The organism is Mycolicibacterium bacteremicum (assembly GCF_002086115.1).
Classification (GTDB): Bacteria; Actinomycetota; Actinomycetes; order Mycobacteriales; family Mycobacteriaceae; genus Mycobacterium; species Mycobacterium bacteremicum.
Window position 1 is genome coordinate 1 of record NZ_MVHJ01000025.1, and the last position, 56,921, is coordinate 56,921.

A 56,921-nucleotide genomic window follows, 5' to 3' on the forward strand; every position below is an offset into this window, starting at 1 on the left:
CACACAAAGCACCAGGCAGAATTCGAATCAGAAAAACCTGAACCAAACAAAAGACACCAAAAACTGGCATCAAAAAAACGCCACCCATCATGATCGGAAGACGGGGAGTCCCCCAAAATGAGTGGCAAAAAACAACAAACAAAAACCACCAAAACACACTATTGAGTTCTCAAACAACACGCCCGATCCTGACCGCGCAACAAGTCCGCGGCTGAAAGCCGCGGGCCGTAGTGCGGGCAGTGAGGTACTCCCCGGTTAAGGGTTTCTCTCTCGGATTTGGTCTTCGCTCTCCGGCTTGAGGCCGTGTCGCTCTGACTCGCAATAAGTTACGGCAGGGCTAACAGCGAGTCAAATCGCCTGGTCAGCGACGCATCATCGCTGGTCAGGGCGCTCGACCGGCTACTCGCCGGCGGCCACCCGCACCACCCCGGCAATGTTGCGCTTGCCACGTCGCAACACAAGCCAACGGTCGTGCAAAAAGTCCGATGCCTGTGGTATCCACTCGTCGCTTTCGATTCGCACGTTGTTCACGTACACCCCGCCCTCGGCAAGGGTGCGCTTGGCAGCACCCCTGCTGGCCACCAATCCACTGGCCACCAGCAGATCGAGGATTCCGTCCGCACCGCCGGCAGCCAGTTCGGCGACCTCGCCATCGGATGCTTCCCGCAGGGCGGCACCCAGGGTCCGCTCGTCGAGATCGGCCAGCTCGGCCCGCCCGAACAACGCCTGACTTGCCAGTTCGACGGCATCGGTGGCGGCCTGACCGTGCACCAGCGTGGTGAGTTCACGGGCCAGCCGGCGCTGCGCGGCGCGTTCGTGGGGGCGTGATTCGGTGGCCTCGGCCAGCTCGTCGATCTCGGACCGACTCAGGAACGTGAACCACCGCAGATAGGGCATGACATCGGCGTCGGCCGTGTTCACGAAGTACTGGTACCAGGCGTACGGGCTGGTCAGTTCGGGGTCCAGCCAGAGGTTCCCACCGCCGGTGGACTTGCCGAACTTCTTACCCGCCGAGTCGGTGACCAGCGGTGTGGTGAGCGCATGAACGACGGCGCCACGCTTCTGTCGCACCAGACGGACGCCGGCGACGATGTTGCCCCACTGATCGGATCCACCGATCTGCAGTGCGCAGCCGTGCCGCTCGTGCAACTGCACATAGTCGTTGGCCTGCAGCAACATGTAACTGAACTCGGTGTAGGAGATACCGTCGCCCTCCAGTCGCCGGCGCACGGTGTCCCGGTCGAGCATGACGTTGACCGAGAAGTACTTCCCGACGTCGCGCAGGAACTCGATGGCCGACAACTCCCCCGTCCAGGACAGGTTGTTCTCCACTATCGCGCCGGTGGCCGAGTCGCCGAACTCGACGAAGCGCTCCAGCTGGCCGCGGATCCTGCCCGCCCAGTCGGCGATGGTGTCGCTGGTCTGCATGGTGCGCTCCCCGCTGTCGCGGGGGTCACCGATCATGCCGGTCGCGCCACCGGCCAGCACGATGGGCCGGTGTCCGGCCTGCTGGAATCGGCGCAAGGTCAGCAGCGGGACCAGGTGGCCGGCGTGCAGGCTCGGCGCCGTCGGATCGAACCCGGAATAGACCGTCATCGGTCCGTCGGCGAGCGCATCGCCCAACGCGTCGCGGTCGGTTGACTGCGCGATCAGGCCGCGCCATTCCAGCTCATCGAGGATGCCCGTACTCACCCCGCCATCTTCGCCCATCAGTCGCTGTCGCCGGGTGCGGGTGCCCGCGGGCTACGCCGGTAGGCCGACACCTCCGGTCGGCCGGGCAGCCAGAACCGCCACGGCCGGTCGGCCGCGGTACTCACCCCCACGCGCGGCCCGTCGACCGCGTCCAGCGGATCGGACAACCGCAGACGCACCGGGCTCGATCGGTCGAAGAGGTCGATTCCGTTGTCGTCCATGGTGATTCCCAGAGCAGAGCACAGGTTGCCCGGTCCGCGCGCCAACCCGCGATCCGGCGGGACCACACCCCGCCGTGACCGCGCCACCGGTTCACCATCCTCGATCACAGCCGCCCGCAGCAGGACCGCCGCGGCGGTGCCGTCGGTGGCGCAGGAGACGTTCGCGCAGACGTGGATGCCGTGGCTGCGATAGGTGTAGAGCCGTCCGGGTGGGCCGAACATCACTGCGTTCCGGGGCCGCATGCCACGGAAGGAGTGCGCCGCGGGGTCCGGCCACGGCCCGTCGAGCGGTCCGCCATAGGCCTCGACCTCGACCACCGTCGCGGTGACACCCCGCCCGTACAGCCGCGCGCCGAGCAGGCGCCGCGCCGCGCCGACCGGATCACCCACCAGCTCCTGTGCTCCCACGGGACCGATTCTGCCGAATCCCTTGACAGGACCGACCGCCGAGCGCATATTCATCACATGATGAGTTCATCGCGTGATGAATTAAATGACATCGCGGTCGATATCGAGAACCTGCACGTCGTTCGCGGTGGGCGTACCGCCCTGGACGACATCTCGGTGCGCGTCACCCGGGGTTCGATCACCGGGCTTCTCGGACCGTCGGGCTGCGGTAAGACCACGCTGATCCGGTCGATCGTCGGGACACAGGTCATCTCCTCGGGGACCGTCACCGTCCTGGGAGAGCCGGCCGGCAGCGCCGCCCTGCGCAGCCGGGTCGGTTACGTCACCCAGGCGGCCACCATCTACGACGACCTACGCGTCATCGACAACGCCCGCTACTTCGCCGCCCTGTACGGCCGCGGTGCCCCGGCAGCCGACGATGCCATCGCCGCAGTCGGCCTGACCGATCACCGGACGGCGCTGTGCGCCAACCTCTCCGGCGGTCAGCGCACCCGGGTGTCGCTGGCCTGCGCGCTGGTGTCGCAGCCGGAACTGCTGGTGCTCGACGAACCGACCGTCGGACTGGACCCCGTGCTGCGCGTCGACCTGTGGGCGCAGTTCCACGAGTTGGCGCGCAACGGGACCACTCTGCTGGTCTCCAGCCACGTCATGGACGAGGCGGACCACTGCGCCGACCTGCTGCTGCTGCGCGACGGTCGACTGCTCGCCCACACCGATCCCGACCGACTACGAAAGGACACCGGATGTTCGTCACTGGAGGAAGCGTTCCTGTCCGTCATCCGGCACAGCACCGCCGCGTGACACCGACCCGCAGCCCCGGTCTGCGGGGCTATCTGGCGACCACCGGGCGGATCCTGCGCCAGCTGGCCGGCGATCACCGCAGCGTCGCGATGATCGTCGTGGTCCCGACGCTGATCATCACGCTGATGTATTTCATGTTCGCCGATGTGCCGCACCCACCCGGCACACCGAGCCCGTTCAACAATGCCTGCCTGATCCTGCTGGGGGTGTTCCCACTCATCGTGATGTTCCTGATCACCTCGATCACCATGCAACGCGAACGCGCATCCGGCACGCTGGAACGGATCCTGACCACCCCGCTGCGCCGATTCGACCTGCTCGCCGCGTACGGCACCGCCTTCTCGATCGCGGCGGCGCTACAGGCCACGCTTGCCTGCCTGGTCGCGTTCTGGTTGTTGGACTTCGACACCGCGGGCAGTCCGGCGCTGGTGTTCCTGATCGCCATCGTCAACGCCGTGCTCGGGGTCGGCCTCGGGTTGCTGTGCAGCGCGTTCGCCCGCACCGAATTCCAGGCGGTGCAGTTCATGCCGCTGGTGATCGTGCCGCAATTGTTGTTGTGCGGCATCATCGTTCCGCGGGACGTGCTGCCGGAATGGCTGCAATGGATCAGCAATGCGCTGCCGGCCAGCTACGCTCTGGAAGCGCTGCAGCAGGTCGGTGCACATGCCGAACCGACCGCGACCGCCGTGCGCGACATCGCCGTCGTGATCGGCTTCGCGGTCCTGGCGATGGCGCTGGCCGCAGCCACCCTCCGACGAAGGACGCCTTGACCGCCGACAACACCGACCGCAAACGACCCGGGCGTCCGACCGGATCGTCGGACACCCGCGAGCGGATACTGGACCACGCACGGGAACTGTTCTCCCGCAACGGGTTCGACAAGACATCGATTCGCGCCATTGCGACCGCGGCCGGCGTCGACGGCGCCCTGGTGCACCACTACTACGGCACCAAGCAGCAATTGTTCGCCGCGGCGATCCAGATCCCGATCGATCCGATGCAGATCATCGGGCCGCTACGGGAAACGCCCGTCGAGGAGATCGGCACCGTACTGCCCGCGCTGTTGCTGCCGTTGTGGGATTCCGAACTGGGCAAGGGTTTCATCGCGACGCTGCGCTCGCTGCTCGGCGGCGCCGACGTCACCCTGGTGCGCTCATTCCTGCAGGAGATCATCACCGTCGAGATCGGATCCCGGGTGGACACCCCGCCCGGGTCGGGCCCCTACCGGGTGCAGTTCGTGGCCTCCCAGCTGGTGGGCGTGGTGATCGCCCGGTACATCCTGGAGCTGGAACCGTTCGCGTCGCTGCCGCCGGACGTGGTCGCCAAGACCATCGCCCCGAACCTGCAGCGCTATCTCACCGGGGATCTGCCTGAGCTGAGCTGAGCAACCGCTCGTGCTCGGCATCATCGGCGATGGTCACGGCCTCGTCGACGAGCAGCACCGGGATACCGTCCTCGATCCGGTAGGCGCGCCGCAACCGCGGGTTGTACAGGCATTCCCCGGCGACGAGGCGTAGCGGGCCGCGATCCTGCGGACAGACCAGGATCTCGAGCAGTTTGGCGTCCAGTGTCACGAGAACGGATTGATCCCGCCACCCCAGCCGCCGGGGATCAACGGGTTGTTGTCATCGCCGGTGTCGGGGACCCACGGCGTCGCACGGGTACCGCCACCGGGCATCGCGCCGGTGCCGGCGCCGCCCCGGGCAAGCATCTGCTGCTGCTGAGCGACCGTGGCCTGCAGGGCGCCGGCCAGGGGAAGAAGGTTCGGGCGCTTGGTCAGCGCCTCCTGGATCGCCTGGATGTTGCCCGCCGTCGGCCGGGCGCCCTGGGCCCGCAGGTTCAGCGCGTCGTCGACCAGGTTGGGCACCTGACCGCCACTGGCGCTGCGGCCGTACTCGTCGGCAAGGGCGTCCAGGATGTCGGCGTTCGCGGTGGCGGTGCCACCGGCGAGCAGCAGACCGGCCGCCATCGCGGCCGCCGTCAGCGCACGACGGGTCATAGATGTCATCACGATCCTCCTGTCGGGGAGCCTAACAGCGCACCGTCTGCCGAGCGCGCCGTCACAGACCGAGCTCGGCGCGCACGGCCGCGGTCATGCGCTTGTACTGCTTCGTATCGTCGTCGAAATACCAGGCGTTACGCGAGGACTTCGGGATGCCCGCCGCCCGCAGCGGCTCGACCTCCGGCCGGTAGGACGCCCCGAGCGTCATCTCGGGGGCGACGTAGACGACGTCGGGTGCCCGGCCGACCGGGAGCACGGTCAGCGCCTCGGTGACCTCGGCACTGGGCACGCTGCCGCCGGGGCGCAGCGCCACCGCCGTCACGATCAGCGGTCGGTCCCCGGCGTCGACGCGATAGGTGACCGCCAGATCGACCGCCCCGATGCGGCTGACGGCGTCGTTGACGGCCGCGGTGAACACCGGCCCGTCGGGGGTCCGCAGCACCGAGCTTCGACTGTCGACCAGCCAGAAGTCGCCGTCCTCGTCCCGCCGGAACAGCTGCTCGGTGGACACCCAGGTGTCGGCGGGGGCGAAGACGCCGCGTTTGACCGACGCCGTGGGATCGATCGGCCCGCGCGGTCGCGCCAGCAGCAGCCCGACCTCGCCGGGCTGGGCGCGCAGCACGAACCCGCGGTCGTCCTCCAGGATCAGGTCGTCCTCGACGTCGTAGGCGGCCAGTTCGACGAACGGGCCGCCGGGCAGCGGCCGGCCCTTGCTGCCGGGCTTGGCGTCGGCCACGTTGGCCAGCACCGCCTGACCGTCGGTGGTCGCGAAGAATTCGACGACGTGGGCCGGCGCGAAGACCTCGCTGACCCGCCGCCACAGTCCGGTCGGCATGCCGGCGCCGATGAACAGCCGCACCGACAGGGTGCCGTTCAGGACGAACGACGGATCGTCGATGACCTCACGCAGCATCGCCCAGGTGTAGGACACCACCGTGACGCCGTACTGCCGGATCTCGTGCAGGAAGCGGTCCGGCGCCAGGCCGCGGGACAGCGCGATCCGCGCGCCGCCGACCACCGCGCCGCCCAGGCTCACCAGCAGGCCGGAGGGATGGTGCAGCGGCGTGAGGCAGTACACCGTGTCGCGATTGCCGAGGTTGGCCGCCGAGGCGGTGCCGAACGCGGACAACGCCCACCGATAGTTGGTGATCTGGCGGGCGACGAGCTCGCCGTTGACCGTCGCGAAGGCGATGTAGGCGACGTCGCGGGCGAATCCCGGGTTGGGTCGGTACCAGCCGGGCAGTTCGACGCGGTCCGGGTCGATCTGCTCCATGTCGATGACCTCGACGGCATCGCTGCCCGGTTCGGGCAGGTGCAGGTCCCGCGATTCGCCGCCGCCGAGCACCAGCACCCGACGGCCCAGGGTGCTCGCGGTGTCGAGGTTCGCGGGATCGGTGAGGATCTCGACGACACCGCCCAGGCGGGCCGCCTGGGCCAGATCGGCGTCGGGCGGCATCAACACCGCGACCGCACCCAACCGTGACAACGCGGCGATCGCGACGAGCGCGCTCGGCCGGGTCTGCATCAGCACGCCGACCCGCACGCCCTGCCGGACACCGACATCGATGAGACCGCGCACCACGTTGTTGACGCGCCGGTCCACCGCCTCGTAGGTGTGTACCCGCCCGTCGAACAACAGGAACTCACCGTCGGGGTGACCGAGTGCCTGCTCGGTCATGATGCGGCCCAACGAGATCCGCGTGTGATCGTTGATCTGTCCGAGTCGGGCCAGCCGGGGCAGGGTGCGCGCGGTCTCCACCAGCAGGGTGCGGGCCGACTTGTTGGTCGCGACAACGGCATCGGCAGCCGAGCGGGCCAGGTCGAAGGCGATCTCGGAGGCCGCCGCGGCGCCGTGCGCGACCCGGGAGGCCAGCGCCACCCCGCCGTCGGTGGATTCGGCCGGCTGGGTTCCCATCGGGACGACGTCGTCGGGCAGCGCGCCCTGGCCGGCGCGCCACTTCACCCACGACGCCACCGTCGGCCAGGTCTGGGTTGCCGCCTTTGAACCGACCACCAGACCGAAATGCCCTGCGCGGATCAGGTATTCGTAGGTTTCGGCCTGCGGCGCGGCCGCCTTGATCCCGCGTACCGCGGCCGGCTGGCCGATATCGTCGACCTCGCCGACGACGGCCAGCACCGGGCACTTGATGTCGGCCAGCGTGACCAGCTCGCCGCGGATGTTGAAACCGCCGGACATCATCCGGTTGTGCGCGATGAACTGTTTGAGCAGTTCCGAGATCGCCGGCCCCGACCAGGCGATCCAGCCCTCGGAGTCCAGGAATCGGCGCTGCTGCTCACGGGGCAGCAACGCCTCGCGGTCGTGCAGCTGGCGCAGGAAGTCCAGACGCGCCTGCGCGGTCTTGAGCGGATCGAGCATCTGGAAACCGGTGCGGGCCAACCACCCCGGGATGTCGATGCGGGAGAACACATGGTCGGCCATGAAGTTGGCGGCGACCGCCCCGACATTGGGCGGGATTCCCATCGGCAGCGCGGCCAGGGTGTCCACCGGCGAACCGAACCCGATGATGCTCGCCAGGTCCTTGGACCGGCGGTAGGCCGCCGTCTGATAGCAGAACATGCCGCCCTGGGAGTAGCCGGCCAGGTGCACGTCGCTGCCCGTCAGCTTCTTGACGGTGTCGATGGCATCGCTGAGGGCCACCACGTGATCGGCCAGGTTGCGTTGCATGCCGCCCTCGACCTGATCCGGCGAGCCGAAGTCGATGACCCAGGGATCCAGGCCGGCGGCGTGCAGGATGCCGACGGCGCCGTCCTCGCGGGTGACGTCCCACATATCGGCCGACATCATCATCGGGTGCACCATCAGCACCGGCGGCCCCGGCGGCGTCGTGCCGGGCCGGGTGTCGGGCGGGAAGTAGCGGCGCAGCCGGTACATCGGCACGCTCTCGATGATCTGGTACGGCGAAGGGACCGCCCCGGTTTCCAGACCGCCGTAGCGCAGCACCTCGATACCGTTCTGCGCGGTGGCCAGAAGTCGGCTCACCGGGCCGGTGATCAGTGAGAAATCCACCAAGGCGCGCTCCCCTACTGTGCGTGTTCCCACGCAGCTCCCAATCCCCCGATTGCCCCGACATCATGGCACAGCGCCACAGGTCGGCCGCTGGGAATGTCCAGCGTGACCCCGCCTAACCTGGACTCCGACATGGCGCATCTTCTCGGGGCCGAGGCCCTCCATCTGGAATATCCCACCAAGGTCGTCTTCGACTCCGTCTCACTCGGGGTCAACGAGGGCGACCGGATCGGCATCGTCGGACGCAACGGCGACGGAAAGTCCAGCCTGCTGGCCATGCTCGCCGGCCGGGTGCAACCCGATTCGGGCCGGGTGACGGTGCGTGGCGGTGTCCGGGTCGGGGTCCTCGACCAGGCCGACACCCTCGACGAGACCGACACCGTCGGCCACGCCGTCGTCGGCGACGTCCCCGAGCATGTGTGGGCCGGTGACCCGCGCGGTCGCGATGTCATCGCCGGCCTGCTCGGCGACCTGAGTTGGGATGCGGTGCTGGGGACGCTGTCCGGCGGCCAGCGGCGGCGGGTGGCACTGGCCCGACTGCTGGCCGGCGACCACGACGTGCTCGCGCTCGACGAGCCGACCAACCACCTCGACGTAGAGGCCATCGCCTGGCTGGCCCAACATCTGAAGCGACGCTGGTCGGCATCGGCGGGCGGGCTGCTGGTCGTCACCCACGACCGCTGGTTCCTCGACGAGGTGTGCACGGTGACCTGGGAGGTGCACGACCGCATCGTCGAGCCGTTCGACGGCGGCTACGCGGCCTACATCCTGCAGCGGGTGGAGCGCGATCGGCAGGCCGCCACCATCGAGGCGCGCCGGCAGAACCTGGCCCGCAAGGAGCTGGCCTGGCTGCGCCGCGGGGCGCCGGCCCGCACCTCGAAACCGAAGTTCCGCATCGACGCGGCCAATGCGCTGATCGCCGACGTCCCCGAGATCCGCGACAAGGTGGCCCTGCAGTCGCTGGCGGTCACCCGGCTGGGCAAGCAGGTGGTCGATCTGTTGGACGTCTCGGTGGCCTACGACGAGCGGACCGTGCTGCGTGATGTCGAATGGCGCATCGCGCCCGGGGAACGGACCGGCATCCTCGGCGTCAACGGCGCGGGCAAGTCGACCCTGCTGGGTCTTGTCGACGGTTCGGTGCAGCCCACCGAGGGCCGGGTCAAACACGGCAAGACAGTGCACATCGCCACGTTGACCCAGGGCGTGGACAAATTGGCCGATCACCTCGACGAACCGGTGCGGGTGGTGCTGAGCCGGCTGGCCACCACGTACACCTTCGGTGCGGGGTCCAAGGCGCAGGAGCTGACGCCGAGCCAGCTGTTGGAACGCCTCGGCTTCGGCAGCGCGCAGCTGTCGACGCCGGTGAAGGATCTGTCCGGCGGCCAGCAGCGCCGCCTGCAGCTGCTGCTGATCCTGCTGGAGCAGCCCAACGTGCTGATCCTCGACGAGCCGACCAACGATCTGGATACCGACATGTTGGCCGCCATGGAGGATCTGCTCGATTCGTGGCCAGGCACGCTGATCGTCGTCAGCCACGACCGGTACTTCCTGGAGCGGGTCACCGACCAGCAGTACGGGATCCTGGGCGGCCAGCTGCGCCACCTGCCCGGCGGCGTCGACGAATATCTACGCCTGCGCGCCTCGCACGCCGCCCAGACCGGGCCGGCGCCGGCGAAAGCGGCCGAACAGCAAGGCTTGTCGGGCGCCGATCTGCGTGCGGCGCAGAAGGAGGTCGCGGCCATCGAGCGCAAGCTGGAGAAGCTGGCCGGCCAGATCGACTCCGCCCACGTCCGCCTCGCCGAGCACGACCAGGACGATTACGAAGGGCTGCAACGGCTTACCGGTGATCTGCGTGGGCTGGAAGCCGAGGTGGCCGAGCTGGAGGAGAAGTGGCTGGAACTGTCGGAGGCCCTCGGCTGACCCCCTAGGATGAGCACGTGCGATACCTGCTGGCGCCGCTGACGCTGTGTATCCGCTATTTCCCGCAGCTTCTCGCGTGCTATCTGGTGGGGTGGTTGCTTCGCACCGGCGCCATCGAGTTGGCTGCCTGGGCCGGATATGACAACGACCTGTGGGCGTCGCTGATCATGCCGCTGGCCGGTATGGCGCGGCTGGGGTCCTACGTGGCGATGTTCCTGGTGATCCGCGGCGGCCTGCCGACGGTCGCGACACTCCCCCGTCGGGAGTCGCGTCGCATCGACATCTTCGCCACCATCATCGTGCCGTTCTTCGCCATCTACCTGGCCTGGCAGATGTTCCGCGAGGACTGGCTGGCCTTCAGCTACCTGACGCTGGAGTACCGCACGGGCACACCGGCGAGTGCGACCGCACTGGAGATCGACCCGCGGATGCTGCCCGTCGGCACGGTCACGTTCGTCATCATCGGCGTCGCGCTGCTGGTCCGCCTGGTGCTGGCCCGCGTCAAGGACAAGCTGCCGGCCTGGGTCCTGGTGGTCCAGGTGTACCTGGATGCCCTGTGGGTGTTCCTGGTGCTGACGTTCTCCGCCAGTCGGGGTGTGACACTGCTGATCAATCCGTCCGCGTGGATCTCCGAACGCCGGATCATCGTGTGGTTCAACGACACCCGAGACAGCCTGCTATCGCATACCCAGGTGCTGCAGAAGCTCTGGGACGCGGTGATGTGGGCACTCGGCACGGTGTTCGGTGGCGCGGCGGTGCCGCTGATCTGGCTGGCGGTGGCGTGCATCGTCTACGGTGCGGGCGACAAGGCGGACTGGCACACCGAGGTGCGCCGGTTGGGCGGCGAGCGAGCCGGCCGATGGATCGACCGCTCCGCAGCCGCCCGCACGCAGCTGGGCACCAGATGGCAACGCCTGCCCGGAAAAGTGCGCAGCGAGGTACGCGACCAGTTCACCGGCCAGATCGGGAAGTTCAAACCGATCGTCGACTCGGCCCATGTGATCGCAGCGGGCGGGCTGCCGGCGGTCGCGTTGTACGTGCTGGGCTACCTGGGTCTGGCATGGCTGGACATGTCGGGCAGCTTCTTCCGCGCGCAGCTCGGCTCGGGCTACCTGTTCCGCGGCATGGGGTGGCTGCTCGGCCCGCACGATATCGGCTTCTGGTTCGGCAGCTGGGATCTGATGGCGCTGATCTCGCACTCGCTCACCGAGCCGCTGCGGGTCTGCCTGATCGCGGTCACGCTCAACTGGTGTCTGACCCGCTACCGCGCCGCCCCCGGGCCGGTCACAGCTCCAGCCGAACCAGGATCGCACCGGTGACATCCCGGATGTCGACGGCGGTCGGCTCGGTGGCCGCCGGAACCAGGAACGTCATCGGCATCGACGTCTCGGCGCCGCACATGCCGTTACCGCGCCAATGACGTTCGGCGGCAACCAGATAGCCGGTGCATCCGGATCCCGCCATCGAGGGCCCGACGCGCTCGATCAGGACGTTCACGATGACGGTGCCCTCCGGTAGCGCCCGGCCCGACCCGGGCGCCGTGGTCGACCGGCTGACGTTGCGCACCATCCAGGTCTGCCCACCGGCAGCGACCGACTCACCTGCCGCCGCGGTCTGCGGTGGGTGCACGGTGCGCTGGTAGCGATCCCACGCCGGTTGCGTCACGAAGGTCACGCCGACGCCCAGCGCTGCGGCGGCGACCACCGCACCGATGACATTGCGTTGCCACAGCTGCAGTGTCATGTCCCCGTCAGCACTTCCGGCTCGATGACGATGAGATCGCTGCGGGTGACCAGTGGATCGTCCAACGCGATGTCGATGACCAGCCGCGAATCCATCCGGCCGTCACCGACCCACACCCGCAGCGACATGGACTGCGATCCGGGTGCGACGAGGTCCGCCGGGACATCGAAGACCCACGAGCTTCGCATGGCGATACCGGGTGCCAAAGAGCTCGACAGCATGCCGCCGAGCCGGTCGGTGGGCACGTAGGTGTTCGGCCCGACCAGCAATTCGACGTTGGCGACGGCGTCGTCGCGGGTGGTCATGGCCTCGGCGTCGACGGCCACCCAGACACCGAGTGCGTCCAGGGTCGGCGCGGTGTCCCGGTCCTTGCGGATCCGCGGCCCGATCCGCACGCCGCCGACCTCGGCGGTGATGGCGCGGCCGACGGCCTGCTGCTGCAGGCCCGCGTGCACGTCGAACGGTCCGTAGACGTCATCGGGGGTGGGCAGCTTGTGCCAGACCAGCGCGGCGGCGGCGATCACGATCACGACGGCGGCCGCGCGCAGCATCCGTTGTCGCGGCGGGGTTCTCACCGCGGACCGCCGACCGGGACGGTGAGCCGCGCGTACTCGGTCTCGCTGCGCACCCAGCCCTGGCTGTAGGTGGCGGCGGCCTTGCGCACTTCCTTGCGCAGCCGGAGGGGGATCTCGGCACCCACGGTGACGGCGTCCGCCGGGACATCCCACAACATCACGACCTCGTCGCGCAGGCCCGGGCCCAGTTGTACGGCAACCGTCCCGTCGGCCAACCGCATCACCGACATCCGCTTGGCGTCGGCGCGGCCCACCAGATCGACCGGGTTGAACACGTTTCCGGGCAGGGTGCTGTGATTGCGGACCGACACCACCAGGCCCAGATAGCGGCGCCCCGGTAGGGCTCCGAAGAGTCGGCGCTGCCCGGCACGCACCTCGTCGACCAGGGTGGCCCGCAGCACCGTCATCTCGAAGCGGCCGGTGTCGAACATCTCGCCGGCCGTGATGTCGACGATCTTCTTGTTCACCGTATCCAGGCCGCCGAACGCCGCGGTGGCGACCAGGACGGCGATCAGACCGGCCCGTCGCCACTGCTTGAAACCCCAGCCGGCCAGCCAGTTACGCAGGCGTGCGGTGACAGTACTGGCGGCGCTCCCCCGAGCCGGTTCCATGGTGGGAGATGTTACCTAGCGCAGATCGATCCGTAGCGCGGTCCGCAGGTCGTCCAGAGCATCGCGCACCACGCCGAGTTGGCGCGCCACCTGGACCGGCGCCGTGCCGCCGCGGGCATCGCGGGAGTCCACCGAGCCGGCGATCGTGAGTACGTCACGGACCTCGGCGGTGAGTCCGGGGTGAATTCCGGCCAGTTCGTCGTCGGCCAGTTCCTGCAGACCGACCCCCCGGGTCTCGGCCGCCTTGACCGCCGCGCCGGCCGCCTCATGCGCCACCCGGAACGGAATACCCTGGCGCACCATCCATTCGGCGATATCGGTGGCCAGGGTGAAGCCCTGCGGGGCCAGCTCGGCCATCCGGTCGGTGTCGAAAGTGAGCGTGCCGACCAGACCGGCCATCGCGGGCAACAGCAGCCGAAGCTGCGTGACCGAGTCGAACACCGGTTCCTTGTCCTCCTGCAGATCCCGGTTGTAGGCCAACGGCTGTGCCTTCAGCGTGGCCAGCAGGCCGGTCAGGTTTCCGATCAGCCGGCCGGACTTGCCGCGGGCCAGTTCGGCGATGTCCGGGTTTTTCTTCTGCGGCATGATCGAGCTGCCCGTCGACCAGCTGTCGTGCAGCTTCACGTAACCGAATTCGGTGGTGCTCCACAGGATGATGTCCTCGGCGAGCCGGGACAGGTCCACCGCGATCATGGCGAACACGAAGGCCGCTTCGGCCGCGAAATCCCGGGCGGCGGTGGCGTCGATGGAGTTGTCGGCCGCCGAGGCGAACCCGAGCTCGTCGGCGATGGCGTCGGGATCGAGGCCCAGTGAGGAACCGGCCAGTGCGCCGGAACCGTAGGGCGACACCGCGGTTCGCTTGTCCAGGTCGACGAGGCGGTCGGCGTCGCGCAGCAGCGGATGGGCGTGCGCGAGCAGATGGTGGGCCAGCAGGACCGGCTGCGCGGACTGTAGATGCGTCTTGCCCGGCATGATGGCCGTCGGGTGTGCGGCGGCCTGGGTGGCCAACGCCGCTGCGACGTCGAGCACCCCGTCACCGACGGCCTTGAGCGCGTCGCGCAGCCACATCCGGAACAGTGTGGCCACCTGGTCGTTGCGGGACCGGCCGGCCCGCAGCCGGCCACCGAGTTCGGGGCCGACCCGATCGATCAGGCCGCGTTCCAGTGCCCCGTGCACGTCCTCGTCGGTGGGCAGCGGACCGAAGCTGCCGTCGGCCACGTCGGCGCCCAGACTGTCCAGACCGGCCAGCAATCCGTCGCGCTGCTCGTCGGTGAGCAGTCCGGCGCGGTGCAACACCCGGGCGTGCGCCTTGGACGCGGTGACGTCGTAGGGGGCCAGCGCCCAGTCGAAGTGGGTCGACTTGCTCAGCGCGGCCAGGGCGTCGGACGGCCCGTCGGCGAAGCGGCCGCCCCACAGCGAACCCTCATTGGTGCTCATGCAATGTCCTTCCGCGAGCGTGCGTGAACTCCGGCCTGGCAGCGGCGTGTCGCCCGCAGACGCGCACGCTCGCGGAGGAGGGGGGTCACAGGCCCAGGTCGCGCTTGGCCGAGATCTTGCTGCTCAGTCCGTGCACGTGCACGAAGCCCTTGGCGCTGGACTGGTCGAAGCTGTCGCCCTCGTCGTAGGTGGCCAGGTTGAAGTCGTACAGCGAGGTCGGGCTGCGCCGGCCGTTGACCGCGATGTGCCCGCCGTGCAGCACCAGCCGGATCTCACCGGTGACGTGCTCCTGGGTGTGCGCGACGAACGACTCCAACGCGCGCTTGAGCGGCGAGTACCAGAGGCCGTCGTAGACCAGCTCGCCCCACTTCTGATCGGTGCCGCGCTTGTAGCGGCCCAGCTCACGTTCCAGGGTGACGTGCTCCAGCTCGGTGTGTGCGGTGATCAGCACCATGGCGCCGGGTGCCTCGTAGATCTCGCGGCTCTTGATACCGACCAGGCGGTCCTCGACGACGTCCAGGCGTCCGACACCCTGGGCGCCGGCGCGCCGGTTGAGCTCCTCGATGGCCTGCAGCACGGTCACCGGGCGACCGTCGATGCTGACCGGCACACCCTTCTCGAACCCGACGATGACCTCGTCCGGGCTGCTCCAATTGATGGTGGGGTCTTCGGTGTAGTCGTAGACGTCCTTGGTGGGCGCGTTCCACAGGTGCTCCAGGAACCCGGTCTCCACCGCACGGCCCCAGACGTTCTGGTCGATCGAGAACGGTGAGCGCTTGGTGACATTGATCGGGATGGCGTTCTCCTCGGCGAAGGCGATGGCCTTCTCCCGGGTCCAGGCGTAGTCGCGCACCGGGGCGAGCACTTCCAGATCCGGTGCCAACGAGGCGAACCCGACCTCGAAGCGGACCTGGTCGTTACCCTTGCCGGTGCAGCCGTGCGCGACGATGCCGCCGCCGTGCTCACGGGCGGCCTGCACCAGGTGCTTGACGATCAGCGGCCGGCTGATGGCCGACACCAGCGGATAGCGGTCCATGTAGAGCGCGTTGGACTGGATGGTCGGCAGGCAGTACTCGTCGGCGAACTCATCGCGGGCGTCGACGACGACGGCCTCCACGGCGCCGCAGTCCAGGGCGCGCTGGCGCACGACATCCATGTCCTCGCCGCCCTGGCCGAGGTCGATGGCGACGGCGACGACCTCCTTGCCGGTTTCCTTGCCGATCCAGCTGATGGCCACCGAGGTGTCCAGACCGCCGGAATACGCCAGGATGACGCGTTCGGACATTGGTTGATCTCCTTATTTCTTTCGGGTCCAGGGACCGCTTACTTCAAGTTCTCGAACATGGTCGCGAGCTCGGCGCCGGTCATCGGCTCGCGCGCTATCACGAAGATGGTGTCATCACCGGCGACGGTGCCGACAACCTGGGGCAACGATGCCCGGTCGATGGCACTGGCCAGGTAGTGCGCCGCCCCGGGCGGGGTACGCAGCACGGCCAGGTTGGCGCTGGAATCGGTGGAGACCAGCAGCTCCCCGAGCAGCTTGGTGACCCGCTCGGTTCCCCCGGAGACGCCCCGCACCGGGCTGCCGTCCTCGGGCACCACGTACACCCCGACCCCGCCGTCGGCCCCGCGCAGCTTGACCGCACCGAGCTCCTCCAGGTCCCGGGACAGGGTGGCCTGGGTGACCTCGATACCGTCGGCGGCGAGCAGGGCGGCCAGCTCGGTCTGGCTGCTGATCGCGTGCGATGACAGCAGCGTGACGATGCGGGCCTGCCGGCCGACGCGGGTCGGAGAGCTCATGCGGTTCCCTCGCAGGCTCGGGTCCCGCATGTCGGCCGTCGATTCGCTCCGCAAGCCTCGCTCATGATGTCAGGAACGCTCCAAGAGCCAAGCCAGCAGCGCCTTCTGGGCGTGCAGCCGGTTCTCGGCCTCGTCGAACACCGCGCTCTGCGGGCCGTCGATCACCTCATCGGTGATCTCGTGTCCGCGGTGCGCCGGAAGGCAGTGCAGCACAACGGCATCCGGGTCGGCCAGCGTGAGCAGGTCGGCGTTGACCTGGAACGGGCGGAACGGGCGCACCCGGTCCAGGCCGTCGTTCTCCTGCCCCATCGAGGTCCAGGTATCGGTGACCAGCACGTCCACCCCGTCGACGGCGGCCCTGGGGTCGGCGGTGAGGGTGACCGTCGCGCCGGTCTCAGCGGCCCGGCGGCGGGCGGCCTCGACGAACTGCGGGTGCGGTTCGAAGCCGGCCGGTGCGGCGATGGTGACGCTGACGCCGGCGGTCACCCCGCCCAGCATCAGCGAGTGCGCCATGTTGTTGGCGCCGTCGCCGAGGTAGGTCATCGTCAACCCCTTCAGGTCGCCCTTGCGCTCGGCCAGGGTCTGCAGATCGGCGAGCACCTGGCACGGGTGGAACTCGTCGGACAGCGCGTTGACGATCGGGACCGTCGACCCGGATGCCATGGCGCTCAGGCGTTCCTGGGCGAACGTCCGCCACACGATGGCGTCCACGTAGCGCGACAGCACCGCGCCGGTGTCCTCCAGGGTTTCTTCCCGGCCGAGCTGGGTGCTGCGGCCGTCGACGACGACGGCGTGCCCGCCGAGCTGGGCGATCCCCATCTCGAACGAGAACCGGGTGCGGGTGGAGTTCTTCTCGAAGATGACGGCGACGCCGCGCGGGCCCTCCAGCGGACGCCGGGAGAACGGCGCCGCCTTCAGTTCGGCCGCCAGCGCCAGCACCTCGGCCTGTTCGTCGGGGGTCAGGTCGTCATCGCGCAGGAAATGTCGTGTCACAGCGATCCTTTGTCGAGCACCGCGGGCAGTGCGGTGAGGAAGTCGTCGATCTGGGCGTCGGTGATGATCAGCGGCGGGGCCAACCGGATCACGTCGGCCGCGGCGGCGTTGACCAGGAAACCGGCCTCACGCGCGACGGCTTCGACCGCCTTGGCCTTGTCCTGGCGCAGCGCGATGCCGATCAGCAGGCCCTTGCCACGGACGTGGTCGACCAGCGGGTGGCCGATCTCCTCGATGCCGTGGGTCATCGTCTTGCCCGCCACCCCGGCCCGGGCGACCAGGTCATCGTCGGCCAGCGTGCGCAGCACCGCCAGCGCCGCCGCGGTGCTGACCGGGTTACCGCCGAAGGTGCTGCCGTGCAGGCCCGGGGTCAGCAGGTCGGCGGTGGCACCGAGGGCCAGGCACGCGCCGATCGGCAGGCCGCCGCCCAGGCCCTTGGCCAGGGTGACGACATCGGGGGTGATGCCGTCGTGCTGGTGGGCGTAGAACGCTCCGGTACGCCCGACGCCGGTCTGCACCTCGTCGAGCACCAGCAACGCGCCGTGTGCGGTCGTGATCTCACGGGCCGCGGCCAGGTAGCCGGGCGGCGGGACGACGACGCCGCCCTCCCCCATGATCGGCTCCAGGAACACCGCGGCGGTCTCGTCGGTGACGGCGGCGCGCAGCGCCCCGGCGTCGCCGTAGGGCACGAAGGTGACGTCGCCGGGCAGCGGCTCGAACGGCGCCCGCTTGGCGGGCTGGCCGGTGAGCGCCAGTGATCCCATCGTGCGGCCGTGGAAGCCACCCTCGGCGGCAACGACCTTCGTGCGTCCGGTGAGCCGGGTGATCTTGAAGGCGACCTCGTTGGCCTCGGTCCCGGAGTTGCAGAAGAACGCTCTGGCGGTGACATCCCCCGTCGCTTCGCTCGCCCCCGACGCTCCGAGGTGATCGACCAGCTTCTCCGCCAGAGCGATACCGGGTTCGGTGGCATACAGATTCGACGTGTGGCCCAGGGTGTTGAGCTGCGCGGTGACGGCCTCGATGACCGCGGGGTGGCGGTGGCCGAGCAGGTTGACCGCGATTCCGCCGAGCAGGTCGAGATAGTTCTTGCCGGACTCGTCGGTGACCACGGCGCCGTCCCCGGCGACCAGGGCCAGTGGCGGGGTGCCGTAGTTGTTCATCATCACCGCTTCCCAGCGGGTCTGGAGTTGACTCATGGGGCGGGTACCACCTTGGTTCCGGTTCCTTCATCGGTGAAAAGCTCGACCAGCACGCAGTGTTCGACGCGGCCGTCGATGACGTGCGCGCTGGGGACCCCACCGTTGACGGCGCGCAGGCAGGCCTCGATCTTGGGCACCATGCCCGATTCCAGCGTCGGCAACAGCTGGGTCAGCGCCGCGCTGTCGATCTCACTGACCAGCGAGGTGCGGTCCGGCCAGTCGGTGTAGAGGCCTTCGACATCGGTGAGCATCAGCAGCTTCTCCGCGCCCAGCGCCTCGGCCAGCGCCGCGGCCGCGGTGTCGGCGTTGATGTTGTGCACCACCCCGTCGACATCGGGGGCGATGGTCGACACCACCGGGATTCGGCCGGCGGCAATGAGATCCAGCAGCGAGCCGGCGTTGACGTGTTCGACGTCGCCGACCAGTCCGATGTCGGTGGCGACACCGTCGACGGTCACGCTGCGGCGCACGGCGGTGAACAGCTGGGCATCCTCGCCGGTGACGCCGACGGCGTACGGTCCGTGCGCGTTGATCAGCCCGACGAGTTCACGGCCCACCTGCCCGAACAACACCATCCGGGCGACGTCGAGCACCTCGGGGGTAGTGACCCGGAACCCGCCCTTGAAATCGCCTGCGATGCCGAGCTTCTTGAGCATGGCGCTGATCTGCGGGCCGCCACCGTGCACGACGACGGGCCGGATCCCACAGTTGCGCAGGAACACCATGTCGGCGGCGAACGCGGCCTTGAGAGTGTCATCGGTCATGGCGTTGCCGCCGTACTTGACCACCACGATCTTGCCGTGCAGTTGCTTGAGCCAGGGCAGGGCCTCGGCCAGCACCGCCGCCTTCAGTGACGTGTTCGTCATGAGCTGTATGCCGAGTTCTCTTCGACGTAGGCGTGCGACAGGTCGGTGGTCCGGATCGACGCGGAGGCAGCGCCGGCGGCCAGGTCGACCAGCACGTCGATCTCGTCACCGGACAGATCGACCTCGCGCGCACCCGGGGCGCCGGCACCGTCGATACACACCGGAGAACCGTTGAAGGACACGCTGATCCGCTGTGGGTCCAGGGCCACCGGGGCGATGCCGACGGCGGCGAGCACCCGGCCCCAGTTGGGGTCCGAGCCGAACAGCGCGGTCTTGACCAGGCTGTCGCGGGCGATCGCCCGGGCCGCGACCAGCGCGTCGTCCTCGGACGCCGCGCCGCCGACGGTGATCGTGATGCGCTTGGTGACGCCCTCGGCGTCGGCCTGCAACTGCGCGCACAGGTCGTCGCAGACGGCGAAGACGGCCGCGTCCAGGTCGTCCTGGCTCGGGCTGACCGCACTGGCGCCCGAGGCCAGCAGCAGCACCGTGTCGTTGGTCGAGCAGCTGCCGTCGACGTCGAGGCGGTCGAAGGTCCGCGCCGTGGCCCGCCGCAGCGCGGTGTCCAGTGCGGCCGGGTCGGCGGCGGCGTCGGTGGTGATGACCACCAGCATGGTGGCCAGCGAGGGGGCGAGCATGCCCGCACCCTTGGCCATCCCGCCGACGGTCCAGTTGTCCGCGTGCAGCGCAACCTGTTTGGGCACCGTGTCGGTGGTCATGATGGCCCGGGCGGCTTCGTCGCCGCCGCCGAGACCGCCCGCCATCTCGCGCACGCTCTCGCTGACCCCAGCCAGCACCTTGTCCATCGGCAACCGGTCGCCGATCAGACCGGTAGAGCACACCGCAACCTCGATGGCACCGGTCTCGGTGCCCCAGTCGCTGAGCGCCGCGGCGACCGCCTCGGCGGTGGCGTGGGTGTCCTGGAATCCACCCGGCCCGGTGCAGGCGTTGGCGCCGCCGGAGTTCAGGATGACCGCGCGCAATCGGCCCGTGGTGAGCACCTGCTGGGACCACTGCACCGGTGCGGCCTTGATCTGATTGCGGGTGAACACACCCGCGGCGTGGTGATCGGGGCCCTCGTTGAAGACCAGCGCCAGATCCAGCGCCCCGGAGGCCTTGATACCGGCCGCGATTCCGGTGGCCCGGAAGCCCGCCGGCGCCGTCACGCCCTGATGTCGAACCAGTGTGCCGGTCACGGTGCCACTCCCACGGTCGACAGTCCTTCGGTCTCCGGCCAACCCAGCGCCAGGTTCATCGACTGCACCGCCGCACCTCCGGTGCCCTTGGTGAGGTTGTCGATGGCACAGATGGCCACCAGCGTCTTGGCCTCGTCGTCGACGGCGACGGCGATCTGCGCGGCGTTGCTGCCGATCACCGAGCCGGTCCTGGGCAGTTGCCCATCGGGCAGCAGATGGATGAACGGTTCATCGGCGTAGGCCTTTTCATAGGCAGCGCGAATCTCGGCCGCCGAGGCCTCCGTCGGGGCCGTGCAGGTGGCCAGGATGCCGCGCGAGGTGGGGATGAGCACGGGCGTGAAAGACACCGTGACGGGCTTGTCGGTGACCGTGCGCAGGCCCTGCGCGATCTCCGGGGTGTGCCGGTGCTTGCCGCCGACGTTGTAGGCCCGGGCCGAGCCGATGACCTCGGCGCCGAGCAGGTCGACCTTCGCGGACTTGCCCGCTCCGGAGGTGCCGCTGACCGCGACGACGGTGACCTTCGGCTCCACCAGGTCCGCCGCGACGGCCGGCATCAGCGCCAGCAGCGCCGAGGTCGGGTAGCAGCCGGGCACGGCGATCCGGGTGGCGCCGGTGAGCGCCTCGCGGCCGCCGGGGAGTTCGGGCAGCCCGTAGGGCCAGGTGCCGGCGTGCGCGCTGCCGTAGAACTTCTCCCAGTCGGCGGCATCGGTGAGCCGGAAGTCGGCACCGCAGTCGATGATCACGGTGTCGCCCAACTGCTCGGCCAGCGCGGCCGAGTGACCGTGCGGCAGACCGAGGAACACCACGTCGTGTCCGGCCAGCAGATCGGCATCGGTGGCCTGCAGCACCCGGTCGGCCAACGGCAGCAGGTGCGGATGGTGCTCACCGAGCGTGCTGCCGGCACTGGCCGCGGCGGTCAGCGCGCCGATGGTCAGGCGGCCGTCGGCGTAGGCAGGATGGCCCAGCAGCAGGCGCAGGATCTCGCCGCCCGCGTACCCGCTGGCACCGGCGACGGCTACGGAAGTCATATCATGATCTTTGCATCGTTATGCAGACGAATGCAAACTCATTAGCCCGCTCCCGAGCTCGCCGGAAGAATCAGGCGCGCTGTACCGCCCCGACCCGCTCGGCGGCCGCGGCGACGGCAGCATCACGGGAGGCGCTCGCCTCGTCCTCGGTCAGCGTCCGGTCCGCGGCCCGGAACCGCAGCGCCAGGGTCAGCGACTTGCGCCCCTCCCCGATCTGCGGGCCGGTGTAGACATCGAACAACCGGACGTCCTCCAGCAGGTCGCCGGCGCCGTCACGGACCGCGTCGACCACCGCCTGGGCGGCGACGTCAGCGGCGACGGTGAGGCTGATGTCCTGGAACACCGCCGGGAACGGCGACACCGACGGTGCGGGCAGCCGTTCGACGATCGGGATGTCGTCCAGGTTCAGTTCCACCGCGCACGTGCCCGCGGGCAGCCCGGTCCGCTCGATGACCGCCGGATGCAGCTGGCCGGCATGGCCCACCGTGAGATCGCCGACCAGCACCTCGGCGCACCGGCCCGGATGCCAGGGCAGGTGCGCAGCGGCGCGCAGGGTCAGCTCGACCCCGACGGCACGGCCGATGGCCCGCACCGCCTCGAAGGCGTCGGCGGCCTCGACCCTGCGGCCGGGCCCCCACGGTCCGGCAGGCTCGCGCAGCCCGGCCAGCACGACGCCGACGTGCTCGGGCTGGCGCGGCAGTGAGCGGTCCAGCCCGGCGATCTCCTCGTCGGTCGGGCGGCGATCGGTCGGGATGCGATCCACCGCGCGGGTGTCGGCGGTCTGCCGCGCGACATGGGAGATCGCGAACAGCGAGGTGTCCACGGCACCGCGGGACACGTTGCGCGCCAACGCCTCCAGCAGCCCCGGCAGCAGCGTGCTGGCCAGCTGCGGACGGTCGGCCTCCAGCGGGTTCAGCAGTGTCACCGTGGCGCGGCGCGGGTCGTCGTCGGGAAGACCCCACTGGTCGAACACGCCCGCGGGCAGGAACGGGGTCGGCAGCACCTCGACGAACCCCTCCAGCGCCAGCGATTTGCCGACGGCCCGGCGACGCTTCTGCACCGGTGTCAGACCGCGCCCGGGCGGCGCCAGGGGCAGTACCGACGGGATGATGTCGAGCCCCTCCAGTCGTAGCACCTCCTCGACCAGATCGGCGGGCTCACGCAGGTCGGTCCGCCAGCTCGGCGGGACCGCGGTCAACACACCGTCGGACTCGGTGACCGCGGCACCGATCTGGGTCAGCCGACGGGCGGCGACACCCGCCGGATAGCGCACGCCCGCGACCCGGTCGGGCAGGTCGGCGGGCATGCTCACCGGTGCCGGTGACCAATCGTCGCGGGGCGGGTCGCCCCGCCAGTCGGTCAGGGTGGGTTCGACGGTGCCGCCGGCGATCTCGGCGAGCAGCGCGGCGCAGCGGTCCAGCGCGGCCACCGAGATGGCCGGATCGACGGTGCGCTCGTAGCGCCGGCCGGCCTCGCTGACCAGTCGCAGCCTGCGCTGGGTCCGCGACACCGCCGCCGGATCCCAGACCGCGGCTTCGAGCAGCACGTCGGTGGTCGTCGAGCGCACCTCGGTGGTGCCGGCGCCCATCACGCCGCCGATCGCGGCGGTGGCGACATCGTCGACGATCAGCACATCGGTGTCGTGCAGCGTGCGGGTGACATCGTCGAGGGTGGTGACCTTCTCGCCCTGCGCGGCGAAACGCACTTCGAAGCCGCCGGTGATCAGCGACCGGTCATGGGCGTGCATCGGGTGGCCCAGTTCGAGCATCACATAGTTGGTGACGTCGACCGCCGGCGAGATGGCCCGGATACCGGACAGCAGCAGCCGGCGCTGCAGCCACCACGGCGACACCGCCGTGGGATCGATACCGCTCACCGGCCGCAGGCCGAAGCGCTGCACCCCGGTACCCGGCTGGATCGTCAGCGGCCAGGCCTCCCCCTCGACCGGCAGTGCGGGCACATCGGCGGGGTCGACGAACTCCAGATCGGCGGCACAGGCGATGTCGCGGGCCAGACCGCGCAACGACAGGCAGTAGCCGCGATCGGGAGTGATCGCCAGGTGGAACACCACGTCGTCGAGGCCGACCACGTCGATGGCAGCGGCACCGGGCTCGGCCGTACCGGGCGGCAGCACCATGATGCCGGAGTGGTCGCCGCCGAGGTTGAGCTCGGAGGCCGAGCAGATCATCCCGTCGGAGGTGCGACCGTAGGTCTTGCGCTTGGCGATTTCGAAGTCACCGGGCAGGACGGTGCCGGGCAGTGCGACGACCACCAGATCGCCGACGGCGAAATTCTGTGCACCACAGACAATGTCGCGAGGTTCCGGCTCGCCGACGTCGACCTTGCAGGCCCGGATCGGCTTCTTGAACTCGGTGAGCTCCTCGATCTCGGCCACCCGGCCGACCGTCAGCGGTCCGGTGACCGGACCGACCGGGATGATTTCCTCGACCTCGTGACCGATCCGGATCAGGATCTGCTCCAGCTCGTCGACCGAAGCGTCCCAGCCCGGAGCGCCGAGCCGAACGGTGTCACGCAGCCAGCTGTAGGGAACGCGCATCAGGCACCCACCCCGAACGGCAGCGAGAACCGCACGTCGCCTTCGACCATATCGCGCATGTCCGGAATACCGTTGCGGAACTGCAGGGTTCGCTCCAATCCCATGCCGAAGGCGAAGCCGGAGTATTCAGCCGGGTCGATTCCACAGGCGCGCAGCACATTCGGGTTCACCATGCCGCAACCACCCCACTCGACCCAGCCAGGTCCGCCCTTCTTGTTCTCGAACCAGACATCCACCTCGGCCGACGGCTCGGTGAACGGGAAGAAGTGCGGCCGGAACCTGGTCCGGCCCGCGGGCCCGAACTCGGCGCGTGCCAACGCATCCAACGTGCCGCGCAGGTTGGCCATGGTCAGTCCCTTGTCGACGGCCAGCCCCTCGACCTGATGGAACACCGGGGTGTGGGTGGCGTCGAGTTCGTCGGTGCGGAAGGTCCGCCCCAGCGAGATGATGTAGACCGGCAGTTCGCGTTCCAGCAGGGCGCGGATCTGCACCGGCGAGGTGTGGGTGCGCAGCACCTGCCGCGAACCGTCCGGGGCGACCTGGAAGGTGTCCTGCTCGCTGCGGGCCGGATGGTCGGGCGGGAAGTTCAGCGCGTCGAAGTTGAACTGCTCGGTCTCCACCTCGGGACCTTCGGCCAACTCCCAGCCCATCGCCACGAAGGTGTCGGCGATCCGTTCGGTGAGCAGCGTGATCGGGTGCCGCGCCCCGACCGGGCGGCGCGTCGACGGGAGCGTGACATCGATGCGCTCGGCGACCAGCACGGCCGCGTCGCGCTCGGCGCGCAGCACCGCCAGCCGGTCGTCGTAGCTCTGCTGCGCCTCGGTCCGCGCGACGTTGACCCGCTTGCCGGCGTCGGCCCGCTCGGCCTTGGGCAGCGTGCCCAGCGCCTGGCGAGCCGACGCGATCGGGGAACGGTCACCGAGGTGTTCGGTCTTCGCCCGGGCCAGCGCGTCCAGGTCGGCGGCGGCCGCGAAGGCCTGCCGAGCCGCGGCAACTGCGCTGATCAGGGCATCTTCTGAGAGCTCCGTCACCCGGCGATCATAGGTGATGGTGTTCTGAGAGCGACGTCACGCACCCTCGGCGTCCTCGGTCTCGCCGTCGGCGCCGGCCACCTGCGGTAGCGGTTTCACCCAGTACATGACCAGATCCTCGGGCACCCCGCTGGGCCTGGTGGCGAACAACTGCTTGCGCACCCGTTTGGCGCTGATCCCCAACGCCGCGAACTGCTCGGCGTCGATGGCCTCCAGCGTGGTGTGCGAGATGACCAGCCCGCCCTTGGTGGCGCGCTCCATCACCCGGGCCGCGATGTTGACGTCCACCCCGAGCCAGTCCGAACCGATGCGCTGCGGGTGACCGGTGTGGATCCCGGCCCGCATGCGCGGCGTGTACCCGTCCACCTCGACGGTGCTCACCGCATCCAGTGCCGCCAGCACCGCGCGGATGGCCGTCGCCGGATCGGAGAACACCACCATGGCGCCGTCGCCCATCCGCTTCACGATGTGACCGCCCTGGGCCAGCAGCGGCGGCTCGGTCACCTGAGCGACGCGGCGCAGCAGTCGCAGGGTGGCGTCGTCACCGGCCCGCAGCGACCACGCCGAGAAGCCGACCAGGTCGGTGAAGACCAGCGTCATCTCCCGGTTGGCCGGCTTGCCGGAGACGCGCTCGGTCAGCGCCTGCCAGACCTGCAGCGCGCCCAGGCTGATCTCACGGGACACCGCTTCGCGCTCCAGCAGCCGGTCGGCCGCCCGGGCGGCGGCGCGCGGACCGCCCTCGCCTGCCGTCGACAGCGGATCACCGAACTCGGGGTCCCCGGGCAGCGAGCGCCGGGCCCGCCGGATCATGGCGACGACGTCGGCGTTGTGGTTGGTGGCCGACAGCCAGCCGAACGGACCGGGCCGGCGCGGCACCTCGGAGGGCCTGGACTCTGCCGGGCGTGCGGATCGTTCCTCGAACGATTCGGCATCCACAGCGCCACCCTAGGTGGCACCGCCGGTACCGGCAATGACGTCCCGCGACGACCTTGCTCACACCGTGGCGGCGGTGTTGAACGGCCAGGTCACGGCCGCGCGGCGGCCGTATCGCCGCCACATAACGACGCGCCGGCAGGTCGCCCGGTGTCATAGACAACGCGCGTTGTCACGCATATGGTGGCCGGACAACCGTGGTTTTCAAGGCTCGACGAGGACGCCATGACCGCTGCATCGACCGGCCCCGATCCGACCGCTGTCCCGAAGCCGATTCCGCTCGGGCCCGATTCGCTGACGTGGAAGTACTTCGGCGATCTGCGCACCGGCCTGCTCGGCGTGTGGATCGGCTCGATACAGAACATGTACCCCGAGCTCGGCGCCGGCGTCGAGGACCATTCGATCCTGCTGCGCGAGCCGCTGCAGCGGGTGGCCCGCTCGGTGTACCCGATCATGGGTGTGGTCTACGACGGCGACCGCGCGGCCGACACCGGTGCCCAGATCAAGGGCTTCCACCACGACATCAAGGGTGTGGACGGGCAGGGCCGGCGGTATCACGCGCTCAATCCGGAGACCTTCTACTGGGCGCACGCCACGTTCTTCATGTTGATCATCAAGACCGCCGAGTACTTCTGCGGCGGCCTGACCGAGGCCGAGAAGCACCAGCTCTTCGACGAACACGTGCAGTGGTACCGGATGTACGGGATGAGCATGCGTCCGGTGCCGGCGTCCTGGGAGGACTTCCTGGACTATTGGGACCACACCTGCCGCGAGGAACTCGAGATCAATCAGGCCACTCTGGACATCTTCAGCATCCGCATTCCCAAGCCGTGGTTCGTACTCATGCCGACCCCGGTGTGGGACCAGATCTTCAAACCACTGGTGGGGGCGCAACGGTGGGTGGCCGCGGGGGTGTTCGACCCGACGCTGCGGGAGAAGGCCGGGATGCGCTGGACACCCGGCGACGAGATCATCCTGCGGCTGCTCGGCAAGGCGATCGAACTCGCCTTCATCGCGGTGCCGGAGGAGATCCGGCTGCACCCGCGGGCGGTGTCGGCCTACCGCCGGGCCGGCGGGCGCCTCGCCCCCGATGCCCCGCTGGTGGAGGCACCCGGCTTCATGGCGCCGCCGGCCGACCGGCGCGGCCTGCCCATGCACTACCAGCCGCCACACAAGTCCCTGCTCGACCGTGCGGGCTCGTTGCTGCACACCACATTTTCGCTGGCCGGGTTGCGCCCGGCCGCCAAACGGAAGGCTGCCTGACCCGATGCTGGAATGGTCTGATGTCGACATCGCCGTGCGCGATGCGGTGCGTGAGTTCGTCGACAAGGAGATCCGGCCGCATATCGACGCGCTGGAGAGCGGCGATATGGAGCCCTATCCCATCGTCCGCAAGCTCTTCGCGACCTTCGGTATCGATGCCATGGCGCGGGAATCGTTGGAGCGCAGGCTGTCCCGCCTGCGCGATGGCAGCTCCGGCGGCCAGCCGAAATCCTCGGGCGGCATGTTCGGCGGTGGCCCGGATCAGGCCGGTATGGGTTTCGTGCTCATCAGCGAGTTGTGCCGGGTGTCGATGGGAATCGTCACCGGGCTCGGTGTCAGCCTGGGCCTGACGGTGCCGACGATCCAGAGCCGCGGAACCCTTGCCCAGCAGGAGCGTTGGCTCCCCGGGCTGGTGACCTACGAGAAGATCGGCGCGTGGGCGATCACCGAGCCCGACTCCGGCTCGGATGCCTTCGGCGGGATGAAGTCCTACGTGGTGCGCGACGGCGAGGACTACATCCTCAACGGGCAGAAGACGTTCATCACCAACGGGCCCGACGCCGATATCGTCGTGGTCTACGCCAAGCTGGACGAACCGGGCGTCGACAAGCGCGACCGCAAGGTGCTGACCTTCGTGCTGGACCGAGGAATGGAGGGCTTCGTCCAGTCGAAACCGTTCCAGAAGATGGGTATTCATTCCTCGCGCACCGGCGAGCTGTTCTTCAGCAATGTGCGACTGGGCCGCGACCGACTGCTCGGCGAGACCGAGGACAGCGCCTCCGGGGACGGCCGGGACAGTGCCCGCTCCAATTTCTCGGCCGAACGGATCGGCGTGGCGGCGATGGCGCTCGGCGTCATCGAGGAGTGCTTGCGGCTGTCGGTGGACTACGCCAAGAACCGGGTGCTGTGGGGCAAGGAGATCGGCCAGTTCCAGCTGATCCAGCTCAAGCTTGCCACCATGGAGGTGGCTCGGATGAACGTGCGCAACATGCTGTTCCGGGTCATCGAGTCCGCCCAGCAGGGGGCGCCGATCTCACTGGCCGAGGCCTCGGCGATCAAGTGGTACTGCTCGCAGGCGGCCACCGATGTCGCGATGGAGGCCGTGCAGCTGTTCGGCGGCAACGGGTACATGACCGAGTACCGGGTGGAACAGCTGGCCCGCGACGCCAAGTCGCTGATGATCTACGCCGGATCCAACGAGGTGCAGATCACCCATGTGGCGCGGGGGCTGCTCAGCTGATCGTCGGCGAGATTCACGTCGAGGTCGGATTCTGGCCTCGCAGCGTCCGTGATGTGCATCTCGGCGCGGGACGCCTATGAGGAGTGCGCCCGGGAGCTCTGGTACAGGCAGATCGCCGCGGCGGCGGCCACATTGAGACTCTCGGCCCCGCCTGCCATCGGGATTGTCACCCGCACATCGGCGGCCGCGGCGACTTCGGCAGGCAGTCCGTGCGCCTCCGAGCCGAACAGCCAGGCGGTCGGCACCGCCAGGTCCAGATCGGCCAGCGACCGTTCACCGTCCAGCGTCGTGGCCATCACCACAAGCTCGGCGTGCACCAGCTGTGTGATCATCTCGCCCGTGTCGGGGGCCGAGAGCACAGGGACCGAGAAGATGCTGCCGGCCGAGGAGCGCAGGCATTTCGCGTTGTACGGGTCGACACTGTTGCCGGCCAGGATCAGCGCATCGGCGCCCATCGCGTCGGCAAGCCGGATCAGGGTGCCGGCGTTACCCGGATCCGAGGTCTCGACGGCCACCGCGACCAGCCGCGGCTGCTGCAACACCTCGGCCAGCGTCACCTCCGGGATCCGGCAGACGGCGACCAGCCCGACCGGGGTCACCGTGTCCGACAACGCCTTGGCGGCCTTGTCGGTGACGAGGTAGGTCGGTGTGTCACCGAGCAGCGAGCGGAAACGCTGCTCGGCATCGGCGGTGACGAACACCTCGGAAACGAGACCGCGCCGCAACGCTGACTCGACGAGGTTGGGTCCCTCGGCGAGAAAGCGTGCGGCGCGGCGACGTTCAGCGGGTCGCTGCAGCTTGATGGCTGCGGCTACCCGGTCAGCCCGCTCCGTCAACGGAGCGTTCAGGCTGCCTCACCCGACGGGGCGTTGACATCCTCGGGCAGGGCTGCCTTGGCAACCTCGACCAGTGCGGTGAACGCGGCCGCATCGCTCACGGCGATCTCGGCCAGGTTCTTGCGGTCCACCTCGACGCCGGCGGCCTTGAGGCCCTGAATCAGGCGGTTGTAGGTGATGTCGTTGGCGCGGGCCGCGGCGTTGATACGCGAGATCCACAGCTTGCGGAACTCACCCTTGCGCGCGCGACGGTCGCGGTAGGCGTAGGTGAGCGAGTGGAGCTGCTGCTCCTTGGCCTTGCGGTAGAGCCGCGAACGCTGTCCGCGATAGCCCTTGGACGCCTTGAGAACTGTGCGCCGCTTCTTCTGAGCGTTGACTGCGCGCTTCACGCGTGCCATGAGAGTGTTCCTTGTCTAACGGGGTGAAAGTTGGTCGGTGAAGCGGAATTAACCGTTCAGCAGCTTCTTGACGCGCTTGGTGTCGTTGGCGGCCACCACGGTGCGGCCGTCGAGGCGACGGGTCTGCTTGCTCGGCTTGTGCTCGAGCAGGTGGCGCTTGCCGGCCTTCTGCCGGACGACCTTGCCGCTTCCGGTGACGCGGAAGCGCTTGGATGCGCCGCTGTGGGTCTTTGCCTTGGGCATGTGTCCTCAGTTCGTGTGGTGGTGACTAGTTCTGCGGGGTCTCGGGTTCGGCGGGCTTCGCCTCTCCCCCGGACCGCGGTGTCGGGGCGTCGGCATCGTGTGCAGCCTTGGCGCGGGTCTTCGCGCCGCGGTGCGGTGCCAGCACCATCGTCATGTTGCGGCCGTCCTGCTTGGCGGAGGTCTCGACGAAACCGTAGTCAGCGACGTCGGCGCCGAGACGCTGCAGCAGTCGGTAACCCAGTTCGGGGCGGGACTGCTCGCGACCGCGGAACATGATGGTGACCTTGACCTTCGACCCGGCCTCCAGGAAGCGGACCACGTGGCCCTTCTTCGTCTGGTAATCGTGATCGTCGATCTTCGGTCGGAGCTTCTGCTCCTTGACGACGGTCTGCTGTTGGTTCTTGCGAGACTCGCGCTCCTTGAGTGCCGTCTCGTACTTGAACTTGCCGTAGTCCATGATCTTGCACACCGGCGGCTTGGCGTCCGGGGCAACTTCGACAAGGTCGAGATCGGCGTCGACGGCGACGCGGAGAGCATCTTCGATACGGACGATGCCCACCTGCTCGCCGTTCGGTCCGATCAGGCGAACTTCAGGTACGCGGATACGCTCGTTGATGCGGGTCTCAGTGCTGATGGGGCCTCCTACGTTGTCTGCTCGTGCCACGACCGTGTGGAAGGCCGGGCCAGCAGGGAGTCCAACGCCATCAGCAGTTCTGTTCTTCCGAACAGAAAGGCCCTGCATATAGCAGGGCCCGTGCCGACCGATCACGGCTCACGCCGCCTGCGCATGCGCAGAACAGGGCACCCGCAGATGCCTGTGACCGGACCGCTGGACCGGTATGGTCAGCGGTGGGAGCGGGACTCCACTTACTGTCCCTGGCGTTCGCCGGGACGGTCGATCGTGCCACTCTATCAGGCATGACCGACGATCAGAAAACCCAGTCCGCCGAAGACCCGCAGATCAGAGAGCTCGCGGAGATCCCGGCGGTCGAGGTGATCACCCGCTCGGCCGTCATGCTGATGAGCGCGGCCGCCGAGAAGCTGGGCCTGGGCGCCGCGGATCCCGACGACAGCCCGCACCGCGACCTCGACGAAGCCCGCCGGCTCATCACCGCGCTGGCGGGTCTGGTGACCTCCTCGGCAGAGTTCCTGGGCCTGCACGCCGGCCCGCTGCGGGACGGGCTGAAGAGCCTGCAACTGGCATTCCGCGAGGCCAGCGCCGCGCCGGAGGAACCGGGGCACGGGCCCGGCGAGAAATACACCGGCCCGGTCTGGTGAGGCGGCCCGACACCCGCCGCGCTCAGGAGTCCGCAGAAACACCCATCTGAGCCGGTAAGCGCATATTCTCGCGCCCTATGACGGCCACCACCACGCAGCCCCCGTCGGCCCACTCTCCCGCTCCCCGCCGACCCTCCGGATTTGCCTGGGTGCCCGTCGCTGCGGGGTGGATCGTCGGCGTCATCGCGACCCTGTCGTTGGTGGCGAGCATCTCGCCGTTCGTGCGCGCGGTGATCCGGGTGCCGCGCGAATTCGTCAACGACTATCTGTTCAACTTCCCCGACACCAGCTTCGCCTGGGCGTTCGTCCTCGCCCTGCTGGCCGCCGCGCTCGCGGCGCGCAAGAGCATCGCCTGGTGGATCCTGGTGCTCTACATGGTCGCCGCGGTCGCGGTGAACATCATCGACCTGGCCACCGGCGACGAAACCGTCATGGCGGAGTTCGGTGAGGTCATCGGGCTGGTGTTCCATCTGGCCGCCATCGGATTCCTGATCCTGGCCCGCCGCGAGTTCTGGGCCAAGGTGCGCCGCGGCGCCCTGATCAAGGCGATCGGCACGCTGCTGGCCGGGATGGCGACCGGCATTCTGATCGGCTGGGGTCTGGTGGAACTGTTCCCGGGCTCCCTGGAACCGGACTATCGGCTCGGCTACGCCGCCAACCGCGTCGTCGCATTCTCCGGGGTCGACGCCGAAGTCTTCGACGGTCAGCACCCCGGGGTGCTGGTGCGGGCGCTGCTGGGGCTGTTCGGCGCGTTGGCACTGATGGTCGCCGCGATCGTGCTGTTCCGTTCCCAACGCGCCACCAACGCGTTGACCGGGCCGGACGAATCGGCCATCCGCGGCCTGCTGGAGCTCTACGGCAAGAACGATTCACTGGGGTACTTCGCGACCCGCCGGGACAAGTCCGTGGTGTTCGCGCCCAACGGCCGGGCCGCGGTGACCTACCGCGTCGAGGTGGGCGTGTGCCTGGCCAGCGGTGACCCGGTCGGCGATCCGAAGGCCTGGCCGGCCGCCATCGGCGCCTGGCTCAAGCTCTGCGAGTCCTACGGGTGGGCGCCCGGCGTGATGGGGGCCAGTGCGGCGGCGGCGCAGGCGTTCCGGGACGCCGGCCTCAACGCCATCGAACTGGGTGACGAGGCGATCCTGCATCCGGACCGGTTCAAGCTGTCCGGCCCGGACATGAAGCCGGTGCGGCAGGCCGTCACCCGGGCCCGGCGGGCCGGACTGACGGTCCGCATCCGCAGGCACCGCGACCTGACCGCCGATGCGATGGCGATGGTGATCGCCCGGGCCGACGAATGGCGCGACACCGAGACCGAACGCGGTTTCTCGATGGCGTTGGGCCGCCTCGGCGATCCGGCCGACGGTGACTGCCTGTTGGTCGAGGCGGTGACCGACGGCGGGTCCGACGGCTCCGCGGATCAGGTCGTCGCGATGCTGTCGTTGGTGCCGTGGGGCACCAACGGGGTGTCGCTGGACGTCATGCGCCGCTCGCCGCAGTCTCCCAACGGCACCATCGAACTGATGGTCAGCGAGCTGTGCCTGCAGGCCGAGGACCTCGGCATCAGCCGTATCTCACTGAACTTCGCGATGTTCCGCTCGGCCTTCGAACAGGGCGCCCAACTCGGCGCGGGCCCGGTCGCGCGACTGTGGCGGGCCCTGCTGGTGTTCTTCTCCCGGTGGTGGCAGCTGGAGACGCTGTACCGGTCGAACATGAAGTACCAGCCGGAATGGGTACCGCGCTACGCCTGCTACGAGGAGACCCGGGAGATCCCCCGGGTCGGGGTGGCCTCGGTGATCGCCGAGGGATTCCTGGTGCTGCCGTTCTCACGGCGCAAGGACCACACCGGCGAACACGTCGCCGCACCGAAGGTGTTGGTGGACAGCGGCCTTCTGCACGGCGACGGCAGCGCACCCGATGTCAGCGCACTGGCCGAGGACCTGCCCGGCGCCGACGAGCACCGGCTGCCCGAGCAGGTGCGGGTCCGGATGGCGAAGCTGAAGGCGCTGCAGGACAACGGTGTCGACGCCTACCCCGTCGGGGAGGCACCCAGCCACACCGTCGCGGAGGCGCTGGCCACCACCGCAGCCGATGTGACCGTCACGGTGGCCGGCCGGATCCTGCGACTGCGCGATTACGGCGGTGTGCTGTTCGCCCAGCTGCGCGACTGGTCCGGGGACGTGCAACTGCTGCTGGATGATTCGCGACTGACCGTCGGCCACAATGCCGACTTCACCTCTGCGATCGACCTCGGCGATCTGATCGAGGTGACCGGAACCATGGGCCGCAGCCGGTCCGGCACACCATCGCTGCTGGTCACCCGGTGGCGGTTGATCGGCAAGTGCCTACGTCCACTGCCCGACAAGTGGAAGGGGCTCACCGACCCCGAGGCCCGGGTCCGCACCCGCTATGTCGACCTGGCCATCAACACCGACGCGCGCGACCTGATCACCGCCCGCAGCCGGATCCTGCACGCCATCCGGGAGACGCTGGTGGGCAAGGGTTTCCTCGAGGTGGAGACACCGATCCTGCAGCAGATCCACGGCGGTGCCAACGCCCGGCCCTTCGTCACCCACATCAACGCCTACGACCTGGACCTCTACCTGCGGATCGCGCCGGAGCTCTACCTCAAGCGGCTGTGCGTCGGCGGGGTGGAGCGGGTCTTCGAACTGGGCCGCGCCTTCCGCAACGAGGGCGTCGACTTCAGCCACAACCCGGAGTTCACGCTGCTGGAGGCCTACCAGGCACACGCCGACTACAACGTGTGGATGCACGGCTGCCGGCAGCTCATCCAGAACGCCGCGGCGGCGGCCAACGGATCCCAGGTCGTCATGCGTCCCGGCGCCGACGGCGCCCTGGAGGCGGTCGACATCTCCGGGGACTGGCCGGTGAAGACGGTGCACGGCGCGGTGTCCGAGGCGCTCGGCACCCAGATCGGTCCCGACACCGACCTGGACACCCTGCGCTCGCTGTGCGACGGCGCGGGTGTGCCGTACCTGACGCACTGGGACGCCGGCGCGGTCGTGCTCGAACTCTATGAGCGCCTCGTCGAGGGCCAGACCGAGCATCCGACGTTCTACAAGGACTTCCCCACCTCGGTGTCCCCGCTGACCCGGCCGCACCGCAGCATCCCCGGCGTCGCCGAACGCTGGGATCTGGTGGCCTGGGGTGTCGAATTGGGCACCGCCTACAGCGAACTCACCGACCCGGTCGAGCAGCGGCGACGATTGCAGGAACAGTCACTGCTGGCCGCCGGCGGTGATCCGGAGGCAATGGAACTCGACGAGGACTTCCTGCAGGCCCTCGAATACGCGATGCCCCCGACCGGCGGACTGGGCGTGGGCGTCGACCGTGTCGTCATGCTGATCACCGGCCGCAGCATCCGGGAGACGTTGCCGTTCCCGCTGGCCAAGCCGCGCTGAGGTCACAGCAACCTTCCAGCAAGACGCGCCACGATGGATGCGTGACCCACCCGACGCTGATGTCGCTCACCCACGGATGGGTGCCGGCCATCGTGCAACTCGTCACCGCCGCAGTCGTGTTGTTCGCCCTTCGCCGGCAACGCCCCTGGGTGCTGCTGACCGCGGCCGCGGTCGGGCTCATGGCGATCGTGACCGCGCACTGGTACATCAACAGCCAGGGCCTGGCCGGCGAGCCCGCTCCACCGGCGCTGTGGATCTGGGTGGGCACCACCGGGTTCGCCTGTTGCGCACTGCTTGTCGGCTGGCGTGGCACACGGTTGCTGCGGCGGGCGGCGTTGTTGGGCGCGGTGCCGTTGTGCACACTGTGCGCGGCGTTGGCGGTGAACCTCTGGACCGGCTACTTCCCCACGGTCGGCTCGGCCTGGGGCACACTCACCGACGGGCCGCTGCCCGATGAGACCGATATCGCCACCGTCGCCGCCTACCACGTCGGACATGCTTTGCCGCCCAAGGGATCACTGGTGGTCGTCGACACCGGTGACGCGGGCTCGGGTTTCAAACACCGCAGCGAACTGGTCTATCTACCGCCGGCCTGGTTCGCCTCGGATCCGCCACCGAAGCTCCCGGCGGTCATGATGATCGGCGGTGAGTTGAACACCCCGGAGGACTGGGCGCGCGCCGGGTCGGCCGTACAGACCGTCGACGCGTTCGCCGCCCAGCACCACGGCAACGCGCCGGTGCTGGTGTTCGCCGATGTGGCGGGCGCCTTCAGCAACGACACCGAATGCGTCAACGGTGTCCGCGGCAATGTCGCCGACCACCTGACCAAAGATGTTGTGCCGACCGTGGTGTCGAAATTCGGTGTCAGCGCCGACCCGGCGAACTGGGGGGTCGCGGGCTTCTCGATGGGCGGCACCTGTGCGGTAGACCTCGTCGCGATGCACCCGGAGAAATTCTCCACCTTCGAGGACATCGCCGGTGACCTGGCCCCCAACACCGGCACCAAGGAACAGACCATCGAGCGACTGTTCGGCGGCAACGCGGCCGCCTACGACGAATTCGACCCGGGCACCGCCATCACCAGGCACGGCTCCTACACCGGGGTCGCCGGCTGGTTCGCCGTCAACGGCGCCGGGGTCTCACCACCCCCGCCGCAGGCCGCCGACGCGAAGACGCTGTGCGACATCGGTACCGCGCACGGGATCGAGTGTGCGGTGATCACCCGGCCCGGAAATCATGACTGGGCCTACGCGGGTGCCGCTTTCGGCGAGGCGCTGCCGTGGCTGGCCGCCAGGGTGCACACTCCCGATGTCGCCCCGGTGGCGATGCCGGTGGCACCCGCTCCGGCCGGCCCGCCGCCGATCGCCCCGCCCGCCCCGCACACCCAGCCGGTGGCCGCGGTGCAGCCGGGTCAGTAGTCCGACTCGGCGGCCAGCACCTCGGCCAGGAAAGCGTCGTCGGGGCCCGCGAGCCGGCGGCGGGCGAACACCCGCAACCGCTCGCGCGCGGCCCGGTCCTCACCGTCCCCGGCGCCCAGTGTCACCGCTGCGGTGCTCCAATCATGGTTCCACGCAGCCGTTTCCGAGATCGGCAGCACCAGCCTGGCGGTACCGTCCCCGGACAACACCCCGTCGGCGGCAAGCTCACCGCTGCGCAGCCGCACCGCGATGCCGTCAGCGGGCGCGGTGACCGCGGCGCGCACGTCGACCACGACCGCCCCGGAATCGGCGGCGCGCACCGACCAGGTGACGGTGTCCTCGGCCGCGTCGAACACCGCGGGCGGTACCGCACTCCAACTCACCGACGCGGCACCGCCGGCGATCATCCCCGCGGTCGCGAACTTGCCCGCGCCGGCCGCCAGCGCGTAATCGTCACGACGCCGGGCCGTCGGCGCCTCGATCGGGTCGTGGTCGGGCCAGTCCGCGAGATCGGCGCAGGCGGACACCAGTTCGGCGATCCGCGGGTCATCGGAGCGTTGCCGGCCGGCCAGCGCGCTCAGGTGCGGCGCCAGCAGCGCCTCGACATCGGAGTCGAGGGTGTCCTCGACGAAGAAGTCCTCGACCGCCGCGGTCAGCAGCGCGAGCTCGGCATCCAGCACCGCCGCATCCAGCTCCACGATCGAATCCCGCGCGCTGGCCGGCCACCACCGGCGTAACCAGTGCCCCAGCGCCAGCCGGCGCAGTGGTGCCAGCGCCTGCGGGTCAAGGGTCACACCGGGCACCTCAAGGACCGATTGCGGATCGGCGGGCGCGCCGCGTACGGCATCGAGCAGCGCCACATGACCGGCCGCACCGGTCACCCGCCACAGCCAGTCGGCGGCGGCGATATCGGTGAAGGTGAGCTGCACCGGTGCGGCGGGATCGTCGACGGTCCAGGCCAGGATCGCACCGGCGACCTCCAGCACCGCCACGGCCGGCGGTCCGGCGAGCGGCCCGCCGGTGGCCCAGAGCCCGTCTTGCGCGGTCAGCCTCATCGGATCGCCGCCAGCTCCAGCATCGCCTTGATGCGCTGGCGGTGATCGAGGCTGACCGACCGCGCCACCCCCTCGAGCAGGGCGCGCACCTCGTCGACATCCGCGCAACTCTCCTGCCAGACGTCTCGGCCGTGCAGCCGGGCCCACAGCCGGCTCAGATAGGGCCGCGCGAAGGTCGCGAGCTCATCGGTGACCTGCTGCTGGCGTGGGTGCAGCGCCGCCCCGGCGGCCAGATATCGGCGCGCGTGCAGGACGTAGGCCTCCTTGCGCAACCGGGCCTGAACCTGGGCTGCCAACCGGTATCTCGGCGCCGCCGCCTCGTCCAGCGGTGCGAGCTCGACGGCGATCTCGATGCCGGCGACCAGTGTTGCCTGGATGTCCTCGGCCAGCAGTCCCCACGGGGCGCAGCAGCGGTCGACCTCCTCGGCGCACAACAACGGCACCTCCGGCAGCTCATCGCGATCCAGCGCCCGCCGCAGTGTGGCCCGCACCCGGTCGACCACGCTGCGGTTCAGCGGCCGGTCCGTGTCGGTCCCGCCGTGGACGGGCGGGGGCGCCTGCGGCACGGTGGAACTCAATCCGACCTCCGTCAGCGACCAGGGCAGATCGGGGTCGGGATGGTGGGCGCGGGCCCCCAGGTTGTAGGGGGTGGCATCTGCCACCAAAGCCGACCAGACCCGTTGCCGGGCAACCGATTCACCGTGCGACGCAGCGTCACCGAGCACGGTGGACAGACCCGCCAGGAACGGGTCGGTGATGGCTGCCGACGGCGTCACATCGGCCCAGCTGCGGGTGAGCTGGGCGGTCAGCCCGGTCACCGTCCGCTCATCGGCGATGTGGCGGTTGAGCACTTCGATGGCGTTGCGATCACGGTCGTCGTGGATGTCCCGCAACACGGCCACCGCGGTATCGGTATCGCCGGGCACCGGGGCGCCTCTGGTGACCGCGAGTTCGAAGCACACCGGGAAGTACAACTCCTGGGCGTTGCCGGTGGTCAGCCGCAGCTTACGGCGCTGGGACTTCAGCACCGCGAACCATTCCGCGGTGGCACACAGCACGGCGCTGTGGTCCAGGATCGCCCGGTACATCTGCTCTGCCACCTCGGCCGCGACCACCGGCGCGGAGAACTGCGGATTGGACCGCAGCCGCAGCACCAGCGGATCGAGGATCCGTTTGACGGTGCGACTCAGCGGACCGCCGTCATCGCTGCTGAGCACCTGGACACCGGGTCCGATCGCCCGCCAGGCGCGGTCGATGACGGCCCGGCGCGGCTGGGCCGGCGCCGCATCGGCGACCCGCGCGGTCGTCTCGGGGACGGTGCTCACCCGATCAGGATAGGCAGACGGCGCCGCCGTCAGCGAACGAAAAGTTGGGTTCGGTAGCGGCGCAGCCACCCGAGTATCGATCCCATGTCCGACAGCCTGTTGATCCTGCTGCTCCTCGCCTGCGCCACCGGCGGCGCCGCGTCGCTACTCGCCTGGGCCCGCACCCGGACCACCGAATCGCCGTCACCGACCGCGACCGCAGTGGGTATCGGCACCGTCGCGTGCGTGACCGACCGCATCACCGTCGAGGTGGAAAGCGTGTGCGGACAGAAGTTCACCGGCCGGCTGCTGGCACCCGACGATCCGGTGACCGCGGCCATCCGTCCCGGGGTGGTGCTGCTGGTGGCCTTCGATCCGGCTGCGCGGGAGGATCTTTCACTGGCCGACGACATGATGGCCGTCCGCGCCGCGTTCGACCGGATGCTGGTCGGCAAGGGCCTGGTGACCGACGAGCAGCTCGACCTGATCCGGCACGGCGTCAAGGGTGCCGGGGTGGTGACGGCGGCCCATCCGACGGGGACCACGCGCGAGGATTACCGGGAGGTGGTGCTCGACCTGATGGTGCGCAGGCCCGAGGGCGGGCAGTTCCCCGCGCACGAGACGACGCTGATCCCGGTGACCTCGCTGTCGCGGGTGTCACCCGGGGCGGTGATCGACGCGTACTACCGCCGCGGCGACGAGTCGTCGGTGGCGGTCTGCGTCCCACCCGCATGAAGCGGCTGGCGATCCTCAGCCGACCGAGAAGCTGACCAGCGCACCCCAGTACACCGGGTTGGCGCGCCGGTCCCCCGCCCGCCACCGGTCCAGTTGCTCGCGCTGCCAATGGTTGACCGCGCAGGCCGCCTCGATATCGGTCCCGGCCTGGTGCGCGGTGTCGACCGCGGCGATGGTCACTCCCATCGGGTCGGGGTGCACCCCGTCGGTGAAGCGGCGGTAGCCGGCGCTGGTGGGCAGCGACCACAGTGTCGCCGTCACCAGTTCCGCACCACCGAGCACCATGGCGGCGACCAGGCCGGTGGCCTCGTCGAAACGGTAGTCACCACCGGAAGCGCACGCCAACAGGGCAATCCGGGTGGGGAACGTCAGATCTGCGGTCAACAGATCGGCCGCGGTCAGCGGACGGTGATCACCGATCGGGTCGCCGTAACCGGGCACCGTGGCGCGGCAGGCCAGGTGCAATGCGGCGCGTTCCGCGTGTCCCACCCCGCCGTCGGTGTCGGCGCGGCGGGCGGTGTCGCCGGCACTCGCGTGCCCGACGAACATCAGCCGGCCGGGCCGTTGCGCCAACGCCGCGGCCAGCCAGTGGCGGTCGACATCGGGGCGCCGGAACAGCTCGACGGCGGCGTCGACACGGGGCAATACCGGTCGGCTGCCCAGCAGGTCGGTGTAGTGCAGGGCCAGCAGGGTGTCCGGCGCCGGCCGGCCCAGCACCGAGCCCAGTGCCGAATCCGGCCGTTGGCCGGGCACCCGCGGATCCAGGATCAGCAGCGGATCACGTTCGGGGGCCGGCTGGTTGCGCCGACGGATCCGGGCGATGTTGGCGGGCACCGCCATCAACACCTCGGCGAGTTCCAGCAGCCGCCGTCCGGTGCTGAGCTCCTCCGGATCGCCCGCCGGCCAGGGGATGACCGCCGGCTGCGGGCCGTCGGGGGTGATGGCGTCCTGGCGGGCCTGCAGCATCGCATGGACGTCCGGCCGCAGCAACGGCTCGGCCAGCAGCCCCCACGGTATGCGGCCCAGCCGGGCGCTCGGCGCGATGTAGAGCAGCGGCCGGCTACCGGCGTGCTCGTCGAGCAGCCGCCAGCCGGCGGGCCCGAGCAGCAGTACACCGAGGCGGTAGGCAAGCATCGATTCCGTTGCCGCCGTGGTGAAGGCGCCCGTCGACAGGGCCCGCTGCAGGGCCTCGACCGGTGATTCGGCACCGCGTGGATCGGGTAGCGCACCGGCGACCTCGTCGAGCGCCGCCAGCAGGATCGTCTCCTCGACCACCCAGGTGACGGTGCGGTCCGGGCTGCCGACCACGCGCAGGCTGGCGTAGGTGGCTATCCCGACATCGGCGTAACGCAGGATCAGCGTGGGCCGGCCGGTCACACCCATGTCGGCCAGGCCGGCTCGTCGGTGGTGATGGTGCGGCCGTAGCGCTGCCGGGCCAGCGCCAGGTACGGGCCGAGGATGGGTTCGGCGCCGGGATCCATCTGCAGCGGTGGCAATGGGCCGAGGCGGGTCAGCGACGGCCCACCCGCGGCCGTTCCGGCGGCGACATCGGCGAGTTCGGGTTCGGGCAGTTCGACGTCGCTGTCCAACAGCACCGCCTGCGCCCCGGCCCAGATCGCCGCCTCCGGCTCCGCATTGCTGTCGGTGCTGAAACTTCCCCTGGCGCTGTGATATTCGATGAGCTCCGCGGTCAGCGCGGTGTTCTCCCATTCCCAGGCCACCGCAAAGGCGCCGGCCAGCATCGGCGCCGACACCCGGGCGGCCCACTGGGCGCGGGCATCGGCATCGGCGATGGCGTGGCGCACCGAGTCCACGGCCAACGCGGCGGGAACCTTGAGCAACGCCGCCTGTTCCAACTTGCCCATGGCGCGGACGAAGCCGGGGCTGTCGGTTTCGGCGTTCGTGGTGCCCAGCGAGGCGGCGTGCTTGGCCTCCACCTCGTCCCAGCTGTCGTCGGGGTCGCCGGATCCGTCGAATCCCATGTCGGCCAGCGCATCGGCGCGCCAGACGGTACCCAGCTGATCATCGAGGCGCGCGTACTGCAGCCAGGTGCTGCGCGGCCACTCGTCGAGCAGTGTGCGGGCCTGCGCGATGAGTTCGACGGCGTCGCCGAAGCGACCGAAGAAGATCGGGATCCAGCTCCGCTGCACCAGGATGCGATGGGTGTGCAGGGGCTTGCCCAGCTCGCGCCAGTGCCGCTCGGCGTGTGCCCAGCACTGATCGGCCTCCTCCAGGGCACCCGAGGCGAGCTTGGTGAATCCGAGATAGAACCAGCTCCGGGACACATCGTGGGCGCGCGCGTAGCGCGCGATGACGGGGTAGGCCTCGTTGATCAGCTGCTCGACCGCGGTGTGGTCACCACGCGACCAGTTACCGATCGCGCGTTCCAGCTTCGTTCTGGCGGTGTCGAGTTCCCATCCGTTCGACTCGGCGCGGGCGCCTGCGCGGCGCAGCCACGGCTCGGCCTCCTCCAGCCGACCGGTCTGTATGCAGAAGCCGCCGTAGCCGATACCGGCGAGCACGAGCAGCCGGTCCTGCTCACCGCCGGATACGGCCGCGAGGTCCAGATTCTCGATCACCTGCTGCCACAGCGGCATGGCCAGATGATGCAGATCGTCGTCGGCGAGCGCCTGCGCGCACAGGATCTGGGCGCGGGACACCAGAAACCGTTGCTCACCAGCGAGATCCGCGGGTCCGGATACCGCGCTCAACGCGGCCAGCACGACAGCGGCTACTTCGTGCTCACCGCGGGCGGCGCACAGCCCGGCCTGCAGGAAGTCGGCACGGCGGGCGTAGCGGCAGAGCATGTGCTCGGTCCCGGCGTCGCGCTCCGGTAGCGATCGATAGGCCTCGACACAGTCGCAGATCCGCGTGATGCACTCGGCGACACCGTCATAGGCGGTCCGCACCAGGTAGATCTCACCGAGCTGGGCGAACACCTCCAGGGCGAGGTCGTCACGGTCGGCCTCTTCGATCAGGGGTAGCTGCGCAAGCAGCAGATCCTTGGCCGCCGACTCGTCGGATGCCCACGCCAGCCGACGGGCCTGCTGGAGGGCATCGGTGATCGACACGGCGTCATCATAGGACGGCCGAAGGCGGCGGACGCGTTTCCGCGCCCGCCGCCCATCGCCCGCCCAGCCGCCCGGTGCCGGCGGCGTGGCGCGGTGTATCAGCTGCAGCTGACCTTGATCTCGAACTTCTTGGTGATCATCCCGGCCATCGGGTTCTTCAGGTCCGCACCGGTGGCCTCACCGGTGATCGTGTAGGTGCTGCCATCGACCTTCACCTCGGCCGATCCGGTGCTCGCGCCACCCATCGCAGCCACGGCCAGCGCATTGCCGTCCACCACCAGACCCACCGATTCGACCTTGGGGGTGGCCTCGTCGGTCATCACCACACCGAGACCCTGCTGGCCGCCGATGGCGCCGCTGGCGACGTTGATCTTCCCGCCGGCCTTGACACAGGTCACCGAGTTCAGGTCCAGGCCGGCGAGGTCCTGACCCTCGACCTTGACCTCGGTGTCACCACCGGTGGCGACCTGCGCGGTGCTGTTGCCCGCGCTCGACGACGCGGCTGGCTCGCTGCCCTTGTCATCGGAGCAGCCGACCAGGATGGTCGTCGCGGCGAGCATTCCGATGCCGGCGGCCAGAACGCGATTCTTCGTCATGTGTGTCCCCTTCATTCGCCCGTCGCCCCAGTGGCGCCGTCGTGGGACCAGTACATCCGCGCCCGATTGCTACCGATCCCAAACTTCGGTGCGGGTACGGTGACCACATGCCCGATGAGCAGCAGTCTTCTGTTGATGAGCCGCTCGACGCGGACATCGTCCCGGTGGATCCCGCGCCGCCGGTGTCCATCCCGGCCGACACCGGTTACACCGAATCGGGTGTGCCGACCTTCGATGCGCTGCGCGAGAAGATCGAGACCCGGGTCGGCACCGCGATGGGCGACCAGGAGTTGGCCGAGGAGACGCCGGAGGGCCGGTCGGTCGCCGAGCAGTACGACGCCCGGCAACGCGCCGCTGCCGACCGATTGGCGCAGATCCGCCAGTCCATGAAGAACGACCAGGATTGACGTGGCCTAGCGGTGCGGGTCTTCACCGTCGCCGAGCGGCGCGCCCGATTGGGGCGACGGCATTTCCTGTCCGCGCCGGGCGCCTCGGTCGACGAGGTGACGGCGGCGCTGGTGGGTTTGCACGCCACCGATCCGACCACCCCGTACCTGTCGCTGTGGGCCCGGGTGCCGGGGTTCCAGCGTGCCGACCTGGATACCGCCCTCTACGAAGATCGGCGGCTGGTGCGCCAGGTCGCCATGCGGCGGACCCTCTGGGCGGTGCCGACGACCCGGTTGCCCGCCGTGCAGGTGGCCTCCAGCGATCGGGTGGCCGACACCGAGAGCCGCAAGTTGATCGCCGATGTGCAAAAGGCCGGGGTCGCCGCCGACGGGTCGGCCTGGCTGGAGTCGGCGTGTGCCGCCGTGCTCGGCCACCTCGATGACAACGGCCCGACGGGTGCGGCCGATCTGCGCGCCGCGCTGCCCGAGCTGGCCGGAACCTGGGATCCCGCGCCCGGAAAGCCCTGGGGCGGTGCCACTGCGCTGGCTCCGCGGGTGTTGACGGTGCTCGATGTGCGCGGCGACATCGTCCGTGGCCGCAATCAGGGTGGCTGGACGTCGTCGCGGCCGCTGTGGTGCTCGACCCGCGGATGGCTCGGCGACCTGTCACCGGCCAAATCCGATTCCGCGGCAGCCGAGTTGGTGCGCACCTGGTTGCGCGCTTTCGGCCCGGCCACGGTGGCCGATGTCAAGTGGTGGTTCGGGCACACCCTCGGTTGGGTGCGCCGGGCACTCGTCGATATCGGCGCCGTCGAGGTGGACCTGCACGGCACGCCGGCGGTGGCGTTACCCGACGATCTGGACGTCGAACCCGAGCCCGAGCCGTGGGTTGCGTTGCTACCGGGTCTGGATGTCACCACCATGGGGTGGACCGAGCGCGACTGGTATCTGGACGGCCACCGCGAGCAGGTCTTCGACACCCGCGGCAATGCCGGTCCGACGGCATGGGTCGACGGTCGGGTGGTCGGCGGCTGGCGGCAGACCGAGGACGGCCGGGTCGAGGTGCAGGTCATCGGCGATGTCAGCCGCGACGCCCGAAAACTCCTGCAGCGCAAGGGTGACGAACTCAGCGAATGGCTCGACGGGACGCGGATCAGGCCGCGGTTCCCGTCGCCGCTGACAAAAGCCTGACCGGCGGCGCCCGGCCGCGCAGGTCTCGCGTGCGTGGGGATGAAACACACCCCGCGCCGAGACAATGCCTCCGCAGTATCCAGCCACAGGGACTCGCCGCGGCCCGGCACCTCGCGCCCGCGGCGAGCCTCAGGCGCTGACCTTGCTGCGGCGCCGCCGCGTCTTGGCCGCCGGCACCTGCTCGACCGGCGCCGGTTCGAGCATCTCCACCAGGAACTGCCCGGTATAGCTCTCGGGGGTGGCGGCGACATCCTCCGGGGTGCCCTGCGCGACGACGGTGCCGCCGCCCGCGCCACCCTCGGGGCCCATGTCGACGATCCAGTCCGAGGTCTTGATGACGTCGAGGTTGTGCTCGATGACGATGACCGTGTTGCCCTTGTCGACCAGGCCGTTGATCACCTTGAGCAGCTTGCGGATGTCCTCGAAGTGCAGGCCGGTGGTCGGCTCGTCGAGGATGTACACGGTGCGGCCGGTGGAGCGCTTCTGCAGTTCGGCGGCCAGCTTCACGCGCTGGGCCTCACCGCCGGACAGCGTCGGGGCGGGTTGCCCGAGCCGGACATAGCCGAGACCGACGTCCACCAGCGTCTTGAGGTAGCGGTGGATCGAGGAGATCGGCTCGAAGAAGTCGGTGGCCTCCTCGATCGGCATGTCGAGCACCTCGGAGATGGTCTTGCCCTTGTAGTGCACCTCGAGGGTCTCCCGGTTGTACCGGGCGCCGTGGCAGACCTCGCACGGCACATAGACATCCGGCAGGAAGTTCATCTCGATCTTGAGCGTGCCGTCACCGGAGCAGGCCTCGCACCGGCCGCCCTTGACGTTGAACGAGAAGCGGCCCGGTTGATAGCCGCGCACCTTGGCCTCGGTGGTGGCCGCGAACAGCGTGCGGATCTTGTCGAACACGCCGGTGTAGGTCGCCGGGTTGGACCGCGGCGTCCGCCCGATCGGCGACTGGTCGACCCGCACCAGCTTGTCGAGTTGGTCGATGCCGTTGATACGGGTGTGCCGGCCGGGCACCTGCCGCGCACCGTTGAGCTTGTTGGCCAGCACGGTGGCCAGGATGTCGTTGACCAGCGTCGACTTACCGGACCCGGACACCCCGGTCACCGAGGTCAGCACGCCCAGCGGGAACGCCACCTCGACCTCTTTGAGGTTGTGCTCGCGAGCGCCCACCACGGTGAGCTGGCGCTTGCGGTCCACCGGCCGCCGGATCGCCGGCACCTCGATGCTCTCCTTCCCGGAAAGATAAGCCCCCGTGAGGGATTCGGGGTTGCTCAGCAGATCCTTGTAGGAGCCGCTGTGCACGATCCGGCCGCCGTGCTCACCGGCCGCGGGGCCGATGTCGACGACCCAGTCGGCGTGCGCGATGGTGTCGAGATCGTGCTCGACCACGATCAGCGTGTTGCCCAGATTGCGGAGCCGGACCAGGGTGTCGATCAGCTTGCGGTTGTCGCGCTGGTGCAGACCGATGGACGGCTCGTCGAGCACATAGAGCACGCCCACCAGGCCGGAGCCGATCTGGGTGGCCAGCCGGATCCGTTGCGCCTCACCGCCGGACAGCGTCGCCGCCGCCCGCGACAGCGACAGGTATTCCAGGCCGACGTCGAGAAGAAAGCCCAGTCTGGACTGGATCTCCTTGAGCACCTGACCGGCGATGGCGGCCTCGCGAGTGCCGAGGGTGAGCGCGTTGAGGAACTCCGCGCAGTCGGCGATCGACAATTCGGCGACCTCGGCGATGGACTTCGCCCCGTGCGTGCCCGCAGACAGCGTCACGGCCAGGATCTCGGGCTTGAGGCGGGTTCCGGCGCACTCCGGGCACGGGATGTCCCGCATGAAGCCCTCGTAGCGCTCCTTCATCTGTTCGGAGTCGGTCTGCTCCATCCGGCGTTGCAGGAACGCCAGCACACCTTCGAAGTCGGCGTAGTACGACCTGGTACGTCCGTACCGGTTCTTGTAGCGCACATGCACCTGATGGTCGGAGCCCTCCAGGATGGCCTTGCGGGCCTTGGCGGGCAGCTTCTTCCACGGCGTGTTGACGTCGAAACCCAGCTCGTCGCCGAGGCCCGACATCATCCGGGTGAAGTACTCGGCGGTGTGTCCCATCGACCACGGGGCCACCGCACCCTCGGCCAGCGTCAGGTCCGGGTCCGGCACCACGAGGTCCGGGTCGACCTCTTTCTTGATGCCCAGACCGGTGCACTCCGGGCAGGCGCCGTAGGGCGAGTTGAACGAGAACGACCGGGGCTCGAGGTCGTCGACGGCCAGCGGGTGTCCGTTGGGGCAGGCCAGCTTCTCCGAGAAGCGCTGTTCGCGGTGCGGATGGTCATCCGCACGGTCGACGAAGTCGAGCACCACGATGCCGTCGGCCAGGCCGAGTGCGGTCTCCACCGAGTCGGTGAGCCGCTGCTTGGACGATGCCTTCACGGTCAGGCGGTCGACGACCACCTCGATATCGTGCTTCTCCTGCTTCTTGAGCTTCGGCGGCTCGGTCAGCGGATACACCACGCCGTCGACGCGCACGCGGCTGTAACCCTGGCTGTTGAGCTTGTCGAACAGGTCGACGAACTCGCCCTTGCGGGTGCGCACGACGGGCGCGAGGACCTGGAACTTGGTGCCGTCCTCCATGGCCAGCACCTGGTCGACGATCTGCTGCGGGGTCTGCCGGGCGATGCGCTCACCGCAGACCGGGCAGTGCGGGGTACCGGCGCGGGCATAGAGCAGGCGCAGATAGTCGTACACCTCGGTGATGGTGCCGACGGTGGAGCGCGGGTTGCGGTTGGTCGACTTCTGATCGATGGAGACCGCCGGCGACAGCCCCTCGATGAAGTCGACGTCGGGCTTGTCCATCTGGCCGAGGAACTGGCGGGCGTAGGCCGACAGCGACTCGACGTAGCGGCGCTGCCCCTCGGCGAAGATGGTGTCGAAGGCCAGAGAGGACTTCCCCGAGCCGGACAGGCCGGTGAACACGATCAGGGCGTCGCGCGGCAGATCAAGATCGACTCCGCGCAGGTTGTGCTCGCGCGCGCCCTTGACGATCAGACGGTCAGACAACGGGTTTTCCTCCCAAGACAGAATTCACGGCCCATGCTAAGTGCACCCACCGACAAGCCGGCGCCGAGCCGGATAGCGTGGAGGCGTGACAGCGCTCAGCGAGACCTACACCGGCCACGTCGACCCCGGACATGCCGCCCGGCGCACCCTGCCCGCGGCCACCATCGTCAAGGCATCCGTCGGCCCGATGGACAACAACGCCTACCTGGTCACGTGTTCCGCGACCGGGAAAACGCTGCTCATCGACGCGGCCAACGACGCCGAGCGACTGATCGCCCTGATCTCGGCGCACGCCCCGGACGTCGAGCTCATCATCACCAGCCACCAGCATTACGACCACTGGCAGGCCCTGGCGGACGTGGCGAAGAACACCGGTGCGCCGACCGCTGCGCACGCGCTGGACGCCGATCCACTGCCGATAACACCGGACCGCATCCTGGCCGACGGCGACACCGTGCGCATCGGCAACCTCGAGTTCACCGTGATCCACCTCCAGGGCCACACCGAGGGCTCGGTCGCCCTCGCGTTGACGGGCGCCGACGGCGAGACCACCCACCTGTTCACCGGGGACTGCCTGTTTCCTGGCGGGGTCGGCAAGACCTGGAAGGACGGTGACTTCGACCGGCTGCTCGGCGATGTGTCGGACAAGTTGTTCGACGTGTACCCCGATTCGACGGTGGTCTACCCCGGCCACGGCGATGACACCACGCTGGGCACCGAGCGTCCACACCTGGCCGAGTGGAAAGCGCGCGGCTGGTGAGGCCGGTACCGGAGAAGCCCGGCCCCGGCCAGGAGTCGGTGTGGGACTATCCGCGTCCACCCCGGCTCGAGGAATTCCGCGGCTCAATCACCGTGGAGCTGGGCGGGACCGAGATCGCCACCACGCAGCGCGGCTGGCGGGTGCTGGAGACCAGCCATCCGCCGACCTACTACCTGCCGGCCGACGCCTTTCGCCCCGGTGCGCTGCGGGCGGCGGCGGGCTCGTCCTTCTGCGAATGGAAGGGTCAAGCGAGCTATTTCGACCTGGTGTCCGCCGGCACGGTCAGCCCGCGGGCGGCCTGGACCTATCCGACGCCGACCCGCGGGTTCGAAGCCATCGCCGGCGCCATCGCGGTGATGGCCGCCGCGGTGGACCGGTGCACGGTCAACGGCGAGACCGTCCTCCCCCAGCCCGGGGGGTTCTACGGCGGGTGGATCACCAGTTGGGTGCGCGGACCGTTCAAGGGCATCCCGGGATCGATGGGCTGGTGAGCCCGCACTCGGCGATGACCTGCTCGCCGAAGTGTCCGATGACATCGGTGGCCCGGGCCAGGCTGTCACCGGGCACCTGAACCTGGATCCAGGTGACGCCGATATCAGCCAACCGGGCCACCCCGTCGAGATAGGCCGCGGCATCGAACCCCGGCTCCCCGGGCGTCCCGCCGGTGGCATTGCTGAAGGTGATGTCCACCGTCGACGGGTCACGACCGGCGTCCTCCAGGCGCCGACGCAGATCCTCGATGCCCGCGCCGAGGGTGGTCAGCGAGTCCATCGGATCGGTGCGGGCGGTCCGAGCGAGCACGCCGGCCGCCGGGAAGGGGCACCAGCCGTCGCCGTGCTCGACGACGCGGCGACGCGCCGCCGCGGTGTTTCCGCCGACCCAGATCGGTGGCGCCACCGCGGGTCTGGGGTGCGCGGTGATCCCGGCGGCGGTGAAGTGGCGACCCTGGAAGCTGATGTCATCACCGGTCCAGACGGCGCGGATGACCTGCAGCGCCTCCTCCACCAGTGTGCCGCGTTCGTCGAAATCGACGCCGAGCGCGGCGAATTCGCGCTTCAGGTAGCCGACACCGACGGCCAGGGTGAACCGGCCGCCGGACAGCAGGTCCAGGGTCGCGCCGGCCTTGGCGACGACGAAGGGGTTGCGGTACGGCAGCACCACCACGTTCGGGATGAGCCGCAGTGTCGTCGTGTGCGCCGCCGCGAAACCCATTGCCACGAACGGGTCCAACGCATCATGGCCACCGGCGTCCAGCCACTTCTGCGTCGGCGCAGGGTGATCGGTGAATCCGAATCCGGCGAAGCCGGCGGCCTCGGCGGCCACGGCCACCGCCGCCACGCCGGCCCCGCCGGCCAGTTCCGGGTTGTAGGGATGGCTGTGCATCGGATGGGTGAAGGCGAATTTCATTCAGCGGCCCCTCGGAGCTGCGTAGGCCGGCCGCGGCAGGCCGAGCGCGTGCTGGGCGATCATGTTGCGGAACACCTCCAGGGTCCCGCCGTAGATTCCGGTCGGTCCGGCGAGGCGGAAGATGTACTCGGGGCTGCCCGCGGCCGTCCCCGGCAACGCGCCGGCCGGGCCGAGCAGATCCATCAGGTCCGGGGCGATCTCCCGCATGGTCGCCGCGATCGCGACGCGGCCGAACATGTCCGGTGCGCTCATCGCCGCTTCCAGCCTGGCCACTGACCGACCCAGCCGCTGATCCGGTGCGGTCACCCCCGCGACAGCGTCCACAGCCTCGGCGGTGAGCAGGATGTGCTCGGTCATCGTGGCGATCTTCTGCAGCCCGCCCGCGTCGCGTTCGAACGTACCGTGCTCGGCGTTGAGCGCCTCCCGCAGCACCGCCCAGCCGCCGTTCACCGGCCCGACGCGATATTCGTCGCCGATCCGGACGTCGCTGTAGAACGTGATGTTGGTGCGGTCGCCGTCGACGGTACGGATCGGCTGGATGTCGACACCGGGCGCGTCCGTCGGGACGAGGAACATGGTCAAGCTCTGGTGCTTGGGCGCCGCGGGGTCGGTGTTCGTGATCAGGAAGACGTACTGGGCGTTGTGCGCGTTGGAGGTGAACATCTTGGAACCGTTGATGATCCAGGCGGATCCACCCGGATCCGGGACCGCGCGCGTCTTGCACGTCGCGACGTCCGATCCACCGTCGGGCTCGGTGTAGCCCAGACACAGCCGGATCTCACCGCTCAGCACCCCCGGCAAGATGCGATCGACGAGTTCGGGAGCGCCGAAGGCCTCGACCGATCTGGCGACCATGGTCGTTGTGCCCCAATGGAACCACGGCGTGCGGGCCCGGCCGATCTCCAGTTCCCAGATCCGGCGGCGCAGCGCGGTGAAGCCGCCGTCGTCGGCCGGCCGGTAGTCGGCAGCCAGGTACCCGGCGGCACCCAGCGCCAAATGCACTGCTTCGTCGAAATTCTCGCCGGTCTCACGGTCCCGGCGCAGCACGTCGTCGGTGACGATCTCGGCCAGGAAATTACGAAGCTCATCCCGGAACGCCCGGTCCTCCGGTGACAATTCGACCCGCGCGAAATCCACCACGTTACCGTGACACTTACACCGTCGTTTGTAAAGGACGGTGGGGCCGGGAAACGACGAGGCCCGGCGCCGCCTCTGTCAGCGGACGCCGGGCCTCGGCAACGGGGTTCCGGTCAGGTCAGGAGGTGTGGACGATGAGCACGTCGACCTTGGAGCGGCGGGCCACGTTCGCGGGCACCGACCCGAGCAGACGGCCGGCGATGGTGCTCAGACCGACGTTGCCGACGACCAGCAGGTCGGCCTTGACCTCTTCGGCGAGGTCGACGAGTGCGTCCACCGGCGCGCCGACGACGGCCTTCTCCTCGACCTCGGTGGCACCGGCCGCCTTGGCGCGATCGGTGGCCTCCCGCAGGATGGCGTAGATCGGCGCATTGCCGGTGGTCTTGTAGCCCTCGTCCTTCAACACATCAGCGGCGTGATGGTCCTCGCTCTGCGGGAAGTACGCGGTCGCGATGACCACCTTGGCTCCAGACCCAGCGGCGATCTCGCCCGCGCGGTCCACCGCACGCAACGACGAATCCGATCCGTCCGTGCCGACCACAACGGTCCGATAGGCGCTCATTCATGCCCTCCCAGTTCGATTGCCGAATCGATAGCTAGCCAACCGAGACCCTAACCCGTTGCTCGACGGCGATGGGCGCATTTGGGCACACCCGTCGCGTAGAGCGGCGCCTCGGCGGCGCGGTTCAGGTAACGATGTTAGCCGCTCGCATCGCAGCGCGGACCATCCGGTGATGCAAACGACGAGGCCGACACGGCAATCCGGCACATCGCACCGGGACCGGCCGGGTGACGCCCGCCACGTCCGGCCGGTGCGCCAAAACTCCCCTCCGACACCACGTCTTGCTGCGGCCAGGGGTTTGCTGGAGTCAATCGGCCCCCGCCGCGATCGCGCGATCCACCTCGTCGGCCCGGGCCGCCATCTCGGACTGTGCCTTCTCCAGCGCCTCGGCCTGGTCCTCGTCGGCCGTCATCAGTGCGTCGATGTCGAAGGCCGCCATATCGAGTACGCCCATGTCCGCGAAGGCCTTCTGGACCTTCTCACCCCACAGCCCGATGTCCTTGACGATCGGCACGATGCGACTGAACAGGTGCGCTCGGAACTGTGCCATCAACGGCGAATTCTCGACCCATCGGGCGCACTCGGCGACGTCGAGCCCCAGCGTCTCGAACACCTCTTCGCCGCGGAACCTGTCGCGCATCAGATAGCACGCCTGCACCACGAATTCCTCGCGGTCGGCACGTTCGGCGGTGGTCAGGGCCGAGTAGTAGTCCTTCAGCGAGATCCGGCCGAACGCGACGTGGCGCGCTTCGTCCTGCATCACGTATGCCAGTAGGTGTTTGGCCAGCGAGTGCGGCGGTGTGAGATCACGCAGCACGCCGAAGGCGGCCAGCGCGAGCCCTTCGATGAGCACCTGCATGCCCAGATAGGGCATGTCCCAACGGGAGTCGCGTAGCGTGTCCCCCAGCAGCGCGGTCAGATTGGCGTTGGCGGGATAGACCATCCCGACCTTGTCCTGCAGGAAGCGGGCGAACGTCTCGACGTGGCGCGCCTCGTCCATGGTCTGGGTGGCAGCGTAGAACTTGGCGTCCATGTCGGGCACCACCTCGACGATCTTGGCGGCGCAGACCATCGCACCCTGTTCCCCGTGCAGGAACTGGGAGAACTGCCACGCCTGGGAGTGTCGACGCATCTCGGCACGACGGGCGTCGTCGGCCGCATCCCACATCGGGCTGCCGAACAACGGATGGAATTCATCCGGCAGGCCGATCGGATTGCGGGGGTCGACATCCTGGGTCCAGTCGATGCGCGACTGCGCATCCCACTGTTTGTCCTTGCCTTTTTGATAGAGCGAGAGCAGTCGCTCACGGCCGTCGTCGTACTCCCAGGTGAAGCGTGCATCGCCGACGCTGGGCACCTGCCAGGAGTATGGGGCGGGGATTTCGGTGTATCGGTCCCGGGTCGACATCTGCCCTCCACGGACGTGTGAATGTGACCTCTCTCACGGTCCGCTCGTCAGGACGTGTCGTCAAGCCCGACGCGCGATACGGGCGGCACCGGAACTGCAGTCCCGATACCGCCCGTCGACTCACTTGCCGGTCAGCTTGTCCTTGACGGCTTCGACACCGTCCTTGACCTTGTCGGCGGCGTTGGTCAGGTGGTCCTTGACCGCGGCGACAGCCTGGTCGACCTGGCCTTCGGACTCCAGGCTGGAATCACCGGTGGCCGAACCCACCTTTTCCTTGGCCTGACCCTTCAGATCCTCGGCCTTGTTCTTCGCGTTGTCGGCGATACCCATCTTCATCTTCCCTTCGTGAATGAGCCCGCAGAGATGTGCGGCCTCGGTTTATCGCGCTGCTCGTTTCACCAGCAGCTGGAACTCCACATCGGCGTCGGCGGCGCGCCGGACATCGTCGGCGCAGCGCAACGAAAGAACCCTGATGAGCGCCGGCGTCGTGGTCGCCGGAACCTGGACGCTGATCCGGACGATCGGGCGCCCGGCCGCGGTGCGGGTCGCCGCCTTGGCCGACTGCACCGCGGGGTGCTTGGCCAGGTCCGCGGCCGCGGCGTCGGCCAATCGCGCCAGATCCACCGCCCCGACATGCTCGGTCGACACGGCCCGCACCGATTTCGGCCGCAGGTGCAGGAGCAGCAACCAGGCACCCACGAGCACAGCGACCACCCCGGCCGCACCGAGCGCGAGCGACCACCAGGGCCAATCGGGCGCGCGGGCGAAGGCCTCGGCGTCGATGCGCGTCGCCGCATCCCTCGCCATGGAAGCGTGGACGCCGTAGCCGATCACCAGCGCGGCGCCGGCCAGCAGCACGATGGCCACCAGCGCGGTGAGAAGTCGGTCGAATACCCGCAATGTGGTGCTCACCGCACGCTCCCGCCGTCGTCGATTCCGAAATTCTCCTCATCGGTCCACCGTCGCTCCGTGCCCCGGGGCACCCAGACGTGGTCGCCGATGGACACATGGGTGCGCCGACGCGGCTTGAGCGCGGCCACCAGCAGCACCAGCCCGACGATGGCCGTCGTGACGGCGGCGGGCCACGTCCACCACTGCCACTGCACGTCGGCGATCCGGTCGAGCGCCGTGGCGATCCACGGTGCGTCCGGGGTCAGGGCGTCGCGAATTGCCACCGCGCCCAACACGATCACGACGATCGCGATGAACACGCCGGTGTAGTTGGCAGCGGCGGCGCGCTGCGGAGCGAAGCGGCGGTGCGCGGCACCGACGTGATCCGGCGGCGGGCCGACGGCGTACGCGTCGGCCACCTGGGCCGCGGTCCGTTCGGACTCGACCCGCGCGATGGTGACATCGACCCGCTCGGGGTGCTCACCGAGAGAGTCGGCGAGCTCCCGGATGACCGCGGAGCGAGCCGCTTCCAGCACCGATGCACTGTCGACCGGCCAGCTCGCCGCGATCTGGATGTCCACGCCGCTCTGGCCGGCCAGATGCACGGCGGGCAGATTGCCGCCCGGGACCAGCGTCCGTCGCGCCACCACGCCGGGCGCGGACAGAGCCGCGCGTTCGATCAGCCGCTCGCGCACCCTGTCGTTGATCACGGTGCTGCCGCGGGTCATCGGCACCGACGGGTGCACCACCGCATCGCTCGTCATCGTCAGCTCCCAGACCTGCGACCGAGGGCCGTGAGATCGATCGTGCCGTCCAGGTGCGCGCCGACGGCGGCGCCCGCGGCACCCAGCACCAGGGCCAGCAGGAACCCGATCAACCCGCCGGCGACCGCCGCGATTGCCAGCAGCAGTCCTGCGAAAAGCCCTGGCAACAGAAACTTTCCGGTCATGTCAACTCCTCTTTGTACGTCCGACACTGTGTTGCGTCCGACTCTGTGTTGCGTCCGACTGGGTGCTAGTTCCGACTCTGGGTCGCATCCGATGGCGCCGTCTGCGGCGCTGCCACATCTCCCACCACCACCTCGACCGGGTACCCGGCGGCTGCGGTGGCGGCCTGCTGTACCCGAGCGGCGGCATCCAACAGGCTCCCGCGCAGTTCGAGCACGACGTGCACCTTGCCGCCGTCCTTCCCGAGCCGGATGCCGCCCACGGTGCGGCCCGGCAGATAAGTGGTCGGTACTCCCGGGCCGGAATGCAGACCGACCACGCCGTCGACAGCGGTGACCGCCGCGACGACACGGTCTAACCGCTCGCCGGACCCGCTCACTGGACTCGGGGCTGCGCGTCGGTCGCGATCTCCTCGCCGCTCTCGTCATCGGCGAAGTGCACGTCGTGCACGGTGATGTTGACTTCGGTGACCTCAAGTCCGGTCATGTTCTCGACGGCGTTGATCACGTTGTTGCGGATTCCGTCGGCCAGATCGTGGATCGCGACCCCGTATTCGGCCACGATGCCGATGTCCACCGCAGCCTGCCGCTCCCCCACCTCGACGTTGACGCCCTGGGTCAGGCTGGGTGCGCCCGGCAAAGTCTCGCGGAGTTTGCCGACGACGCGGGCGGCCTGGCCACCGAGGTCGTGCACACCGTCCACCTCGCGGGTGGCGATGCCGGCGATCTTGGACACCACGACATCGGCGATGGTGGTCGTACCGTGATCGGACGCCAGCTTCTCCAGCTCCTTGCCCGCCTCTGCGGTCTTGGTGGTGGAGCTGACCTCACGGGACTGGGTTGCAGCGGTCATGTGCGTCTCCTTCGAACTTCTTCCAGCTCGGACGGTTTTGTCCGGGCTCACAGAGTTAGTCGGCGGCGCACCGCCGACCGCACGCGCCGGAGACGTAAACCACAAAAGGTTTCAAATGTGCGCTATCTGGACACGCACATCGGGTGCTGGACACGCTGCCCGATGAGACGCTTGCCCGACGCGCCCAACGCGGTGATTCGGCTGCGTTCGACGCCCTGGTGGTGCGCCACGCACCGGCGTTGCTGAAATTTGTCAGGCAAACCTATCCTGAGTACGGGGACTGCGACGACATCGTCCAGGAGACCTTCATTGCAGCATGGAAAGCATTGCCGAACTTCGCCTTTCGTTCGAAATTCCGGACCTGGCTGTACTCGTTGGCGACCCGCAAGACGGTGGATGCGATGCGGCGCCGCCGTCCGCAGCGGGATCTGGACTCGGCGCCCGAGGCCGCCGATATCCGCCCCGGGCCCGGCCAGCAGGCCGAACACGCCGCGTTCCTCGCGGCGTTGCACCGCGAGCTCGCCAAGTTGCCCTACCCGGCCCGCGCAGCGTGGTGGCTGCGCGAGGTCGACGACCTGCCGGTCGCCGAGATCGCGACGGTGCTGCACACCACCGAAGGTTCGGTGCGTGGACTGTTGCAGCGCACGAGGAAGCGGCTGGCCACCACACTCGAAGAGTTCCGACCATGAGGACGACCGGCCGGCTGTACACCAGCGGGCACGTGCGCAACACTGGAGGACACATGAGCACGGCAGCGCAAGATGATTACGAAGCGACCGCCCAGGCCGCGGCCTGGATCGCCGACGCCACCCGCCGTTTCGCAGGCCTTTCGGCCGCTGATACCGACACCGACACACGTTGGGCCGAAACAGGTTCGGCACTGACCGAGCTGCGCAGCGGTATCGCGCAACGCATTTCGTCGTTGCCGCGCCGGGGGAAGTTGATCCGCACCGCACGGCCGGGCATCGAGGTCAGCCACATCGCGCTGGCCAAGTTGTTGACATGGGCGCTGGCCGAACCGGCGGCCGAGGTTGCCGCCGCGGTTGCCGACGTCCAGTTGACCGTCACCGATGACTCGTTGGCGGCCGTCCACATCCACCTGATCGGGATCGGCGCCGACGAGCGCAACCGCACCTATCTACAGGACGGCGACGCCCTGCGTCGGGACGCGGCGCTGTTGCTGCGCGAGACCATCGGCGACAACACCGCGGAGATCACCGCCATCTGGGACGACGTGGTGATCCCCGCCCGGTAGACGGTCTTTCATGCTGACGAGCGAGTGACGGGATTCGAACCCGTGTAAACGGCTTTGCAGGCCGGTGCCTAGCCACTCAGCCACACCCGCAGCAGAGACCAACCTGCCACTGCTGCGGGCGGGCGTACAGCGTTGCGATCTCGACGATCTTTAACCCGGCTACTCCGTGGCACTCTGCCG

At 69.1% G+C, this 56,921-nt stretch carries 57 protein-coding genes and 1 tRNA gene (1 of these 58 running past the window's edge); 17 read left to right on the plus strand and 41 right to left on the minus strand.

Going from position 1 to position 56,921, the window contains the following annotated elements; all coding sequences use genetic code 11:
• Positions 1–399 precede the first annotated feature (399 nt).
• Together tyrS and BST17_RS22075 are read right to left on the minus strand one after the other, a co-directional pair.
• On the minus strand, positions 400–1,710 hold the full coding sequence (tyrS, locus tag BST17_RS22070) for a tyrosine--tRNA ligase (protein ID WP_083061045.1): 1,311 nt from the start codon (positions 1,708–1,710) through the stop codon (positions 400–402).
• Positions 1,710–2,369 (minus strand): DNA-3-methyladenine glycosylase, encoded by a 660-nt coding sequence (locus BST17_RS22075; RefSeq protein ID WP_083061046.1) that lies wholly within the window; start codon positions 2,367–2,369, stop codon positions 1,710–1,712. The genes tyrS and BST17_RS22075 overlap by 1 nt, the downstream gene beginning before the upstream one ends.
• Positions 2,370–2,378: 9 nt before the next feature.
• Between BST17_RS22075 and BST17_RS22080 the strand changes: the two genes are divergently transcribed.
• Genes BST17_RS22080 through BST17_RS22090 form a run of 3 tightly spaced genes read left to right on the plus strand, consistent with a single transcriptional unit; the run spans position 2,379 to position 4,506 of the window.
• Positions 2,379–3,122, plus strand: coding sequence for an ABC transporter ATP-binding protein (locus BST17_RS22080; protein ID WP_083061047.1), 744 nt, complete (start codon positions 2,379–2,381; stop codon positions 3,120–3,122).
• Entirely contained in the window at positions 3,065–3,892 is an 828-nt protein-coding gene (locus BST17_RS22085; protein WP_083061048.1) for an ABC transporter permease, read from the plus strand. The genes BST17_RS22080 and BST17_RS22085 overlap by 58 nt, the downstream gene beginning before the upstream one ends.
• The gene (locus BST17_RS22090; RefSeq protein WP_083061049.1) at positions 3,889–4,506 is read left to right on the plus strand and encodes a TetR/AcrR family transcriptional regulator; all 618 of its coding nucleotides are present in this window, start codon (positions 3,889–3,891) and stop codon (positions 4,504–4,506) included. Before BST17_RS22085 ends, BST17_RS22090 begins: the two co-directional genes overlap by 4 nt.
• Here the strand turns inward: BST17_RS22090 and BST17_RS22095 are convergent.
• The 3 genes from BST17_RS22095 to BST17_RS22105 are packed head-to-tail and all read right to left on the minus strand — an operon-like array spanning position 4,478 to position 8,155.
• The gene (locus BST17_RS22095; protein WP_083061050.1) at positions 4,478–4,696 is read right to left on the minus strand and encodes a Trm112 family protein; all 219 of its coding nucleotides are present in this window, start codon (positions 4,694–4,696) and stop codon (positions 4,478–4,480) included. The two genes, BST17_RS22090 and BST17_RS22095, sit on opposite strands and share 29 nt — an antisense overlap.
• A complete protein-coding gene (locus tag BST17_RS22100; protein ID WP_133053569.1) occupies positions 4,693–5,130 on the minus strand; it encodes a hypothetical protein in 438 nt (145 codons plus the stop codon). Before BST17_RS22100 ends, BST17_RS22095 begins: the two co-directional genes overlap by 4 nt.
• Before the next feature lie 52 nt (positions 5,131–5,182).
• On the minus strand, positions 5,183–8,155 hold the full coding sequence (locus tag BST17_RS22105; RefSeq protein ID WP_083061052.1) for an acyl-CoA synthetase: 2,973 nt from the start codon (positions 8,153–8,155) through the stop codon (positions 5,183–5,185).
• A gap of 129 nt (positions 8,156–8,284) precedes the next feature.
• On the opposite strand from BST17_RS22105, the gene BST17_RS22110 reads away from it, so the two are divergent.
• Positions 8,285–10,072: an ABC-F family ATP-binding cassette domain-containing protein gene (locus BST17_RS22110; RefSeq protein ID WP_083061053.1), complete on the plus strand. Its 1,788-nt coding sequence runs from the start codon at positions 8,285–8,287 to the stop codon at positions 10,070–10,072.
• 17 nt (positions 10,073–10,089) lie between these two features.
• Positions 10,090–11,391 carry a hypothetical protein gene (locus tag BST17_RS22115; protein WP_083061054.1) on the plus strand — a complete coding sequence of 434 codons (1,302 nt, stop codon included), beginning with the start codon at positions 10,090–10,092 and terminating at the stop codon, positions 11,389–11,391.
• Here the strand turns inward: BST17_RS22115 and BST17_RS22120 are convergent.
• The 14 genes from BST17_RS22120 to BST17_RS22185 form a co-directional block, all read right to left on the minus strand.
• A complete protein-coding gene (locus tag BST17_RS22120) occupies positions 11,357–11,815 on the minus strand; it encodes a hypothetical protein (RefSeq protein ID WP_083061055.1) in 459 nt (152 codons plus the stop codon). The two genes, BST17_RS22115 and BST17_RS22120, sit on opposite strands and share 35 nt — an antisense overlap.
• The gene (locus tag BST17_RS22125) at positions 11,812–12,390 is read right to left on the minus strand and encodes a hypothetical protein (RefSeq protein WP_133053570.1); all 579 of its coding nucleotides are present in this window, start codon (positions 12,388–12,390) and stop codon (positions 11,812–11,814) included. Before BST17_RS22125 ends, BST17_RS22120 begins: the two co-directional genes overlap by 4 nt.
• Entirely contained in the window at positions 12,387–13,001 is a 615-nt protein-coding gene (locus tag BST17_RS22130) for a hypothetical protein (RefSeq protein WP_083061057.1), read from the minus strand. Before BST17_RS22130 ends, BST17_RS22125 begins: the two co-directional genes overlap by 4 nt.
• Before the next feature lie 15 nt (positions 13,002–13,016).
• Positions 13,017–14,438, minus strand: a complete 1,422-nt coding sequence (argH, locus tag BST17_RS22135; protein ID WP_083061058.1) for an argininosuccinate lyase — start codon at positions 14,436–14,438, stop codon at positions 13,017–13,019.
• A gap of 85 nt (positions 14,439–14,523) precedes the next feature.
• Entirely contained in the window at positions 14,524–15,723 is a 1,200-nt protein-coding gene (locus BST17_RS22140; RefSeq protein ID WP_083061059.1) for an argininosuccinate synthase, read from the minus strand.
• Positions 15,724–15,761: 38 nt separating this feature from the next.
• A complete protein-coding gene (locus BST17_RS22145; RefSeq protein ID WP_083061060.1) occupies positions 15,762–16,238 on the minus strand; it encodes an arginine repressor in 477 nt (158 codons plus the stop codon).
• A gap of 69 nt (positions 16,239–16,307) precedes the next feature.
• Positions 16,308–17,231 (minus strand): ornithine carbamoyltransferase, encoded by a 924-nt coding sequence (gene argF, locus BST17_RS22150; RefSeq protein ID WP_083061061.1) that lies wholly within the window; start codon positions 17,229–17,231, stop codon positions 16,308–16,310.
• Positions 17,228–18,427, minus strand: coding sequence for an acetylornithine transaminase (locus tag BST17_RS22155; protein ID WP_083061062.1), 1,200 nt, complete (start codon positions 18,425–18,427; stop codon positions 17,228–17,230). The genes argF and BST17_RS22155 overlap by 4 nt, the downstream gene beginning before the upstream one ends.
• Complete coding sequence (gene argB / locus BST17_RS22160) at positions 18,424–19,296, minus strand: acetylglutamate kinase (RefSeq protein WP_083061063.1); 873 nt, start codon at positions 19,294–19,296, stop codon at positions 18,424–18,426. Before argB ends, BST17_RS22155 begins: the two co-directional genes overlap by 4 nt.
• Positions 19,293–20,489: a bifunctional glutamate N-acetyltransferase/amino-acid acetyltransferase ArgJ gene (argJ, locus tag BST17_RS22165; protein WP_109750249.1), complete on the minus strand. Its 1,197-nt coding sequence runs from the start codon at positions 20,487–20,489 to the stop codon at positions 19,293–19,295. The genes argB and argJ overlap by 4 nt, the downstream gene beginning before the upstream one ends.
• A complete protein-coding gene (argC, locus tag BST17_RS22170) occupies positions 20,486–21,517 on the minus strand; it encodes an N-acetyl-gamma-glutamyl-phosphate reductase (RefSeq protein ID WP_083061065.1) in 1,032 nt (343 codons plus the stop codon). Before argC ends, argJ begins: the two co-directional genes overlap by 4 nt.
• Positions 21,518–21,587: 70 nt before the next feature.
• A complete protein-coding gene (gene pheT, locus BST17_RS22175; protein WP_083061066.1) occupies positions 21,588–24,074 on the minus strand; it encodes a phenylalanine--tRNA ligase subunit beta in 2,487 nt (828 codons plus the stop codon).
• Positions 24,074–25,105 (minus strand): phenylalanine--tRNA ligase subunit alpha, encoded by a 1,032-nt coding sequence (gene pheS / locus BST17_RS22180; protein ID WP_083061067.1) that lies wholly within the window; start codon positions 25,103–25,105, stop codon positions 24,074–24,076. Before pheS ends, pheT begins: the two co-directional genes overlap by 1 nt.
• A gap of 36 nt (positions 25,106–25,141) precedes the next feature.
• Positions 25,142–26,041 carry an adenylate/guanylate cyclase domain-containing protein gene (locus BST17_RS22185; protein ID WP_083061068.1) on the minus strand — a complete coding sequence of 300 codons (900 nt, stop codon included), beginning with the start codon at positions 26,039–26,041 and terminating at the stop codon, positions 25,142–25,144.
• Between the two features lie 222 nt (positions 26,042–26,263).
• Between BST17_RS22185 and BST17_RS22190 the strand changes: the two genes are divergently transcribed.
• Together BST17_RS22190 and BST17_RS22195 are read left to right on the plus strand one after the other, a co-directional pair.
• Positions 26,264–27,301: an oxygenase MpaB family protein gene (locus tag BST17_RS22190; RefSeq protein WP_083061109.1), complete on the plus strand. Its 1,038-nt coding sequence runs from the start codon at positions 26,264–26,266 to the stop codon at positions 27,299–27,301.
• A 4-nt stretch (positions 27,302–27,305) separates the two neighbouring features.
• Positions 27,306–28,541, plus strand: a complete 1,236-nt coding sequence (locus tag BST17_RS22195; protein ID WP_083061069.1) for an acyl-CoA dehydrogenase family protein — start codon at positions 27,306–27,308, stop codon at positions 28,539–28,541.
• 74 nt (positions 28,542–28,615) lie between these two features.
• Here BST17_RS22195 and BST17_RS22200 read toward each other — a convergent pair whose 3' ends face one another.
• The 4 genes from BST17_RS22200 to infC are packed head-to-tail and all read right to left on the minus strand — an operon-like array spanning position 28,616 to position 30,682.
• Positions 28,616–29,377, minus strand: a complete 762-nt coding sequence (locus tag BST17_RS22200; RefSeq protein WP_083061070.1) for a TrmH family RNA methyltransferase — start codon at positions 29,375–29,377, stop codon at positions 28,616–28,618.
• Between the two features lie 8 nt (positions 29,378–29,385).
• The gene (gene rplT / locus BST17_RS22205; RefSeq protein WP_011560372.1) at positions 29,386–29,775 is read right to left on the minus strand and encodes a 50S ribosomal protein L20; all 390 of its coding nucleotides are present in this window, start codon (positions 29,773–29,775) and stop codon (positions 29,386–29,388) included.
• A gap of 48 nt (positions 29,776–29,823) precedes the next feature.
• Complete coding sequence (rpmI, locus tag BST17_RS22210; RefSeq protein WP_019511535.1) at positions 29,824–30,018, minus strand: 50S ribosomal protein L35; 195 nt, start codon at positions 30,016–30,018, stop codon at positions 29,824–29,826.
• A 25-nt stretch (positions 30,019–30,043) separates the two neighbouring features.
• A complete protein-coding gene (gene infC / locus BST17_RS22215; protein ID WP_083061071.1) occupies positions 30,044–30,682 on the minus strand; it encodes a translation initiation factor IF-3 in 639 nt (212 codons plus the stop codon).
• A 254-nt stretch (positions 30,683–30,936) separates the two neighbouring features.
• Between infC and BST17_RS22220 the strand changes: the two genes are divergently transcribed.
• From BST17_RS22220 to BST17_RS22230, 3 genes are all read left to right on the plus strand, one after another.
• Positions 30,937–31,296 carry a DUF1844 domain-containing protein gene (locus BST17_RS22220; RefSeq protein WP_083061072.1) on the plus strand — a complete coding sequence of 120 codons (360 nt, stop codon included), beginning with the start codon at positions 30,937–30,939 and terminating at the stop codon, positions 31,294–31,296.
• A gap of 77 nt (positions 31,297–31,373) precedes the next feature.
• Positions 31,374–34,718 (plus strand): bifunctional lysylphosphatidylglycerol synthetase/lysine--tRNA ligase LysX, encoded by a 3,345-nt coding sequence (lysX, locus tag BST17_RS22225; protein ID WP_083061073.1) that lies wholly within the window; start codon positions 31,374–31,376, stop codon positions 34,716–34,718.
• A gap of 41 nt (positions 34,719–34,759) precedes the next feature.
• Positions 34,760–36,136 (plus strand): alpha/beta hydrolase, encoded by a 1,377-nt coding sequence (locus BST17_RS22230; protein ID WP_407937762.1) that lies wholly within the window; start codon positions 34,760–34,762, stop codon positions 36,134–36,136.
• On the opposite strand, the gene BST17_RS22235 is transcribed toward BST17_RS22230, so the two are convergent.
• Both BST17_RS22235 and BST17_RS22240 read right to left on the minus strand, forming a co-directional pair.
• A complete protein-coding gene (locus BST17_RS22235) occupies positions 36,130–37,191 on the minus strand; it encodes a hypothetical protein (RefSeq protein ID WP_083061075.1) in 1,062 nt (353 codons plus the stop codon). The two genes, BST17_RS22230 and BST17_RS22235, sit on opposite strands and share 7 nt — an antisense overlap.
• Complete coding sequence (locus BST17_RS22240) at positions 37,188–38,516, minus strand: hypothetical protein (RefSeq protein ID WP_083061076.1); 1,329 nt, start codon at positions 38,514–38,516, stop codon at positions 37,188–37,190. The genes BST17_RS22235 and BST17_RS22240 overlap by 4 nt, the downstream gene beginning before the upstream one ends.
• A gap of 84 nt (positions 38,517–38,600) precedes the next feature.
• On the opposite strand from BST17_RS22240, the gene BST17_RS22245 reads away from it, so the two are divergent.
• Positions 38,601–39,230 (plus strand): hypothetical protein, encoded by a 630-nt coding sequence (locus tag BST17_RS22245; protein ID WP_083061077.1) that lies wholly within the window; start codon positions 38,601–38,603, stop codon positions 39,228–39,230.
• 15 nt (positions 39,231–39,245) lie between these two features.
• Here the strand turns inward: BST17_RS22245 and BST17_RS22250 are convergent, their stop codons facing one another.
• The 3 genes from BST17_RS22250 to BST17_RS22260 all read right to left on the minus strand — a co-directional run bounded on the left by BST17_RS22250 (position 39,246) and on the right by BST17_RS22260 (position 42,897).
• Positions 39,246–40,613, minus strand: coding sequence for a CHAT domain-containing protein (locus tag BST17_RS22250; RefSeq protein WP_083061078.1), 1,368 nt, complete (start codon positions 40,611–40,613; stop codon positions 39,246–39,248).
• A complete protein-coding gene (locus BST17_RS22255; RefSeq protein ID WP_083061079.1) occupies positions 40,604–42,301 on the minus strand; it encodes a hypothetical protein in 1,698 nt (565 codons plus the stop codon). The genes BST17_RS22250 and BST17_RS22255 overlap by 10 nt, the downstream gene beginning before the upstream one ends.
• A gap of 98 nt (positions 42,302–42,399) precedes the next feature.
• Positions 42,400–42,897: a lipoprotein LpqH gene (locus tag BST17_RS22260; RefSeq protein WP_165762326.1), complete on the minus strand. Its 498-nt coding sequence runs from the start codon at positions 42,895–42,897 to the stop codon at positions 42,400–42,402.
• A 107-nt stretch (positions 42,898–43,004) separates the two neighbouring features.
• Between BST17_RS22260 and BST17_RS22265 the strand changes: the two genes are divergently transcribed.
• Both BST17_RS22265 and BST17_RS22270 read left to right on the plus strand, forming a co-directional pair.
• Positions 43,005–43,304 carry a hypothetical protein gene (locus BST17_RS22265; RefSeq protein WP_083061081.1) on the plus strand — a complete coding sequence of 100 codons (300 nt, stop codon included), beginning with the start codon at positions 43,005–43,007 and terminating at the stop codon, positions 43,302–43,304.
• A 12-nt stretch (positions 43,305–43,316) separates the two neighbouring features.
• Positions 43,317–44,474: a winged helix DNA-binding domain-containing protein gene (locus tag BST17_RS22270; protein WP_083061082.1), complete on the plus strand. Its 1,158-nt coding sequence runs from the start codon at positions 43,317–43,319 to the stop codon at positions 44,472–44,474.
• 129 nt (positions 44,475–44,603) lie between these two features.
• Here the strand turns inward: BST17_RS22270 and uvrA are convergent, their stop codons facing one another.
• Complete coding sequence (gene uvrA / locus BST17_RS22275; protein WP_083061083.1) at positions 44,604–47,522, minus strand: excinuclease ABC subunit UvrA; 2,919 nt, start codon at positions 47,520–47,522, stop codon at positions 44,604–44,606.
• An 85-nt stretch (positions 47,523–47,607) separates the two neighbouring features.
• Between uvrA and BST17_RS22280 the strand changes: the two genes are divergently transcribed.
• Positions 47,608–48,282, plus strand: coding sequence for an MBL fold metallo-hydrolase (locus BST17_RS22280; RefSeq protein WP_083061084.1), 675 nt, complete (start codon positions 47,608–47,610; stop codon positions 48,280–48,282).
• A complete protein-coding gene (locus BST17_RS22285) occupies positions 48,279–48,773 on the plus strand; it encodes a DUF427 domain-containing protein (protein ID WP_234807774.1) in 495 nt (164 codons plus the stop codon). Before BST17_RS22280 ends, BST17_RS22285 begins: the two co-directional genes overlap by 4 nt.
• Here BST17_RS22285 and BST17_RS22290 read toward each other — a convergent pair.
• From BST17_RS22290 to BST17_RS22335, 10 genes are all read right to left on the minus strand, one after another.
• A complete protein-coding gene (locus BST17_RS22290) occupies positions 48,742–49,689 on the minus strand; it encodes an LLM class F420-dependent oxidoreductase (protein ID WP_083061085.1) in 948 nt (315 codons plus the stop codon). The genes BST17_RS22285 and BST17_RS22290 overlap by 32 nt on opposite strands.
• Positions 49,690–50,826 (minus strand): acyl-CoA dehydrogenase family protein, encoded by a 1,137-nt coding sequence (locus tag BST17_RS22295; RefSeq protein WP_083061111.1) that lies wholly within the window; start codon positions 50,824–50,826, stop codon positions 49,690–49,692.
• A gap of 118 nt (positions 50,827–50,944) precedes the next feature.
• Entirely contained in the window at positions 50,945–51,388 is a 444-nt protein-coding gene (locus tag BST17_RS22300) for a universal stress protein (protein WP_083061086.1), read from the minus strand.
• Between the two features lie 307 nt (positions 51,389–51,695).
• The gene (locus tag BST17_RS22305; RefSeq protein ID WP_083061087.1) at positions 51,696–52,796 is read right to left on the minus strand and encodes a ferritin-like domain-containing protein; all 1,101 of its coding nucleotides are present in this window, start codon (positions 52,794–52,796) and stop codon (positions 51,696–51,698) included.
• A gap of 120 nt (positions 52,797–52,916) precedes the next feature.
• Entirely contained in the window at positions 52,917–53,126 is a 210-nt protein-coding gene (locus BST17_RS22310; protein WP_083061112.1) for a CsbD family protein, read from the minus strand.
• 48 nt (positions 53,127–53,174) lie between these two features.
• A complete protein-coding gene (locus tag BST17_RS22315; RefSeq protein ID WP_083061088.1) occupies positions 53,175–53,708 on the minus strand; it encodes a hypothetical protein in 534 nt (177 codons plus the stop codon).
• Entirely contained in the window at positions 53,705–54,451 is a 747-nt protein-coding gene (locus BST17_RS22320; RefSeq protein WP_109750251.1) for a hypothetical protein, read from the minus strand. Before BST17_RS22320 ends, BST17_RS22315 begins: the two co-directional genes overlap by 4 nt.
• Positions 54,452–54,453: 2 nt before the next feature.
• Positions 54,454–54,636: a DUF2273 domain-containing protein gene (locus tag BST17_RS22325; protein WP_083061089.1), complete on the minus strand. Its 183-nt coding sequence runs from the start codon at positions 54,634–54,636 to the stop codon at positions 54,454–54,456.
• 65 nt (positions 54,637–54,701) lie between these two features.
• Positions 54,702–55,013 carry a hypothetical protein gene (locus BST17_RS22330; protein ID WP_083061090.1) on the minus strand — a complete coding sequence of 104 codons (312 nt, stop codon included), beginning with the start codon at positions 55,011–55,013 and terminating at the stop codon, positions 54,702–54,704.
• A complete protein-coding gene (locus BST17_RS22335) occupies positions 55,010–55,486 on the minus strand; it encodes an Asp23/Gls24 family envelope stress response protein (RefSeq protein ID WP_083061091.1) in 477 nt (158 codons plus the stop codon). The genes BST17_RS22330 and BST17_RS22335 overlap by 4 nt, the downstream gene beginning before the upstream one ends.
• 143 nt (positions 55,487–55,629) lie before the next feature.
• On the opposite strand from BST17_RS22335, the gene BST17_RS22340 reads away from it, so the two are divergent.
• A complete protein-coding gene (locus BST17_RS22340; protein ID WP_083061092.1) occupies positions 55,630–56,175 on the plus strand; it encodes an RNA polymerase sigma factor in 546 nt (181 codons plus the stop codon).
• A 53-nt stretch (positions 56,176–56,228) separates the two neighbouring features.
• Positions 56,229–56,741 (plus strand): hypothetical protein, encoded by a 513-nt coding sequence (locus BST17_RS22345; RefSeq protein ID WP_083061093.1) that lies wholly within the window; start codon positions 56,229–56,231, stop codon positions 56,739–56,741.
• 19 nt (positions 56,742–56,760) lie between these two features.
• On the opposite strand, the gene BST17_RS22350 is transcribed toward BST17_RS22345, so the two are convergent.
• Positions 56,761–56,831 (minus strand) — tRNA-Cys (locus BST17_RS22350).
• Positions 56,832–56,900: 69 nt separating this feature from the next.
• On the minus strand, positions 56,901–56,921 hold the 3' portion of the coding sequence (locus BST17_RS22355; protein ID WP_165762327.1) for a GH39 family glycosyl hydrolase. It continues 1,908 nt past the right edge of the window; only the last 21 of its 1,929 coding nucleotides appear in the window; its start codon lies beyond the right edge, outside the window; it ends in the stop codon at positions 56,901–56,903.

Excerpts from the sequence above, each read along its gene's own strand:
- tyrS (WP_083061045.1), bottom strand. The coding sequence starts at position 1,710 with ATGGGCGAAGATGGCGGGGTGAGTACGGGCATCCTCGATGAGCTGGAA.
- BST17_RS22075 (WP_083061046.1), bottom strand. The coding sequence starts at position 2,369 with ATGCGCTCGGCGGTCGGTCCTGTCAAGGGATTCGGCAGAATCGGTCCC.
- BST17_RS22080 (WP_083061047.1), top strand. The coding sequence starts at position 2,379 with ATGATGAGTTCATCGCGTGATGAATTAAATGACATCGCGGTCGATATC.
- BST17_RS22085 (WP_083061048.1), top strand. The coding sequence starts at position 3,065 with ATGTTCGTCACTGGAGGAAGCGTTCCTGTCCGTCATCCGGCACAGCAC.
- BST17_RS22100 (WP_133053569.1), bottom strand. The coding sequence starts at position 5,130 with ATGACATCTATGACCCGTCGTGCGCTGACGGCGGCCGCGATGGCGGCC.
- BST17_RS22110 (WP_083061053.1), top strand. The coding sequence starts at position 8,285 with ATGGCGCATCTTCTCGGGGCCGAGGCCCTCCATCTGGAATATCCCACC.
- BST17_RS22120 (WP_083061055.1), bottom strand. The coding sequence starts at position 11,815 with ATGACACTGCAGCTGTGGCAACGCAATGTCATCGGTGCGGTGGTCGCC.
- BST17_RS22130 (WP_083061057.1), bottom strand. The coding sequence starts at position 13,001 with ATGGAACCGGCTCGGGGGAGCGCCGCCAGTACTGTCACCGCACGCCTG.
- argH (WP_083061058.1), bottom strand. The coding sequence starts at position 14,438 with ATGAGCACCAATGAGGGTTCGCTGTGGGGCGGCCGCTTCGCCGACGGG.
- BST17_RS22140 (WP_083061059.1), bottom strand. The coding sequence starts at position 15,723 with ATGTCCGAACGCGTCATCCTGGCGTATTCCGGCGGTCTGGACACCTCG.
- BST17_RS22145 (WP_083061060.1), bottom strand. The coding sequence starts at position 16,238 with ATGAGCTCTCCGACCCGCGTCGGCCGGCAGGCCCGCATCGTCACGCTG.
- BST17_RS22155 (WP_083061062.1), bottom strand. The coding sequence starts at position 18,427 with ATGAGTCAACTCCAGACCCGCTGGGAAGCGGTGATGATGAACAACTAC.
- argB (WP_083061063.1), bottom strand. The coding sequence starts at position 19,296 with ATGACGAACACGTCACTGAAGGCGGCGGTGCTGGCCGAGGCCCTGCCC.
- argC (WP_083061065.1), bottom strand. The coding sequence starts at position 21,517 with ATGACTTCCGTAGCCGTCGCCGGTGCCAGCGGGTACGCGGGCGGCGAG.
- pheT (WP_083061066.1), bottom strand. The coding sequence starts at position 24,074 with ATGCGCGTTCCCTACAGCTGGCTGCGTGACACCGTTCGGCTCGGCGCT.
- BST17_RS22190 (WP_083061109.1), top strand. The coding sequence starts at position 26,264 with ATGACCGCTGCATCGACCGGCCCCGATCCGACCGCTGTCCCGAAGCCG.
- BST17_RS22195 (WP_083061069.1), top strand. The coding sequence starts at position 27,306 with ATGCTGGAATGGTCTGATGTCGACATCGCCGTGCGCGATGCGGTGCGT.
- rplT (WP_011560372.1), bottom strand. The coding sequence starts at position 29,775 with ATGGCACGCGTGAAGCGCGCAGTCAACGCTCAGAAGAAGCGGCGCACA.
- rpmI (WP_019511535.1), bottom strand. The coding sequence starts at position 30,018 with ATGCCCAAGGCAAAGACCCACAGCGGCGCATCCAAGCGCTTCCGCGTC.
- BST17_RS22220 (WP_083061072.1), top strand. The coding sequence starts at position 30,937 with ATGACCGACGATCAGAAAACCCAGTCCGCCGAAGACCCGCAGATCAGA.
- lysX (WP_083061073.1), top strand. The coding sequence starts at position 31,374 with ATGACGGCCACCACCACGCAGCCCCCGTCGGCCCACTCTCCCGCTCCC.
- BST17_RS22235 (WP_083061075.1), bottom strand. The coding sequence starts at position 37,191 with ATGAGGCTGACCGCGCAAGACGGGCTCTGGGCCACCGGCGGGCCGCTC.
- BST17_RS22245 (WP_083061077.1), top strand. The coding sequence starts at position 38,601 with ATGTCCGACAGCCTGTTGATCCTGCTGCTCCTCGCCTGCGCCACCGGC.
- BST17_RS22250 (WP_083061078.1), bottom strand. The coding sequence starts at position 40,613 with ATGGGTGTGACCGGCCGGCCCACGCTGATCCTGCGTTACGCCGATGTC.
- BST17_RS22260 (WP_165762326.1), bottom strand. The coding sequence starts at position 42,897 with ATGACGAAGAATCGCGTTCTGGCCGCCGGCATCGGAATGCTCGCCGCG.
- BST17_RS22265 (WP_083061081.1), top strand. The coding sequence starts at position 43,005 with ATGCCCGATGAGCAGCAGTCTTCTGTTGATGAGCCGCTCGACGCGGAC.
- BST17_RS22290 (WP_083061085.1), bottom strand. The coding sequence starts at position 49,689 with ATGAAATTCGCCTTCACCCATCCGATGCACAGCCATCCCTACAACCCG.
- BST17_RS22300 (WP_083061086.1), bottom strand. The coding sequence starts at position 51,388 with ATGAGCGCCTATCGGACCGTTGTGGTCGGCACGGACGGATCGGATTCG.
- BST17_RS22305 (WP_083061087.1), bottom strand. The coding sequence starts at position 52,796 with ATGTCGACCCGGGACCGATACACCGAAATCCCCGCCCCATACTCCTGG.
- BST17_RS22310 (WP_083061112.1), bottom strand. The coding sequence starts at position 53,126 with ATGGGTATCGCCGACAACGCGAAGAACAAGGCCGAGGATCTGAAGGGT.
- BST17_RS22320 (WP_109750251.1), bottom strand. The coding sequence starts at position 54,451 with ATGACGAGCGATGCGGTGGTGCACCCGTCGGTGCCGATGACCCGCGGC.
- BST17_RS22325 (WP_083061089.1), bottom strand. The coding sequence starts at position 54,636 with ATGACCGGAAAGTTTCTGTTGCCAGGGCTTTTCGCAGGACTGCTGCTG.
- BST17_RS22335 (WP_083061091.1), bottom strand. The coding sequence starts at position 55,486 with ATGACCGCTGCAACCCAGTCCCGTGAGGTCAGCTCCACCACCAAGACC.
- BST17_RS22345 (WP_083061093.1), top strand. The coding sequence starts at position 56,229 with ATGAGCACGGCAGCGCAAGATGATTACGAAGCGACCGCCCAGGCCGCG.